Below are 57,671 nucleotides of genomic sequence, written 5' to 3'. Positions count from 1 at the left end.
AAGACAAAGGTTCCGAAGCCCGCCACCGCAAGCGGTTGAAGGGCAGCAAAGAAGCCTAGCGACTCAGGTTTGAAGAGCCCGGACTGGACCATGCCGGGCGCGACGTAGCCTGTGAAGAACAGATCGTAGAACTCGAACACACCGCCAAGCGAGATCAGGATCACCATGGTCCAGACCGTGCGCGAGGGTGGCAACCGATCAAGCCGTGCCGCAATTTCAGCTGCTTTCTCGCTGGACATCTACGCCTCTTATTTTTGAAAGAACTGTAAAACTGGTCACCACGTCTCCCGTGGTTTCTTGTCACACAAACTCGGCAACATCATGGGGAGGCATCGCAAAGTCACAAGGATGCCAAGCGCGTTGTTCGTGCTCTTCATTCACGCGACGATTGGAGATCCTTGAATTTGCCTTCATCGATGAAGCGAAGGAAAGACACCTTCACTATCCTCTGAGCCGCCCATGGGTTCCCCGCTCCTTCTGCAATCTCGCACATCATCGCGATGTTCAGCAATGCGGGCGAACACCAACGCATCCTTGGCCGTTGATGCGAGATCAATGGCCACTATGCAGCCGAGCGCGATGATCGGGTGAGGGGTAGTATCCGGCCCGATGGAGCGCCTGGACCGCACGACAGTCGCGATGACACGCGGCTGCCTCGGGGCTTCCACTCGGGGCTTCCACGCTTGTCAGAACACTCATGTGCGAGCATGATCTAGCGTGAATTTGTCCTTTTCCCAGGCCTTGCAGGCAGGGCGAGTGGGCAAGCCGGCGGCTTGCAGCAAGGGGCCGGTTTGAGTGCTCTCGCTTGGGCGAAGTGAGTCCAAGTGAGCCCCAGTGAGTCCTAGTGAACCCAGGCGAACCCATGCAGCCCCGGCTCAGTCGGGCCATATCGACAGGAGATAATCAAATGAATGTTTCGATCTCGCGACGAGCTCTCATGGTTTTCATCGGCCTTGCGTGTGCGGGGGCGATGACTCTCGCGCAAGCAGCGCCGGTCTCGTTCACCGTGCCGCTCACCGGTGCGGAACAGGTGCCTCCTGTCCAGACCTCGGGCAGCGGCACGGCTAACATCTCCTACGATCCCAGCACCCGGGTCGTCACCTGGACGATCACCTTCAGCGGCTTGTCCGGGGACGCCACCATGGCGCACTTCCATGGTCCCGCAGCGTCCGGCAAGAATGCGCCCGTGAAAGTCTGGCTGTCAGAGAAAGGCGCTGCCGTCACGAGCCCCTTCAACGGTAGCGCTACGCTGTCGCCGGCGGACGCGCAAGAGTTTCTCGCGGGCGAGATGTACGTCAACGTGCACACCAAGGATCATCCGGCTGGCGAAATCCGCGGTCAGGTAGTGCCGCCGAAGTAATAGACGTCACGCTCACAGATACTTGGCGAGCAGCGTCACCAGGGTGGCGCTGATGACGAGCAAGAGCAGCGCGAGCATGACTGACGCTTGGCCGGGCGCACGGATGCGCTCCGGCAAGCGCTTACGTCCCGTGAGCATCGGGCGCAGCAGATTGTGGCCCTTGGCCACTGCATAGACTGCAATAGCCAGCACGTGCAGCGCCACCGCCGCCAGCAGTGCTTCCCACAGGATCGTGTGCAGCGCGGTGATCGCGTTGGCGATCGCCGCGGGAACCCATTGGGTTAACGGCCCGTCGTCCGCCACGTCGTTGTTGACGTAAAGCCCGCTCAGCGTCTCGCCCAGCAGCAAAACCAGCAGTAGCAATACCATCCATCCGCCCGCCGGATTGTGCCCCACCTGCAGGTCGGCATCGCGGCGGAACAGGTGACGCAGATGCTGCCATGCGGCGGCTGGCGCCTTCAGGAAACTATGAAAGCGCGCGGTCTCGCTGCCGAAGAATCCCCACAGCAAGCGAAACAGCACCAGCGCCAGCAGCGCCTCGCCAATCCGGACGTGCCAGTCCATCCAGTTCAGCCTGGAGGTCGCATAGGCGGCGGCCACCAACACGACTACCAGCCAGTGAAACAACCTCGTTGGGATGTCCCAGACAAGCACCGGACGAGAAGGCAGGGCCGGCGGATCGGCGGGTTCATCAGCATCCATATTGGCTGTGCCGGCTACCTTCCGGAAGAAAGCCCCGGCACCTCAAGGCGAACGCCGCTCAACGCAGCGCCCCGTCGGTTTCATGTGCGGTACCGCTCGCCACGTGCGGCTGCGTGAGCGCACTGACGACCACGAGCACGATGATATTCAACGCCAGCGCGAGGAGGCCGATATTGATGTCCTTCGCCGCGTCGGGGAGGAAAGGAAATATCTGTCCGATGCTCAGGTGCATCGTCGTGGTCGCCACGACAACGGCCACGCCCGCGATGATCCCGCCCATGGCCCCCTGTTTCGTCGCGCGGTTTTTCTGCATCAGGCTCGCTATCAACGCGGGAAAAAGTTGCGTCACGAAGCTATAGCCCATCAGCAGCAACGCGACGATCGTGTTGCCGCCCTGCAGCGTGAACCAGATGGCGACGAGCGCCACGACCGGCACGAGCCAGCGCGCGAGCCGGCCGATAAACGCATCGGAAGCCTGACGGTTTATCGCGCCTCGATATACGTCGTTGGCAAGCAGGGTAGACGCCGAGGTCAGGATCATGGAGCCAGGGACGAGCGCGGTCAACACGCCGGCTGCGCCGATCACACCGACGATCCAGGGATCGAAACTCTGGATGGACAGACGGAACAGCGACAGGTCGATGTCACCGCCTTTGAGGCCCGGCACCTTGAGCGTGGCTGCGAACCCCACGAAGAACACGAACAGCAGGATCAATTGGTAGACCGGCAGGATGATCGCGTTGCGCCGGAAGATCCGTTCATCGCGAGCCGTGTACACCGACCCGAACGTATGCGGCCACATGAAGAAGCCGAGCGCCGTCAGCAGCACCGTGGACTGGAACCACGACACGCTCGACCCCTTCGCCGGGAAGGTGAGGAAGCCGGGCTTCGCGGCATCGATCGCGTGGAACATGGGGCCGATGCCGCCGTAGAGGTGATAGGGCAGGTAGATGCCCAGCGCCAGCACGACGCTCAGGATCAGGACGTCCTTCACGACTGAATTCCACGCCGAGCCCCGTACGCCCGACAAGATGACGTAAGCGGTGACGACCAGCGCGCCGATCCAGACGGCGATGGTCGGTGATATCACGCCATACGACGCCGTTGCCACGATGATGCCGAGTCCCTTGAGTTGCAGCACGAGATAGGGGATCAGCGCGACCACCCCGACTACCGCGACCAGCACGCCGAGCGCGGGGCTGTCGTATTTACGTGCGAAGTAATGGGGTTGAGAGACGAGGTGGTGTTTTTTCGCGTAGCGCCAGATTGGCGGCAGCATCCAGTACGAGAGGATGTAGGCGAGGGTTCCGTAGGCGAGGATGTAGTAGACCGGCGCGCCCTTGCCATAGGCGAAGCCGCTGCCGCCGAGGAACGTGAAGGTCGTGTAGATTTCCCCGGCCATCAGGAGGAATACGAACGCCGTGCCGAAGCTGCGGCCGCCGACGGTCCATTGCTCGAGATTCATATCATGACCACGCCGCGCACGTACGCCCAGAAAGAGCGCCAGCACGGTCACCGCAATGATGATGAGAAGAGCGCTGCTCATGTGCGGGCCTCCCCGGCTTCGTTGACGGCCTGGCGGTTGGCCGGATCCAGCCGGTAGATGATGCCCATGATGATCGCGCTCAGCACGATCCAGATCACGATCCACGCGAGCACGAACGGCATGCCGAGGACGAGGGGTTCAACCTGATTGACGAAAGGAACGCCGATGAGAATGCCGATGAACGGCAGTGCAGCCAAAATTCGAAAAAACATGACGAATAACCCCCTAAGCTGCGTAGCATTTGTCGCGGATCTGCTTTTGTCACGCTGACTGTATGCTTTATTCGTCAATTCGCAAAGCCGGTCAAAAAACTGCAGAACTCTTAAGAGGACATCGTGTGGATCGCTCAACACGGCCTTGAGCGAGGTGGGCTGGCGTTCTCGGCTGCGGTCAAGTCTGCGGGACATTGAAAAGCTGGAGATCGGGATCGGGGTGACTACTTAGATGCCGTGGCAACGCGAAGTTTTTTCACGCGCTGGTGGGCGAACTGGAAAAAATTGCTTGAATGTCGTCCGGCGACGGTTCAAATCTCCGATGTCTAAAAACTAATACTTAGCAGTGGAGATTGTTTTACGGACGGCGCATAGGCTCCTTTAAGTCATCCGTTGTATTAACGAATTCCCTGACAAGATTGGATTTTTAGCCGGACATTAAACTTTTCCGAGCATACGCCGTTAATAGATTGAGGATTACCTTCGTGCTCAATGTGATTGGTGCTTTGAGCAAGGAACGTTGCCCGCGGCTCGCGTCGATCATTGAGTTTGTCGGCGTGTTTTCGGTAATTCGCTTGCAATACTGAAAGAAAGCCTGGTTGGCGAACACCACCTTGGCAGCACAGGTGTTTTCAGGCGCGACGACGCTGGAGCATCGGCCCCGCAACACGGTGCAGGAGGGGCGCGCTGAATACAAAAAGACAGGCGCGGACCATAGCCTCGCCGCTTGAATGAACACGGGTCGAAACCGCTCTTCACGAGACTCGGCAAACCGCCGCGCGATGCGCGGGACCCGCCGCAGCGAGGAGAGGCGGCTGCAAGCGTCCGCTTGAACAAGAACGAACCGCAGCCATGCAGAACCGGAGCAGGGATCATGCGCCTCATAACAAGAAACCTGGATAGCAAGGGCAGTCGCATTCAATCGAGAGCGCAGGGTGTAGTGAGCGCTCAGATCATCCGCCTGCGCCGGCTGGGTGAGAACGTGCACCCCGCGCTTCGGCGTCTGCTCGAAGCCTACGTCCTGTTCCCGCTATTTGCCGCGATGCTGCTCGTGCTCGCGTGGACGGCGGTCATTCATCTGGTCACTGTCGAACACGCCGTTGCCCGGGATGCCGCGGCGCAGTTGAGTCGCGAACTCGCCGATACTTATGAAGCGCAGATGGTGCGCAATCTCGTCGCGATAGACCAGGCGCTCAAGACGGTCAAGTATGTGTACGAGCGGCGGGGCGGCGTGCGCTTGTCAGAGTTGCAGGACCAGGGCCTGCTGCCCTTCGCGGTCGTGTTCAAGGTAGCGATCGCCGGCAGCGATGGCCGTCTGCGCGACGCGACCCGCGTGCAGGCGCCCGCGAGCGTGGCGGACCAGCCGTATTTCACCGTGCAGCGCGATCGCACCAACGACAGTCCGGCGCCGTTCATCAGCGCGGTTACCCGCAACGCCACGACTGGCGTTCCGGAAATTATCTTCAGCCGGCGCCTGAGAAACGCAGCCGGACAATTTGCCGGGATCGTGATGCTCTCCGTGAGCCCCGGCTATTTCACGAGCGGCTACGATCACTTGCGCATGGGCAACGAAGGCGTGTTGGCGCTGCTCGGTACAGACGGAGTCATGCGTGCCGAGCAAGTGGGCGAACGGACCTCGTGGGGTGCGGTTCTCCCGAGGACGGCCATGCAGGCGGCCGAAGTATCGTCAGACCTGCCTGCCGTGCAGCCGTGGGATCACGGTGTGCGCCGCTATACGAACCTGCGCGAGTTGCAGGGCTTCCCGCTCATCGCGATAGTCGGTCTCGGTCAGGAAGAGCAACTCGCGCAGTTCCGGACTCACCGGCGCGCTTACCTGCTGTGGGCAAGCTTCGGCAGCGTGGCGCTGGTCCTGCTCGCAGCAGCACTTAGCCGCTCGAGCTGGCAGCTAGCGGTAAGCCGGCGGCGAGCACGGCGGGCACAGCAGACCTATTACGCTGCATCTGAAGCCAGTCTCGACGCCTTTTTTGTACTTCGCAGCGAACTCGACGCGAACGGTGAAATTATCGGCTTCGTTGTGCAAGCTACAAACCGGCGCGGTTTCGACTTGTCCGGGCTGCCACGGGACGGCTTGATCGGCCGCTCACTGGACGTCGCGTTTCCTCGTTGTCGCAACGACGGCATGTTCGATCAGTTTGCCAACGTTGCGAGGACGGGTGTGGGCGAAGAGCACGAATGGGTCCACGAGCGTCCGGATGCGTCATCCATATGGTTGCATCGGCAGGTCGTCCGTGTGGAAGACGGCGTGGTCGTGATGATGCGCGACATCAGTTCCCGGAAACACGCCGAAGTCCGGCGCGCGGAGCAGAACCGGGTGCTGGAAATGATCGCCACCAGCACGCCGCTGGCAGAAGTGCTGTCGTCCATGGTCCGGCTCCTTGAGTCCCAGATCACAGGGGCGGTGTGTGCCGCCTTGCTGTGTGATGACGACGGCCGGCACCTCAAACTGGGTGCTGCGCCGAGCTTGCCCGAGCGCTATGGCAAGCAGATACGCGCTTCGTTGATTGGTCCGGATGGGGGGCCGAGCGGTCGCGCGGTCCATTGGCGCCGGCCTGTGTTGGTACCGGACATAAGGCAGGATGCGCACCTGGGTGTGCAGATGGAAGACTGCGGCGTGCATGGCTACGGCGCATGCTGGGCGCAGCCTATTCTGGCGCATGACGGCAGCGCGCTAGGTGTGCTTACGCTGTTCGTAAGGGATCCTCATGAGCCGACACCGAGCGAGGGGCAGGCCATTGCGATGGCGACGCGCATTTCCGGCATTGCGATTGAACGCAGCCAGGCTGAGCAACGCATCCGCCACATGGCGAATCACGACGCGCTAACAGGCCTTCCGAATCGTACCTTGCTCGCTGATCGGCTGAACCAGGTCTTGCTGCACGCGCAACGCTACCAGCGTGGCGTGACGGTGGTGTTCGTCGATCTCGACAATTTCAAGCTGATCAACGACAGTCTCGGTCATCGCGCCGGTGATAGCCTCTTGAAGATCGTGGCTGACCGCATGGTGCGGTGCGTGCGGCGCACCGATACCGTGGTGCGGCTCGGTGGCGATGAGTTTGTAGTCGTTTTGTTTGATCAGGCGCCGGAGCGAGGAGGGATCACGCAGACCATCGAAAAGATTCGCGATGCGATTCGCGAGCCGGTCGAGCTGAACGACCAGAATTTTCAGGTGACGTGCAGCATGGGGCTCGCGAGCTATCCGAACGATGGCGCTGACGCCGAGACGCTGCTGATGAACGCCGACGCTGCGATGTATCGCGCCAAAGAGATGGGCCGCAACAACTATCAGTTGTACACGTCCGAGATAAACATCAAGGTGCACGAGAAACTGCGGCTTCAGGAACAGTTGCGGCATGCGCTCGCGAACGAGGAATTTCGTTTGGTGTATCAGCCGCAGGTCGATTTGAAAACCGAGAAGATCTTCGGGGTGGAAGCGCTGTTACGCTGGGATCACCCGACAGAAGGGCTCGTTTCCCCAACCACGTTCATTCCGCTTGCGGAGGAAACGGGATTGATCGTGCCGATCGGCGACTGGGTGCTACATACCGCCTGCCACCAGAACAAGGCCTGGCAGGATGCGGGGATCGCTCCCATGACCATTTCTGTCAACGTCTCGGCGCGGCAGTTCCTGCAGAAGGAATGGGTGGCACGGGTAGCGCATGCGCTGGCCGTGAGCGGGCTCGACGCACAGTATCTTGAGCTCGAGCTCACGGAGAGTCTCATCATGCAGGATCTCGATGGCGCCATCGCGATCATGACGCAGTTGCAAGCCATGGGCGTGCGCCTGTCCATCGACGACTTCGGCACCGGCTATTCCAGCTTGAGCGCATTGAAACACTTCCCGATCGTGCGCCTCAAAATAGACCAGTCGTTTGTCCGCGAACTGCCTGACGGCGAGGATAATCGCGCCATCGCACGGGCCGTTATCTCGCTCGGACGGCAACTGAATCTCAAGGTCATTGCCGAAGGCGTCGAAACGGAGCAGCAACTTGATTTCCTGCGTGACAACGACTGTCACGAAATCCAGGGTTACCACTACAGCAAGCCGGTTACGCCGGGCGAGTTGGAGCAGTTGCTAAGGGAACCTTTCGCCTGGCCTTCGGAGGGGGCCGACGAATACGCGCTCGCCAGCAGTTAAAGCGACGCGTCAATGGATTGACGTCGAAGCGCCCGGAGCGCCAAGCAGACTGACGATTTCCCGATTCACACCGGTGACGGCTCGTTGTCTTTTAGCAGCGCCTCCAGCGCTTCCATTGCAATCGGCTTGACGATGCATCCATCGAAATCCGACATGGAATTGCTTCCCTCCAAATCAACATGTCCTGTCAGGGCAACAATGCGAGTCTTGTGTGCGCGCCCATTAGTGCGAAGTTCGCAGCATACGTCGCGGCCGTCGCTGTCGGGAAGGCTTATATCCATCAGGATGAGGTCGAAGGTTTCTTCGGAACAACGTTGCAGCGCGCTAACGCCGTCGTGCGCTACGCAAACGTGATGTCCCATTCCCTCGGCGATGTCGGCGAACATGTCGGTACACGCTACGTGGTCGTCGACAAATAAAACATTCATGCTGCTCCTCCTTGTCGGATCGAGCGTGAGCGGCGTCAAACCCGTGTCTGCGTGAACCACACCATTGAACACGTTGATTGCTCGTGAAAATGCGCTTCGGCGATAAGCGCTTGCGTCAAACGCAGGCTCAAATTGTCGTATCGATCCAGATGCGACCCCAACGAGTCGCATAATTCACCGCTTGCTCATGGTCGAAGAAGTAGTCGAGGGCAGGGAAGGAGCGCGGCGCATGGCCCGGCTGTTGGACGACAAGGTCCGCCGCAAGCAAGTCGCCATGGACTGGGCACGAACTTGCCGTCAGCAGAAAACCGCGATGGGAGGTGGTAGATGACTCTGTCATGAATGCTGTCTCTCAGGTGACCGCCTTCGTCTATGCGAAGGTGTTTGCAACGATGCCGTCAGTATCTCAATGCACTGTTACGCCAGTGCGACACGTCAACGTTTAAAACCTAACGTTTAAGACTCAGCGTTTAAAACTCAGCATTTAAACTGAAAGGCAGCCGCATTTTAGAGGCGGCTCTCTAATTCTGACACCCGTATTAACGCTGAATGATCGGATGAATTAATAGTACCCAATCTTGCAGAACACCGCAGCTACGCTTGAAAGATATGGTCTGACGAATCTGCAGAGCCTTTATGGAGACTGATTCGGAGCCGAATCTCGACCTCAACAAATCTCAAGTCGGGGGCAAGAGAGAATTGGCTTGTTGGAGAAGCGCGTGAGACGCTGCGAACTCATTGCGTCCCGCCATCGTGAGTGCGGCTTGCGCAGTTTGCATGAAGAGCTCGTCGTCGAAAGCGACTGACGGCTGCAAACCAGGATTGGATTGGTTGTATCGGCGAAAGACCGAGAGCAACCTGAACGCGTCGAGCTGCCATTCCTGTGGACCTTGCCTGCTCAAAATATCGGCGGCTGCACATAGCTGCTGGATGGCGGCGAAGAAATCCGAGTGTTTCATGAACGTTCAGCCTCGCTCGCGATACTGGGTTGAGTCGTCATGGTGTCAGCGCCGACGGCTCCTCTTTCGAACCGCGATGAGCGCGACCAGGACGATAAAACCAATCGCGAGAAATGCGACCACGCTCAGCGTGCTCGAGCTGGTGGAACCATTCGTCCCCGAAGCCGCGGCGGACGCGAGCGCAGGTGTCGATGCCTGCGTCGCAACCGCCTGCGGGAGCGCTACGCCAGCGGCACTCCCTTGCCGCGCGAGCGATGCTTCCGATGTCGGGGCGGCCTGCGACGCTGGGACGGGAACCGCGTCCGAAGCGGGTCCGACGGGAGCCATATCGGTAGCCGACGCCATCGCCGGAGCCGGTGGCTCGCGAGACATGGCTTCACCAGCCCTGGCCACCGCCTTCCATTGCGCAAATACGGTGTCGATGCAGTGGACGTCAGTGCACGCGTTACGCGATTGCCTCCATTGGGCAAGTTGTGCGGGCGACAGCTTCCCCGTGCTCAGCAGAGTCTGCTGCTGAGCGACGATATCGTCATACTCGTTGTTCAGGATGGCGTGGTCGCATATAACGCGCTCAGCCGCTTGACGCGTGGTTGCGCATTGAATATCGCTCGCCCATGCTCCGGTTGAAGCGAACGCTGCCATTAACATCAGCAAGGCCAGATGTTGTCTCGGATGCACCAATCCTCCTTGAGCGTGATTGCCGTCGAGCCGCGGATTGGGAAAACTTAGCCACCGCCGGGGCGTGTGACGGACCACGGCTCCGGGGCCGTACGGCTCCGCGTGATTGCCGTAGCGGCAATCAGCGTGCCCGCGTGCCCCCGCATTGGTTGCGCGTCAACATGGCAGCGCCAGCCGGGGCGGTCGGCTGCGGCCTAATCCGTTGAGAAGACAACCGCCGCCGTATCCCCGACTTGCGTGAAACTACGGACGAAACGATAGACCTGGCTGCCGATTGGCATCTGATTCGCTCCCGAAGAGGTCGATTCAAGCATGTCGTTCGCAAGCGATATTGCAATCGTGCCGATCTGCCTCAGGTCTTCCCGTGGACCCGCGGGGTCACCCAGATACACGGTGCAAACGCCGGCCGTGTGTCGCATCATCACGATGCTCGTCGCTTTATCGAGTGAGCGCTCCAGATATTCGGCAAGTGTCCGCAGCGATTCAGGCGCCTGCTCGGGATGGCCATTCGCTAAACCATTGTCATCCGCCACTTTGACCTCCTTCGGCCTTTGGGCCATGTGACCGTCTTGTGTCCTGTTCCTGGCGCCATCATGGCACGAAGCCCGCCTCGCAGACTAGCACTAGCGGCGCTGGTAGCGATGGTTGCGCCGGCGCCCGCAGCATAGATCCGGACCTTCCATGCGTCCGGCTGGGGGTATGATTCGTCAACCTCTTCAGAGCGGGAGCCGATCCATGGGGCCGCGTGTTCATCTTCTCTGCATTACCGCGTTTGCTGGTCTATTGCTGGGTGCTTGCGCGCAGACCAGTCCCGTCGAGTTTTCCGTGTCGGGTGCCGATGCGCCGATGCTCAATCACGCAAGCGACATGGACTTCGGTCCGATGGACAGGACGATCGCACAATGCAAAGTAGCCTCGAAGGAGGCGGGTCCGGATCAATGTTCGAAAGTTCGGGCGTACGAGTCGTGTATGAAAACCAAAGGCTACATTACCGTACTTGGGCCGGAGAACCCGCAGGGTTGCGGTGATCCGGAGTGGGAGAAAGACGTGAGGAAATGGCTTCGTTGAGGGGAAGGCCGGAGCGATCGCAGAAGGCATTGACCGACCATTTTTGGACGCTTGCGCTTATCCTACTTCCGTTCCTTGAACGTCCCTTGAATGTCCCTTGAAGTTATGCAGCCGACATTCGCTCAGCCGCGATGACGAACCGGGCTAAAACCTCCTCGAGCGCCGCAATTGTTCCCGGTGAGCGGCGACGCGCTGCGTCAATTGTCCCGGCTGCCGGCCGATCAACGAAGATGATTAGGCATACTGTGCTTCATTAAGGTCGGCGAGAAGTGTTGGACCGGTTGGATGCCAGTCCAGCTTGTTCTGGGTCTGGACACCGGAGGCCGGCATATCCAGGCCGACGAACATTGCCATCCATCCAAAATGCGACGCCGCTTCATCCGGCGTGATCGAAACGACGGGCAAGTCCAGGCCCCGGCCGATCGCCTCGGCGATTTCGCGGCTGCTGATCCCTTCTTCGCCGACCGCGTGATACCGTGCCCCCGGTTCCCGTTTTTCTATGGCGAGCCGATAGAGAAGCGCCACATCGGAAAGATGGCCAGCCGGCCAGCGGTTACGGCCTTCACCCACGAAGGCGGAGACCCCTTTCTCACGGGTGATGGCAATGAGCGGCGTGATGAGACCCTGCTTGAGCGGGTTATGAACCTGAGGTAGCCGAACCACCGACACGTTGACGCCTGCCTCCAGGAGCGCATTCCCAGCCAGTTCGGATGCAATGCGAGGATTTGGATGACTGATGTTAAAGACATCTTCGGTCGCCAGCTGACCATGCTTACCGCTGCCCATGCCGGTCCCGGACGTGATGATCAGAGGGCGGTCGGAGCCGGCGAGCGCGGACCCGAGGGCGGCGATCGCAAGCTTGTCCTTTTCGCAATTCTCCACAAATCTTGAAAAATCGTGATCGAATGCCGTGTGGATGACGCCATCTGCTTTTGCGACGCCGCTGCGCAGGCTCTCCAGATCTTCGAGAGTTCCGCGATGCACGTCCGCTCCTGCATTGATAAGCGCCTGGGCTCCCGCGTCAGAACGCGTCATGCCGATCACATGATGGCCGGCCTTGATGAGTTCGGGAACGATGGCCGCACCGATAAAGCCGGTCGCGCCGGTAAGAAAAATACGCATGTTGAAATCTCCTGGGTTGTCACCGCCACTATCTGAGGATTTCTTGTTCTGTTGAAGTAGTGACATCATCCTATTAAAGGGACTAACAGGATCCCGGTGTCGACTCGTCATTCGCGTTCACGCACTCGCGATCGACTTCGAGCGATAAACACGCATGGTGCGGTAGCCGTCATTAACCCGAGGCGGCATGCCTCTTCGCAAATAGAGTTGAGAACAGCCCGTTTGCGTCGTCTTACGCGGCGTCTGCGGCCGCCTGCTCTTCGCGCGCATACTGCGAAGGGGGCCGGCCGACGTGCCGCGTGAAGGCGACGCTGAAAGTGCTGGCTGAGCTGTAGCCGACGCGTTGCGCAATCTCGGCGATACGGCTTTCATTGCGCAGCAGGAGGTCTTTCGCGAGCGCCATGCGCCAGGTGAGCAGATAGTCCATCGGCGCAACGCCGACCGCGCTCCGGAAGCGCTCGAAGAACGTCGAGCGCGAGAGCGCGGCCTCCTTCGCGAGTTCGACGACCGTCCACGCGTGCGCCGGGCGTTCGTGCATTGCGCGAATCGCTGCTGCGAGGCGGCTGTCGGCGAGCCCGCGCAGCAGGCCTGGCGGCGCGTTGGTTGCTGCCGTGGACCGCAGCGCCTCGATGAGAAGCACTTCCAGCAGCCGCGAAAGGACAACCTCGCGCGCGGGCCGCTGCTCTCGCGATTCCTCACGCACGAGTTCCACGAGCGTCGCGAGCCGCCGTTCTCCGCGGACATGCACGAGTTGCGGCAGCAACGAGACCAGCAGAGCCGCGTCCGGCGAACCGAAGCTGCAGTGGCCCGCCATCATCCGCGCGTCGATCGGCCTGTCCGGGGGGCCGATTCTGAATTCACCGTTGCCCAACGCGATCGGCGCCAGCGTCTCAACGCCCACCGGCGGCGGTTCGAGGCTCGACATTGCGACGCCGTAGGCCGCGGGAATCAGGACGAAGTCCCCCGACAGGAGCTCGATGGGCTCGTGTCCGTCGATAGCGATGCGACACCCGCCCTCGAGGATCACGCAATAGAACGGCTGGCCGGCATCCGAGCGGCTGATGCACCAGGGGCTCGCGGCGTGGACGAGTTTGGAGAACCGGGCACCCGGCTGCAGCAACATCACTACTTCGGCTAACGGATCGATCATTCCCGGACTCCTGCAAATGAAACTCGGATGATTGATTGTAGCAAGTACGGGTTCGGCGATCTATCGTAGGGGCACACATCAACCACCTCCTTGGACTTCCATGAAAACCGTATTGATCACTGGCTGCTCTTCCGGATTCGGCCTCGAGATTGCCCGCTCTTTCCTGGCACGCGACTGGCAGGTCGTCGCCACGATGCGCACGCCGCGTACCGACGTGCTGCCGCCTTCGGAGCACCTGCGCGTACTGGGGCTCGACGTCACGAATCCGGAGAGCATTCGCCAGGCGGTGGAAGACGCCGGCCCGATCGACGTCCTCGTCAACAACGCGGGCTTTGGCGCGGCTTCCCCCGCCGAATTGACCCCGATCGCGACGGTGCGCGAGATCTTCGAAACCAACACCTTCGGCACGATCGCATTGACGCAAGCCGTGCTGCCGCAGTTTCGGGAGCGCAGGGCCGGTGTCGTCGTGAACGTCACGTCGAGCGTGACGCTGAAGGCGCTGCCCCTGCTCGGCGCGTACCGTGCGAGCAAGGCGGCGGTGAACGCATTCACCGAGTCGATAGCGCTGGAGCTCGAACAGTTCGGCGTGCGCGCGCGCCTGGTGCTTCCGGGCCGTGCGCCCGATACCCGCTTCGCCGAGAACGCGCACGCCCACATGCACGGCCTCGATCACGAAGCCTATGCCGAGCTGGTCAAGGAGGTCTTCGCACGGCTGGGGGATGCGTCTGCCCCGATCACCCACGCGCAGGATGTTGCAGAAGCAGTGTGGCGCGCGGCAACCGATCCGTCATCGCCGATGCGCATTCCGGCCGGCGCCGACGCCGAAGCATGGGCGGCCGAGGTTCACTGACCGGCCGGGGGCAAATCCGATGAGGTGACCGGCAGTGGCGCCTCGGAGACAGCCGGTGTTGAGGCAGGAGTCCGAATAGCTATTCGCGGTCGATGAGAGCCGTTCGCACCGCCTTGGCATCCACAGGCCATTTGACCTGTGGACAAGACACGGGCTCAAGCAGAAATCATTGAACAGTATTTTTATCAGGTAACCTAAGCAATTGTTCATCAATACAATGCTCAATTTTTTGGGTGCTTGAGGCCGGAAACGCCGTTGCGTTCGCGTTATCGGTTGGCAGCCGTCTTTTGTGTTTGCGCTTTGGCCGCCTGGTCCTGCACCGGCTTCTTCGCCAGGTGGTGACCGGCAACGCAGCCGCCGAAAGCCTGACGACAGCATGATGGCCCGTGCAATATCCGGCCACATCGCCTGTATGGCGCCCAGCAGAGGAGCAGCGCAACATTCGGGGCAATAGCGGAGATTCGAGATCTTCATGTTTGTGCCGCCGACTGAATAAAGGCAGGGCACTCAATCGGCCTTTCCTTTCAGCAGGCTGGCCAAGCGCCGCGCAGGCGGTGCTAGGATGTGGTGACAGCACGACGGAGGCGCCATGCAAAACCCCGCTCTGTTCCACGTCCTTATGGATCATCTCGACGCGACCGGCGCTACGCGCATGGATATCGAGCGGTTCCTTGATCGATGGCATCGCCTCCGGCCGCACGAAGCGTTTCCTTGTCCAGTCTGCTTTCTTGCCGGCGAGGAGCAGCCGCTGACAGCGCTCCCCGCGATAGACAAATTCGAACCTGTGAAATGTCCTGCTTGTCGGACCCAGTTCGATATCCCGATAGACGAATAAGGCATAGGTCGTCAACGCACCGACCCTCGGTCGCTTTTCAGTCGCTTTTCAGTTGCTTCTCAGCTTGCCGAATCATTACAAAGATAACAGCTGGTTCTCCAAGGGATGATCACGATGAAAAAACCTTTGGCTATGAGTATCTGTGTGGGCATGGCCGGTGCGCTTTGCCTATCGGGCGCCGCGTCCGCGCAGCAGGCCGCGTTCACGAATGCACCCGTCAACGTGTTTGCAGGGCCCGCGCCGGATTATCCGGTTGTGTCGCAACTGCCGCAGGGACTTCAGGTGAGCGTCTACGGGTGCGTGGCAGGCTATTCGTGGTGCGATATCGCCGTACCGAACCTGCGTGGCTGGATCGATGCTTCCGCACTCAGCTATCCGTATCAGGGCGCCAATGTGCCCATCCTGACGTATGGCGCGGTCATCGGCCTGCCGATCGTCACGTTCTCCGTGGGCGCTTACTGGGGAAATTATTATCGCGGGCAACCGTGGTATCACGATCAGGGGCGATGGAACAATCATCCGCCGCCTCGTCCGGGGCCCGGTCCCGGCTATGGGCATCCGCCGCCGCAGGCGTATGGTGGGCATCCGCCGGGGGCGCCGCAAGGCAACTACGGGCACCCGCCTGGACCCGGCGTGAATCATGAGGAGACGAGGCCCGAGCATCATGGTGGCGGAGACGATCACGGCCATCCGCCGCCACAATAAACCGCCAGCAAGGCGATACGCTCAGCCCGGGCCATGGTCCGCAGAAGCGTCAAGCGTTGCGGGCGGGGAAGCCGGGCGGGGCGAAACTCCAGGTGGGGAGGAAATCGAAGATCATGAGCACCAGAGACAATCCTTCAGCCCCTGTCGATCCAGCCGAGCGCCCGCGCGGCGTTGTAGCCAGCCTTGTCTATGTGTTCGAGCGGGTCATGCCCGACCCTTTCGTCCTTTCGATCGGCCTGACGTTCATCGTCAGCGTGATGGCCGTCGCGTTCGCGCCGCATGGCTCGGTATCGGCCGTGCTCGCGTCGTGGTATTCAGGCACCTTCAACATCCTCGCGTTCGCGTTGCAGATGATCCTGATTCTCGCAACGGGATATGCCATTGCCGACGCCCCCATCGTTCAGCGAGGCTTGCGTACTCTGGCAACGAAGGCGGACACGCCGGCCCGCGCCGCGCTGGTCGTATTTCCAATCGTGGCGGTTGCAGCGTGGCTTAACTGGGGGCTCGGCCTGGTTGTCGGCGCGTTGCTGTCGCGTGAAATCGCGCGGCGGGTAAGGGTGGATTTCGCATGGCTCGTCGCGGGCAGCTACTCCGCGTGGTCGGTGTGCAATAGCGGGTTATCGAGTTCGATCGCATTGTCGCAGGCGTCTCACGGCAATGCGCTGAATCTCGTGGAAAAAGCGACCGGGCAGGTGGTGCCCTTGAGTGAGACAGTTTTTGCGCCGTTTGTCTTCATCCCGACGGTGCTGGTGGTTATCGTCATGACGGCGATTTTTATCTGGATGCATCCGAAGCAGGAGCACGTTGTTGCGTTCATCGACGCGCCAGGCGGCGACGCTTCAGGTAGCGCTTCAGGTAGCGCTTCAGGTAGCGCTTCAGGTACCTCTTCAAGCACCGCAAGCGAGGCCGATCCCCATGCGCGCGCTGCGTCGCCGGGGTCCTCGTTGTCATTTGCAGCGCGTGCCGAAAACTCGCCGCTCGGCACCCTGTTCCTGTTGGCGCTAGGGGTGGGTTACCTGGCGATGACGTGGCGCACCAAGGGCTTCGAACTCGACATCAATACGACCATCCTTATCTTCCTGCTCGCGGGCCTGGCCTTGCAGCGCACGCCGATCGCTTATGCGGACGCCATCCGTCGCGCCGCCCGGCAAACCGGTTCGATGCTTCTTCAATACCCGGTCTATGGCGGCATCATGGGAATCATGACCGGCACGGGCCTCGCGTCGATGATCGCCAAGACCTTCGTGGCAATTGCGACGCCTGTGACGCTGCCGGTGTTGAGTTTCCTGAGCTCGCTGATTATCACGTTGCTGATTCCGAGCGCAGGCGGGCACTGGGCAGTGCAGGGGCCATTCGTCCTGCCCGCTGCACTCAGCCTGCATGCATCGGTTCCGCGAACTGCCATGGCCGTCGCCATGGCGGAAAACGTCTCGAACATGCTGCAGCCGTTCTGGGCGGTGCCGGTTGTTGCGATCGCGGGGATACGCATCCAGCGCGTGATGGGGTACACGGCCGTCACTTTTGTTGTGTCACTCGTGATTTACGTCGCCGCGCTTTGGCTGATTCCTTGATCTGCGCGTGACCCCACGATTGAAGCGGGCCGGCTGTGCTATTGAGCGCTGAGCACGCCCGACAACACCACTGCAACGAACTCGCTTGGCGATCGTCTGGTTTCACCGGAACTTCGTGTCGCGACGGGCTATTCGCTCTCTCGACATCCACGAAGGATCGGGACTCTTGCCAATTGCGCTAATTGGCAAGAGCCACCCACACGATAGCTATCAAACAGTTTCAGGCGTCGAGGAAACCTGCAGCCAGTTGTTCGCCCGCTTTGCCACCGCTTTTTTGGCGGGTTCGCGGTAAGCGTGGTCGAGCGTCATGCGCAGATAGTCATAGCTCTTGCGAATCGCATTACGCACTTTGGTGATCGACTCAGGTGAAGGGTTGGTCCCAAGCAGCGTTGCGATAATGTCAAGCGCCGCCCACGGGTGCTCGTCATCGTAGTGCGCGTGGACGTGAAGCCAGCGCATGGCCGATTTGCGGATCGGTTCAGGGAACGTGAGCGCGTAAGTATCTTCCGAGCAAACCATGCAGGAGAACTCGCCCGTTGCACCCTCGACCGCATAGTTCGTGGCCGCCATGGCTACCGCGAGGTCGTCAATCGCGCTGACGTGCCCGCACCAGTGCGCCAGCGCGTGCATTTCGCTGGGCACTTCCTTATGCATGACTTCGTGCATGGTGAGGCCTGAAGCCGATGCCCACTGAAGCCAATGCTTCGCGTGCATGTTTTCGACGCGAATGTTCTGGATGAGATAGGAACGAGCCATGGTTTCGCCCCGCGATGTGCCAAACCGGGCTTTCATCAAGTTCGACGCCATGAACTGCGGGAACTGCTCGATCACCGGGAAAAAACCAGCCAGGAAGCGATGTGTGCTTTCAATGTCCAGCGTTGCGTCCTTCATCGCTTTGCAAAATGGATGGCCAAGTGCAAGTGACTTTTGTTCTTCGCAGTCTGCGACTACCCCTTGCAACCATTCCGGATAACTTTTGATGTCTTTCAACTCGCCGGATCGGATAAATTCAGTGCTCATAGGTTCATCTCTCTCTGGAGGGGCTCACATTTTTCGACGACGCCCCCGGGCGAAGTCGGATATCCGGGTGGATAGACGATGCAAGCTTTGCAGAGATAATGTATCAGTATTATGAAAACACGCACATTCTTTAAAAAAATAATAAATCAATATTGTTCAGACAAAAAATAATAAGAGATTATTGTTCAGACAATAAAAATCCGGCTAATCGGAACCGCGTCCGGAAGAGCAATTATATTCGGTCATGTGAGCAGTGTCGGCTCAACAAAATTCAAGCGCTGCGGCTCGGCCCAGGGAGCGGGGCGCCCAATATAATAACCTTGCGCATAATCGACACCATACGACTTGAGCAATTTTACAATCTCGGCATTTTCAACATATTCAGCAATAGTTTGACATCCTAATGAGTGCCCAATGTCATTGATCGCGATGACCATCTCCTGACTGACCGTGTCCTGGGGCAGATTTTTCACGAAGGCGCCGTCGATCTTCAGATAGTCGACCGGCAGATGCTTCAGATAGCCGAACGACGACATGCCGGCGCCGAAATCGTCCAGCGCAAAATGGCAACCCAGGATACTCAGCTCATTCATGAAGTGCACAGCGGACAGGAGGTTGCTGATTGCCGCTGTCTCGGTGATTTCGAAGCACAACAAGTGAGGCGCAATACCATGCTCCCTGATCTGTTCGACAACGTAGCGCAAGAAGCGAGAGTCGCCGACAGACGCCCCGGAAAGGTTGATTGCGTACTCGCTATATTGCTTGACCGGGGTGCGTGAGAGCGTACGTAACGCTGTACGCACGACCCAGCGATCTATCGTGGTCATCAGGCCGTAGCGCTCGGCAGCAGGGATGAACTTGTCGGGCGTGATGGCCGGGCCGCCCTGCGCGTCGATCATGCGAAGCAGCAATTCGACCTTGTTCAGGCCACCCGCCTGCTGGTCTCCCGTGCGAAGGTGACGGATAGGTTGCGCATAGAGGCAGAACAGGTCGTGCTCGAGGGCATGCTTCAGACGTCGCGCCCAGGAGGCCTCGTTAGCATGCGTGACGAGGTCGCTATCATTCAGGTCGGCCTCCTGAACGCGGTCTCGGCCTCGCTCCTTGGCAACGAAGCACGCAATATCAGTCAGGTGCATCGCCGATTCCGCGGTGATGCCCGGCTCGTCCAGAACCAGAAGCCCGATGCTCAGGCTCGTCCTGAACTGCTGTGCTTCCCATTGATAACAGAAGGTATTCGCCGAGTGCAAAAGCTTGTCGGCCAGCGTCATGGCCTCCGGCCGATCGTAGTCTCTCAGCAGCGCACCGAATTCATCACCGCCCAGACGCGCAAACGTGTCGCCGGCACGGAAGATTGCCGCCAGATGAGTCGATATTGCGCGAAGCATGCCATCGCCCGCGGCATGACCGCAGGTGTCGTTGACGATCTTGAAGCGGTCGAGATCAAACACCAGCAACACGTCACAAACCGCGGCATCGAGGTGCCTCGCGCCGGCGAGTGAAACGGCGAGCTGCCGTTCGAACTCCGAGCGATTGACCAGATCGGTAAGGCTATCGTGCGATGCCTGCCACGCGAGATTTCGTATGTACTCTTTCTCGCGCGTCATGTTTCGCAGGATGATCACGTAGCCATGATGTCCATCGTCTGAGCCGTCCACGTTACTCAGGTAAAAAGGCGATCCGGTGATGCGCGACACCACGGCCCTGACATTGACTTCGACACCGCTGCGAGAGACAAGGATCATCTCCACGAACTGGTCGTCGAGATGGTCCCCCAGCAAGCCATCGCTAGCGAGCTTGGCGAGCATGTCCTCCGGCTCGCGCGAGTGTTCGTACAGCAGGGAAAAAGCATCGGAAAACGGTCGGCCCAGACAGGTTGCGCTCGTCGTGCAAAGGATACGTTCCGCTGCGGGGTTGATGAACTCAACTTCTCCCGACAGGCTTGTCGCAATCACCGCCTCTCCGATCGAACCCAGCGTGGCCTTGGCTCGTGCTTCGCTGCGCCGCAATGCCTTCTCGGTAAGCCTGCGCTGGACCACCAGCCGGCGCACATGCCAGACGGTGAGCAGTATCAACACTGACGCGGCCGCGAGATCGACCATCAACAGCAGAAACGCGATCTTGCGAAACGTCGAACTCAAGACAGAAGAAAAGCCCCGGGCGAGCGGGGAAACCTTTTCGTTGATCTGAAAAATTTCGTCTTGCAGATCGACGAGTCCGGCATCAGCTCGCGGCCGGTCGGAAAACCGGCGGTGAAGCCGAACGGCGACCTGTTGCAGCTCGTCCATGTGGACGTCGCTACGCTTCCAGAGATCCATTGCATCCTGGAGGTAACTGACATGGCGAAAGATGCGATACACCCATGCGGCGCCCACCACGTCCGACCGCGCAAAGCCGCCCATGACCAGTTCGTCCTGCGCCAGGTGCATGTCGGTCTGCGGACGGTCAAGAATGTCACGAGCCAGCCTCAGGTGATGCAGACCCTCCATCGCTTCAACATGCCGCTGGTACAGCACTTCGTCGCCGTTTTCTGCATACAAATGCAGGAAAAACGTCGCGTCCTTCTCGCCCTTTGACCAAACGCTCTCGGCGCCGATATAGGCACGCAGCGACGACATGATGTCGATGCTGACCACCGCCAGGGTGACGAGAATGAAAATGACGGCCAAAAACGGCCACAAAAGTCGAATGACTTGATTGGCATCGCTATGGGGCACATGTTTAACGCGCATGAATGTGTTCCGTTAGTACCTCGCTGCGCTTGTCCTGAATGACGATAGCAACGGACATCGGCGGCAATGATCTCGATCCGTTTATACGGGGATCAACGTCAGCCCAGCTTCGAACACGCTATCTATCCAGGACCCGGCAACGACGTCCAGGCGCTAGCCGGCAGTCCAACCTTCTGGGAGCGGCGGTTTTTCCTTAACGCGTAGATGATTTGGCCGTCGAATCGGCGCAACCCTCATGTCTTACGTCATATTTCAGGGATTCTTTAGTCCGACGGTGATCTGCTGCAGCAATAGAGCACCTGCCAATGCATCCATCCAATGCGTGAGGTTCAGATAGAAAACCGCACGGGCGGGATTGTCGCGCCGGTCTTGATGGACTTCAGCAAGCGCATGAATCTCCGGGCAATGTCCTCTATCTCGAGCGGATCGATCTCGGGGTCGCTTCGAATGATCCGCGACACCTCGTGTTGCCGCGCCCGGGTCATGACCCACAGCAGGCGCTCGGAAACACCGCGATCGGTCTCCGCGATAAGCATTTTTGCAAGGTCGCAGGGGTCGAAAGCGCTGACCGTGTCGAAGAGCGTGCGATCGTCGATGAATTCAATGTCGGCGAGCGATTCGTATTCATGGGTGGAGCGCGGCGGCTGTTTCGAAATAGGGTGGGCGCCGTTATCCTCGCGAGAGAGTTTGTCGAGCAGCAATTGTTTTTCGATGCCAATCAGCGCATCGAGGTTCGACAAGCCGGCCTGCTCCAGTTCGCTCACGATCGAGATACCGAGGCTATGGTCCGCGACCCGCTGCGCTGATTCGATGATTCGCGCGGGATCGAAAACGATGACTTGGCGTTCGGCGTCGTCGTCGATGGCAGTGGGGGCTACGTCGTCACCCAAGTCCCCACGCGCGGTTTCAAACGCGATGAGGTTCATCGTTTGCATGCGTTTGAGCATTGCCATGATGTGCATGCGAGGATGACTGAGTATGGCCTGGCATTGCTTGAAAGCATCGACGAACGAGATAGCCACGTTCTCCGAATTTGGACGGCGCTTCGTGTCGTGACTGTCGGCACGCGCCATCAGACTCAGCAAGCTGGCATAGGAGACGATGCCATGCGAGAGATCGGCATTCGTGTGCGCCGGGAGGAGTTCGTCGACTCGCTTGTTCCGGCGGATCAGGCTGCGCACCAAGTGGCGAAGCAGGGGCGATACGCGCTCAAGCTCTGCTTCGACCGTGGTTGGGTCGATGACGATAAGCCGGCAAGAGGTCAGGGCGCGAGCGGTTGATCCGCGGGGCTCGGAGCGCAACAGCGCGCACTCCCCGAAGCATTCGTCTTTCCCCAGGATCGCAAGCACCACTCGTCTTTCATCGGATCTGGTTGAGATCTCGATCTTGCCTTCGGCGATGACGTAGATAGAGGCGTTTCCCGCAAACCCTTCCGAGTACACGACTTCGCCCGGCGCAACGGCCCGAAATAGTGGTGCTTTCTCTTGGTGCAATGTACCCCCCGATATTGCCGCTTATGTCGCCTGGCGCGACCTTATCGATCGCGGCGGCTAACTTTTGTCGAAGACAAACCGTCTTCTACAAGGGATAACGGCACTTTGTTGGCAACCCTTTAACTGCAGGACGGTTTGCGGGTGTGGGCGGCGGGAGGACAGAAGCGGAGATTTCGAATTAGCGGGAAAATTTAAACGAGAAACGTTATTGGACAAGCCGAGGCATCGTCGTTGAGTTGCCGCAATCAGCGATAGATTGCTTTAGTCGCTTGGCATTCGACATTGAAAATCTTCGTGTCTATAACCACAGCAACGCGAGTTCTCTTTTCAGACGGTTGATGAGTATGTTGCGCTTGTCTGTGCTGACGCGCTTTCGCTCGAAATTGATCGTGCTCGGCTCGATTCGTTCCTTGCTGGAACCCACGCTGTCGAGCACGAACGTGCACGGGCTTGGCTGGATGATTTGGTTAAAGGCAAGCGTACCGAATGTCCGCGCTGAGTTGGCATCCCGATGCGTTGGACGATGTGGCTCGGCTGTACGATTTTCTCGCTTTGAATAGTCCGGCACTGTGTTTGCGGTTGCATTCAACGAGCGCTCAACATTGAATTATGTTGATGCAGAAACGTTGATTCTTGGCACCTATGGTCGGCTGTTGCGTTGGTTCAGTTTTCAGGGTTGCTATATTTTAAAGGGGAAGGCGACCGACTTATCCACAGGATATTCACAATTCTGTGGGTTAGGTGTTGCGTCGGCGGTAAGTACGAGTTTGTTGTGGCATGCAGATGTCTGTGATGCAACGGTCAGCAGGCAATTGCACGAATGGTATGCGGCTACGTGTTGCGCAGCTTCGATCCGCACCCATGGGCCGCCCCTACCGACAGTTCCTGATCTAGACAGCTTCACGCTGCGACATTCGTCCGGGTGCCGAGTCGCCACAGCATGTCGATGTTCTTTAGATATGTGGCGACGTCCTCGGGTGCCGCGTGGATGATTGAATGTCGCGAACTATCGACGCTGTTCACTTCCGCAGTCCACGGATCCTCAAGGCTCGTGCAAACGCTCTCGACATCGTCACGATAACGCTGGAAAGTCGCGTCATCCCACGCGTCTATGACGCCTGGCGCCAGGAGTATCGAGAGCACGCCTTTCCGTTCGCCGATGAATCGAACCGGAGCCAGCATGCCACCGAGGTAAAGGATCAGAATCGCATCGATGATCCGCTCGTCGTGGTCCTCATCCCAAACAATAGCGAAGTCAAGGAATGTGGCGCTCTGGAGCGGATTCAGCAGTTCATCGTGCCACGTCGGTACTCGCAGAACGGAGTAGTGGGTTCCGCGGCCGAGATGGCCAACGGGACGAGTTTCGTCATGCAGTGTCTGGAAGAAAGGGCAGTAGGACATGTGACACTCCTTTCGGGAGAGGGCGGCGTCAGCCGCGAGGCTCGGCCATTTCGTGGCAAGCGTTCGTCAAACGTTAGCGTACCGCTCTAGCGCGAGTCCACGAACTCAGCGTCGCTTCTTCGCCGGGCCACGGGCCGGCTTAACGTGATGATCCGGGGACATTGTTGACACGGTCGCCTCCGGCAGCGCACCAAGCTCGGCGAGTTTGTCTCGTGCTTCCCGATACGGTTCATAGAACTTCGCCCACTTGCTGAAGCCACCCAGTTCGCCGACGGCGCGCAGCATGGCGAGGTGCGACGCCGTCAGCAACTGAACGTTCGACTCAAGCTCTGCGATCCGGATATCCTTGTCCGCTAGTGATGTTGCCGTGTCTGCGCCGGACCGCTTCGCAACGCGACCGCGCCAGCGCCGATACTCCGCCTGACGCTGCTGATATTCAGCAAGCAACTTGCTGCGTGGCTCACTGCGCGTAATCGACGATGCGGCATTGATGGACGGGTGCAGTCGGGCAACGGCGCGTGCCGTAATGTCTTCGTCATCGGCCAGCAACATCTCGAGGATCTCGCGCATTTCGTTGTCGTTGGACGGCGCAATCTCGTTCGATTCAGTCATCAAGTACTCCACGTTCCCGAGGTTGCGACAGGTCGGGGCCATCAGGGAAGGGGCGCTCTCCTGGTGGCGTCGCGAGAAGCCTCTGTACGCCAGCCAGCCGCTTTTCTGCGTGGTCGAGCTGATTCCTCCAGCCAATGCTCGTCGACGGCCGGGTTTTGATTGTTTCCACTGCGAGCTTGAATTTGCCTTCCAGACGAATGAGGTTCCGTCGATTCTCCGGCAGATCAGTTGCCGAGAGATGGCGGCAATCCGCGAAGCATTCGAGATGTTTGGGGCACGGGTCAACCGTAAATGAATTCAGGCAGTGCCCGTACGGCGTGGCGTGGAAGCCGTCCGCTTCGGCGCGCAGATACTCATACGCCGCGGCGTCACCCTCCGTTGCCTGGATATGGTGAAACGCATCGACGATCGGACCGTTGGCTTTGCCGCCCTTGATGAGCCGGGCAACCGTACTCGCTTTTTCACCGAGCATGATCTCGATATCCAGCGGGATTTCGATCTGGTCAAGATCCTCGGCCAAGCTGCGATGATCGTACTCGTAGCTTTGTGCGACGCTGCGCCGGTTGAAGCGTTTGGAGATGATGGTGTCGGCAACGCCCAGCCGAAACAGCTCCGTGTTTTGCAGATGACGCAGCATATGCGACTCGAGCTTCAACCCTCGATCCTCGTCCGACTCACCATATTTTTCAAATAGCGATGGTATGTTTTTGTTGTCCCCAAGCGCTAAACCTACAAACCGCGGATCTGGCCGGCCAACTGCCATGTAGCGGGTCACGTCGCACAAGCCGTCGTTCCGCTCCTCTGCAAGCGAGCGCTTCGGATGGATGAGCAGCAACTCCCACGACTGCACTGCGCCAGTCACCGACGGCAGTGGTGCCGTGTCTGATACCTTGTCGGTGTCGTAGAGCGGATATGTTGTTCTAACTCACCGACGCGCAGGTAAGTGTTGTGCCAAGACATGCGTTCCGTGGGCCAACTCCGATCACTAGTAATTGGAATGACAGAGCCACTTGCGTTGCGGAATCGTAACGCAATCTGTTGAGCGGCCATCTTCTTTTGCAAGCGGTGCGCGAACTGATAAAGCGCCATGTCGAGTTGGATTGCGCCTGTCCGATGTTCCATAGACTGGCGCTGATGCAAGTCGATCAGGACACGAGGGTCGAAGCCTTCGCGATAGCGGTCGACAAAGGCTTCACGAGAGATTGCGGTCCAGAACGGATTACCCATCAAACGTGTATAAAGTTCGGTGATAGACACAAGATCATCGTTCGCATACCACGGCAGTAGTCGCCCCGTTTCGCACTGCAGCTTCAGCGTTGCGCGAAGTGGCTCCGTGATCCTCGCGACATGATCAAGCGTCTCAGTGAGCAGCGTCCGGAACATGTCCGGCACAGGCTGCGTGTTTTCATGCAGCACAGCACTATCCGACTCATCATCCTGCTGCTTTTCAGCGAAGTGGCGGAGCATGAGCGATGTCGAGATGCCGCCAGATTCACCTGCGGGGAGCCCTCTTGAATCCAGATGGGTTCGCTCGCGCTTCCAGTCAATCGGGAGTAGCGCAGCTTCGCCGATACGCAAGCCAGTTACTATCATCGTGCGTATCGCGGCGAACCGCAGCTCATCCATGAACGTGCGCGGTTTCTCGGTCATTACGATACGGGTCAGTTCCCAGAACGCTCGGCGCTCAGGGAGCCGCTCTTCACGCTTGCGTGCCTCCAGATCGGCGCGCAATTCGTCCTGCGACCAGATATGTTTCGCCTTGATCGCGCTTTTCATTTTCATGCGAGGAACAGCGAGAGACGAGTACAACTGACCGGCGTCGCAGATGTGCTGCGCATCAAACACCACTCTGACGATGCCAGCAACCAGGTCACCCAGTTTTCCGGAGGACTGGATCGCTTTCCCGATGCGGACCGCAAGCCGCAAATCGTCGACGGTCAGTTGCCACGGGTCCTTGTCCACGCATGTGGCGATCACACGCAGCGGACGCGCAATGCACTGCAGCACATAACTGGCCTTGTTCCGCTTGAACAGCAACTGCTCGGCGACTGCGGCCTTGATGAGGTCCTGCCACGCGGGCAATAGAGCTTGGAGGGCAAGTGGCGTCAGGTTGCCCTCGGCGCGCTCCGCATTGACGATAGCCAGTGCCTTCGTATCAGCCCCGAGGTCTCGGAGATAATAGTTCGGCGGCGGCACGTCGCCGGCAATGACGGTAAGGTTCCAGCCAACGCCGTCGCGTGCGGAGCCTGTTTTGTCGACGGGCATGTCCCACTGCATGCCTCTTTCCCGAACCAGCGTTTTGCCTAGTTCGATGAACGCGGAGTAGTGTGGATTCATCGATTGTCGCCTTCCAGTTCCTCGATGACCGCCTGTATCTCAGCGATCGTGCGTTGCAGTTGCAGGTAGGCCGGCGAGCTGGTGTCGCCGCGAGAACTCTGATCGAAGAACACCACTACTTCACGCATGGCGGCTAGCACGTGCTCATGCATCGCCTTATCGTGCAAGGGCATGAACTTCCTGCATCCATAGCACGACGTGACCGGGTTGTAAGGGCAGGCAGGCTGCCCCGAAGAACATCCGCCGATACCTGCAATCGGAATGCCGTGAGGCACGCCAGCGATCTGTTGCTCGCCTTTCAGAAGGGTGAGTTCCTCCGGGGAGATGAACCGGTCGTGTGCAATTTTCGCCACGCGTCGGTATATGTCCGACGCGCCGAGTGCCCGGTTCACCCGCTCCGCGTGGGTCGCCGAGGTCGCGTAATACACCAAGCCCGTCTGTGTGTGCGAATGGCCCAGAAACTCGGCCAGTTCTTCGTGGCTTGCGCCGGCGTCAACGAGTCGCTGCGCTGCGGTGTGGCGTAGGTCCGTAGCGGTACCGAGATCTTCGGAGTTGATCAGTTTTCTGACGAGCGCGGCAATCCGCGCTCCAGCCTCATAGTTCGATTCGACAGCAAAGAAGCGCCCAGCACCCGCGAGACCTTCAGCCTGTCGTTGGGCATTGAGAGCAACGAAGATCGGAGCCCATTCACGCTTGACCCGACGCGTGAGTGGCTTTTTCTTCGCGTCACTTCGCTGCTTTGCCATATGGAAGGTTAGATGAACCGTCGGCGGCCCGTCTGGTGCATCCTGCCAGATACGCACATTTCGCATGGTCAGCATTGCGATCTGGATCGGGCGCATCGCGAACTGATAGGCACACAGCAACATTCCTGCATCACAGACATCCTCGTGCAAAGGATCTGTTCCCGCCGATGACATAAGAGCTGCCGTCATTTCGTCCAGATGTCGTACTATCGCGGCTTCTTCGTCCGCGCCCAGAAACACATCGCCAGACCGGACACCCGCGTAAGCATCGCGGGCAGGCAAGGGCAGAGCGGTGCGAATGTAAATGCTATAGTCAGCCGACCACCCGAACAGCCGGTGCTCGCACAACAGGTGAAGAAGGTACTTTACACACAGATACGTGTGGTCCGTCATGGTCCGGGCACGCAAAGCCGTCCAAAGCGGACCTATACCGGTAGGCCCCGCACCCAGGATAGCCGCTATGTCAGTCACAGCCAGATTGTGTGCGTACGAGACGTAAAGTGCAGCAGTCGCAATGCTAAGGTTCTGCCCAAGGATGAGGAGAAAGACGTGCTTGAACACGAATGCGCAACGCTCGTCGAGTCGTGAGAAATCAACGTTGACGCGGTTACCGTTAATCGACAGCTCGAACGCAGATTGCTCAACCGGAGTCCGGATGGATCGCGGCTTGTCGGCGAAGTCGTCGTAGTAACGGATGACCGGTGGTAAGGCCGGCAATGCGGCACAGAGCAGACCAATGACATCGGTCGCTGTTTCTCCGCTTCCAAACAAATCTCGTTGCGCAGGCGACTTGCTCATCTAGTGTCCCTTCGGAAGCGCACGCAACAATGCCACACGGTCATCGAAGGCATCATTCCACACGCTGGCCAAGCGATCTTCAAACACGGCTCGTGCGTACCGTGACGGCATCGATGATGTCTTGGACCAGCCGAAGAAGGTGCGCAGTTTCTGGAGGGCTTCGTCCATCGAGTCGCCTTGTTCAAGCAACTGATGAAGCCGCACCACGGCACAGGTATGCCTCAGATCATGTGGCGTGACGGACTCTTTGCCAGTTCGATCTTTCAGTTCTTTCAAGACGGACGTGGGCAAGCGGTGTGAGATCTGCGCAAACATTTTCGTCAACGCTTCGGTCGACAACGGCATATCAACCTGCGAGTTCAGCAGAAACGAATGCCGCGGCCGGCCACGATAGTTTCCGGCGTACGTTTGCACCATACTGGCCGTTAACTCGCTGACCGGCACCTGCCGAATCGAATGAGCGGTCTTGATTCCTGGCTTGGAATACCGTGGATCGCCGTCTGAGTCTTCGTACTCGTTTTCCTGCACGTTGAGCCAATGCCGCGTCCGGTGTTGTTTGTGATCGTAGGCACCTTTGACTGCATCCACGGGCAACAGCAAGACTTCGCCACGCCGCAACCCCTGGTGCAGCATCAATACAAATGCAATGAATACGCGCCAACGCGTCTTATCCCTGGCGAAAGGATTCATTGCCGATTCCGGGTCCAGTACTTCGTACAGCGCTTCGACCGTGCTCGCTGGCAACGAACGAACTGTTTCGATCGTCTTGACCCTGCGGACATGAAGCTGGCTATAAAGCGTTGAAAGCCGGTTCAGCCGTTCTTCAATACGCCGGATCCGATTGTCGGCCGCCTGGCTCTTCGACACCCAGGTGACAACCGATGTTACGAACCCCAGACCGGTCTGCCAGCGCTTCTCGTCAATGTCCGTACCGTTTGGCTGGTTGCGGATCGACACAAACCACGATTCAAGGATCTCGGCCAACACCTCGTCATTCAATGTTCCCAGCGCATCGTCCAGCGCTGACATGCCGCGCAACTGGTCCGCATGTTGATACAGATTCTCGATGTAGCGCAGCTTTTTGACGTGTGTTGAATCAGCTAACTGCGCAGCAGACGTCGTCGCCCACACAGCCGCCCAGTATCGCGGCAACCCGCGTTGATCGACCAGAATCGGGCCTCGCAGTCCCGGTGGCACCGACTTATCAGATAGTTGTTCGAGCATTCCTGCGTTCTGCCAGTTTTCGCAACACAGGAAGATACCATTTATCAAATCGATGTTGCGGTCAGAACCATCTGTCAGTCGTTCCAGATGCAACGGCTGTAAACATACTAGCTCCGTTGATAATTTATCTTATGTAAAATTATTAACATCGTAAGCGGCGAGCCCGAAACACAACATATTCCTTCCTTCCGCCTGGATCTGGGCGCGCTTCTCTGCTCTCTGAAATCACGATGTAACTACTGTAGTTTACGCATTCGTAATAAACTGACGATTTCCTCAGATGTTTGATTTCTTCGGCGAGGCTGTTGTGACCCTACGACAACCGCCACGTATTAGTCGAGGCAACCGCGCCAGCGTATACGTCCAGCACGCGCAGCTTGAAATTTTACGTGCGCGGGTGGTCGGTCGTCGAATACTCCATCGCGCGAAGCTGGATGAGACTTACCAAACCACCATCGAGACCGCGAGCCAGTCCCGCGCAACGCTCGCCCGGCGACTTGGCATACTGGCTTTCACAACCGGTCGAACCTGTACTTGAAAGCATTAATTAATGTATATACAATAAATCATGCAGATCGAATTTGATCCAGCCAAAGACCTGCTCAACCTTGAAACGCACCATGTATCACTGACTGTCATCGAAGAATTCGACTGGGACAGCGCAATAGATGTGCTTGACGAGCGCCATGACTACAAAGAAAAACGTTGGATTGCGCATGGCTTGATCGGCGAGCGCCTGTTCTGCGTGGTCTACACGATTCGAGGCCCAGCTTTGCGCGTGATTAGCCTACGCAAAGCCAATAGACGCGAGGTAAAGAACTATGTCAAGCAAACGCAAGATCGTAATGCCCACTGATGCGGAAGACGCCGAAATCAATCGCGGCATCGAGACCGATCCTGACGCGCGAGAACTGAGCGCCGAGGAGATGCGACGCATGCGGCCACTTCGCGATACGCTCGCTGAGCGTGTTGGAGCGACTGCCGCCGACGCACTGCTCAGACGTCGTGGCCGGCCACCCGCAGACATCACCAAAGAGGCGATCAGCCTACGCTGCGACCGCGACTTGGTTGAGGCATTTCGCTCAACCGGTGACGGCTGGCAAACTCGAATAAACGAAGCGCTACGCGAGTACGCCACATCGCATCACATGCTCTAATCCAAAGCCCGCGCAAAGCGGGCTTTTTCAATTGACGGACCGATGGCAAGGAATGGCGCCACGGTGGTTCGCTATCGGCGAGTGATTCACCCAGCGTTCGGCGAAGCGCAGCAGATTGAAGACGGCCTACGCGAGAAAAAATAACGAAAATATGGTCGGTGCTTCCGGTTCGCTGGTCTCACTTTTCTGGGGCGAACAAACGCGACCTGTAACACAGGGCGGCTTTTCGTCATCAAGTTGACGACCGACGACCAATACTCTCGGTCCTGAGTTGCGGTTCGCGAGCCGCCTAGCTCGCGCTAACGCGCGCGGGCAAGTAGCACCGCGTCAATATTGATTGCTGGAATTGGGCCAGTCTTTGGACCCCTTCGTTGCCCTGCTATCACTCCTGACCTCAGTGGCCGGTTCTAGTCGCCGCGGCGACAATCTCGTGAATCCGGTCCGCACGTTGCCCGATGATCCTGCCCGACAATGCCCTCGTGGTCGCTTTCAAATTCGATTGCCGACGTTTCAGATGACCGCCTTAGCGCGCCAGGGCAGCAACAGGCACTGCCCTCGCTCAAACGAGCGTGCCCTAGCTACTCGTTCGAGATCTCCGGCATGATCTTCCCCATTTCCATCGCCTGACTGGGCGGCAGTTCCTGAATGCCGATGACAATCTGGTCATCGGGTGCGCCAGTCGCGCTCTGAAACAGTTTCCAAAGACGCTGGATCAGTTCCCGCTTGTATTCAGGTGGGCGGCCGGTCCGGATTAGAAGCGTCAGCGCTGCGGTGGCGGCCGCTTCTCCGGCCGTGAAGCCGTTGCCGGCCGAATACTCCTGAAACACCACATGCACCCAGTTTTTCGGCACACCCGAATACGAAGCGTGCAGCTCCGTCAGTTCGACCGCGAGCCGAGTTTTGGCCTCGCTGCTGAGTATGCCGTCCTGAGTCATCAAGGTATAAAGCGGCATGAAAGCGACTCCTCTCTCGATGATTCCAACCGGTCACTCGACGTAGTTCTTCAGAATTCGCAGATCCGTCACCGAGTAGGACATACCCAGCCGATAACCACGGCCAACGCGCAGCGGAGCGATCAGGTGCATGTCCTCGCCGGCGACCTCGGGAAGTTTCAGCTCCGCGGTTCCGCTCCAGAGATCGACGATCGCCAGATTGTCCGTGAGCGACATGGTCAGTTCGTCTACTGGTGGTTTGTCCTGATGACCGGCGGCGAGCTGGGGGAAATAGCGGCGCATGGTCGTCGGCCGGTTGAACACGGTCCTCGGGTCAGCGACGGGCTCCTCGAGCTGGATACGGGCGGTCGCCAGCCGTTCGCCGTGCGCCGAAACGCTGGCGCCGAAGCGGCTTCCTTTGGCAAGAGGAGCCGCCGCTGCACTCGGCGCCGAGAAACTGCGGGTCTGATAGACACTCGCGAGTTTCTTTGGAAAGCCCTGCGCCCATCCGCGGGCGATGGCGGCATCGTTGTCGACGAAGATGTACGGGCAGTAGTTGACCGGCACGCCGTCGAATACGGCCTCGACCAGGACGAAGGCTTCGCGGTATTGATAGCGGGCCGGGTCCGTCAATTCGTCATTGGACGCCGTGAACTGCCAGTCCAGAAACCAGAAGAAGGCGCGCCCTCCCGACTGCTCGTCCATGGTCATGCCACGCGGAAGCAGCGACGCGATGGCTTCAGGGTCGGCCCAGTATTCGATGGCCAGACAGTCGCTCGAATAGTGCCACGGCGGCATCGTCGCAAGCGCGGATTGTCCTTGCGGCGTAACAGGAACTGAAAACGCTTTAAGCATTTCGTTTCGCCTTCGATGGGAGCGACCGGCAGTCGCGATGACGCATTATTCTCGAAGGCCCAAACGTGTCCTATCCCCCGAACGGGGGTCGAAATGGCTGCTTGAAAGCGCTGCGCAAGGCAGTTATCCACACCCATGCATCGAAGGTCTTTGCAGTCATTTTGCCGGTATAGAATCGGCCAAATACCGTGACTCGGTGATTGATCGCCTTGCCGTGCAGACATGCGTGCCTGAGCTAGCGCATCGAGGCGACCGCGAGGCGACCACCGCGCTTCATATAAGATTGCAAGAAAGAATGGGCCGTGCGCTCGGAGACAAAAGTGAGCGAATTCCCGCCGTTCCGGCTCGACCGGGCCAATCAGTGCGTTTGGCGAATGACGCCAGACGGGGGCCAGTCCCGGCTCAATCTCAGGCCTCGTGCGTATGACATGCTTCAGTACCTGGTCGACAACGCCGGCCGCCTCGTTACGCACGACGAGTTTCTCGACGCGCTCTGGCAAAAAGTCATTGTGCAACCGGAAGTGCTGAAGGGGCACATGCTGTCCATACGGGCCGCGCTCGGCGACGATCCGGCCAACCCCCGCTTCATCGAAACGCTTCGCGGCCGAGGCTATCGTTTCATCGCCCCGCTGCGGGCTCGCACGCCGGTCAACGCCACGGACGATACCGAGAAACCCGCTGACGGCACCTTCGTCGGACGCACGCCGCAGTTGAACAAGCTCAAAGCGCTGTTCGACGAGGCTTGCGCAGGCGAATCGCGGATTGTGTTCGTCTCCGGCGAACCGGGCATCGGCAAGACCACGCTCGTCAACCGGTTCCTCGAATCGCTTGACGGCCGCGGCGACGTGCTGACTTTGCTCGGCGGCTGCGTGGAGGGTTACGGCGGCACGGAGCCGTATTACCCCGTGCTCGAAGCGCTGGGCCGACTGGTGCGCGGCGATGCGGGGGCCGCCATCATGCGCAGCCTGATCTCGATCGCCCCGACCTGGGCCGCGCAGCTTCCCGGCTCGGTGCCCGAGCGGTATCGCGCCCAACTGCAGCGCCAACTGGTTGGCGCGGGCAGTAGCCGTATGCTCCGCGAGATCTGCGAGTTCTTTGCCGCTCTCTCGGCAAAAACGCCGCTCGCCCTCGTCTTCGAAGACCTTCACTGGTCGGATTACTCGACGCTCGACATGCTTTCCGCCCTCGCCCGTCATCGGACCCATGCGCGGTTGATGGTCGTGGTCACGTATCGCCCCGAAGACGCGGAGCTGGTTCAGCATCCACTGTCCAGCCTGAACCACGACCTCGGTTTGCAGAAGCTTTGCCACGACATAGTGCTTGAACCGCTGAACGAAAGCGCCATCGCCGAATACCTGGAAGGTCAGGCGCACAACGCTCGCGAGAACGGCCTTGCGCAACTCGTTTGCGAGCACTCCGGTGGCAACCCCCTCTTCATGGTGGCAACGCTCGATCATCTGGTCGCCCAGGGTATCGCCCAGTCCACTCCCGAGGGGTGGAAGCTGCACCTGTCTGCGCCGGAAGTGCGGCTCGAAGTCCCGCGGACACTCAGCCAGGTCATCGAGCATCGCATCAAGCGGCTGACGGGCGATCAACGACGCGTGCTCGAAGCCGCGAGCGTGGTGGGACTGAGCTTCAACGCCACGCTCGCCGCTCCAGCGGCCCAGCTAAGCCAGGAATGCGTCGAGCAGACGTGCGAAGCGCTGTGCCGCCAGGAAAGCTTCATCCGCCGTGAAGCGCCTGCGCCGTTCGACCGCATGATCACGGCACGCATTTACGCATTCCGCCATACGATGTACCGGCAGACTTTCTACGAGCGTCAGGGCGCGCTGCGCACCACGCATTCGCATCTGCGAATTGCGGAAGAACTCGAAGCGCGTATCGCTCCGGAGGAACATGGCGGCGTCGCGGCGGAGCTGGCCCAGCATTTCTCGGCGGCCAGGCAATGGTCACGTGCGCTGACGTATCTGAGGATCGCAATCCAGACCGCGAAGAAGCGTCTCGCGTACAACGACGCACTCGCTATCCTCGATCGCGCCATGCTACTGGCCGCCAATCTGCCGAACGAGGCACGCGCAGCGGCCGAGGCTGAATTTCTTGAGGGACGCGCGTCGGTCTTTACCGCGGCGCATGACGGGCGTGCGCTCGAGACCTGTGAACAGCTGGCCACTCGTGCCGCGCAACTGGGTCTGATCGATATCCAGAGCCGCGCATTGCTGAGCCTCGCATACGCCTATAGCTGGCGCGATCAGTTGCGCAGCAGCCGGATTATCGACGAAGCACTGCTGCTAAGCGAACGCCAGACCAATCTGCAACAGCAGGCGCGCACTCGCATCAGTTGCTACGTCTGGAAAATGTGGGTGCGCGGCTGGCACGCTGACGACATCCGTCAGTGCGAGGCATCGCTCGAACCCTTGGGCAACGGCGACGATCCGTTCACGACCGCCTGGTCCCAGTGCGAATACAGCATGGTGCTGATGGCGTCCGCACGGTATCAACAGGCCCAGGACAACATCCTCGCGAACTACCAGTTTCTCGTCGACAACGATGAGAACCGGCCCGAGTTCAACATGGCGCGCGCCACATGGATGGTCAATCTCGGTGTGCCCTGGACGTTGCTGTATCTGGGCGAGCTCGGGCGCGCGCATCAGGAGTTCGACCGGGCGATCGCCATGTACGCTACCAACGGCAATCAATATGGCGCCGATACGCTCACGCTCTATCGCTGCTGGGTGCAATTCCATGCACTGGACTTCGACGCCATGCTCGAGTCCAGCAGCCAGATTCTCGCGGAAACCTTGGAGGGGACAGCGGTGCACCGCCCGACCCTTCCCGCGGAGCTACGGCTCGCCATCCTGCTTAAGGGACTGGCCTGTCTCGGCTTGGGCGACACCTCCACGGCGAGCGTGCATTTGCTCGACGTCATGCACCGCATGGATAACGAGCCGGTGATTTTCGACTGGTACTGGCGGCTCGCGCTTGAATGGGGACTCGCGAGCCTTGCGCTGATGCAGGGTGATCTCGACGAAGCGATGATGCACGCCGCACGTCTGGTCACGCTCGCGACCGGCTCAGAGGAGCGCACCTGGCAGGGATTGTCGTGGGAGATTCAGGCTCGCGTCGCGCTTCGCTTTGGCGCGGTGACGGACGCCGTGCGTCATGTCGAAAAGGCGCTCGTCGCCACGCGGCATTTCCAGACTCCGCTCGCGGACTGGCGCATCCATCGCACGGCGAGCGAGGCCTACCGCTTGAGCGGGGATGCGCAAACGGCTGAACGTCACGCCGAACTGGCGGCTTCCAAAAAAGCGGCGCTCGCAGCGAGTTTGCCCGCCGGGTATCGTATGCGCGCCACGCTCGACGCAGGGAATTAGCCCTCGGCCGGCGCCGCGAGACGCTGGCTGAAACCCGGGTCTTTCAGGATCGAGGATGGTCTCGAAGCTCATCGTATGGACCAGCAGCCAGCCGCGTCAGACCTGCAGGGCGCATGCCGTGAAGGGGTTGCGATTGTCGTGAAATCGCAAAACCTGCATTCAAGCCGAAAAAATCCTCGGCATGTGAATCAGGCCAAGGCGCGTGGCGAGCGTCACCGCCTCGGTCCGGTTCCTGACCGACAGCTTCGTGTAGAGATGCTTTGCGTGCGATTTCACGGTCTCAGGCGCGATGCACAGCTCGGCCGCGATCTGCTTGTTGGAGTGACCTTGCCCCATCAGGCTGACGATCAGGCGCTCGCGCTCGCTGAGGCCCGCAGCGGCGTTCGGACGTCGTGCAGGGAATGGCTCGATTGCCTGACGCATGCCGCGCTGCCGGTGCACCAGCAGCAGCCCTGCGTAGGGCAGCAGTTCGTGCGCATCGTGCACGGGCGCGATCCGCCGTTGCACGATCGCTTCGATCAGCTCCGCGACGCGCACGCTGCAATCGACGAGCGTTTGATGCAGACCGGCCGATTGCGCGAGCTTGAGCAGATTGACCAGCCCCTCCACGGCTTCACCGCGCCGCCCCGTCACAAGCGAGGCCTCGACAAGCAACAGCGCAACGGGCACCGCCGCATAGAGACCGCCGCGCCGTACCGTGTCGAAATGAGCCTGCTGCAATGAAGCTATATCGATGGCTGCCGGTGAGCGGGCCAAAGCGACGTGCACCCGTGCGACGGTATGAAAACGCGCGATCTCGAGGGCCGCGTTGCTACCGCTACCGCTCGCAGCGCGCTTTTCACGCGCAAGCGCGGCAAGCCGCTCCAGACATTGCGCGGCATGCTCGACGCGCCCGTGTCCAGCTTCGATCTCCACCTGGTACGCGAGGCTCGCCGCCCGCAACCTCGGCCAGCCACGCCGCACGCCGAGCGCTTCGGCCTCGCCGAGAATCACCAGCGCCCGGCCGGTTTGCCCCCGGCTCGCGGCGATGCGTGCGAGCAGCACATACGCCCGCAGCGCGCCCTCGAGGGTGCTGCGCTCGCGAATGTCGGCCATCCGCGTGTCGATCAGCGCCTCGGCTTCGTCCACCTGGCGCTGCTCGTAGAGCACTTGCGCGATGATGGCCGTGGGAAACACATCGGCCGCAACAGGCGTACCGAGGAAGAGCCGGCCGGCCTCGAGCGCGTCGGCTGCCAGCAGGCGCGCCGCGTTGAAGCGCATCTGATCGAAGGCGACGGCGGCATCCAAGGCCAGATCGAACAGCGCGGAGACCGCCTGCATCGGACCTGACCGGCCATCCAGCTTGACGCGTTCCACCTCGTAGAAACGCTTCAGATCGCCGCGCCGCCAATACACGCTGCGGCACACCGTCAGCGCGATCTGCACAGTCGGCGCGCTTGCGCCGAGCGCGAGCGCGGACAGCGCGGCCGGCAAGGTGCCCGCCTCATCGTCCTGGAACGCGAGTGCCGCCGCACGCAGCGCCGCGATTTCGCCGTGAAGGGCTCTCGTCACCGTCGCCGACAGCCGGTTCGCTTGCTGTTCGATCAGGTCAGCGATGACCAGCGCCTCGCGGGAATCGAAGCGCATGATGGCTTGCCACGCCCGTTCGATATCGAGCCTGATGTGTGCAAAACGGGCGCCGAGCCGGGTGCCGCCAGTGCGCAGAATCTGCATTGCGGCTGCAGTACCGCTAACGAGTGGCACAGACCCGGCGGCGGCGCTCGTTTGCCGCGCGCCTAGTTCGGGCGAACCGCATGGAATAGCCACGCTTTGCGGAGTCCGGCCAACTTTCGATAAGCTTTCGCATGCAACGACATCGTTCATTTCGGGCTCCGTAGGGACACCAGATCGTCGCAACCGCACTACGAGAAAAGGTGCGGATGAGACTAAGCCCGGCATCGTTACGAAGCGTGATGATTCGGTTATGTTTCGGTAATGACCGGGTAGTCGAGAGGCCTATACGGACCTTCAACGGATAACCCGGCAAGACGGGAGCGCTCGACGCCGCTATTCGCATGCGGCAATCCCGCTATCACGGAACGTCTCGGAACTTCAGCGTGGTGGCGCTCAGGGCGATACCGACCGTATAAAAGCGTTCATCGCCGACGCTCGACACTTCGCGAGGTTGACCGGCAGCGGCCTCCTCGCTCCAGCTTCCGGCGAGGATGTGATCCGCCGCAGCGGCATCGCTTGCGGAAAAAGGCGGACAGCGTTCATTGATGAGCATCATGCGCGAGCCGGACGCTTCTCCGGTATCCCCCCGATGGGTGAAACCGCACTGCACGAGCGTGTCCGCCGGGCTCTCAGGTCTGGGCGCCGCGCCTCGGCTTGACGGCGCCAGCGGACTGATTCTTCGCGATGGTCGAGCGGAGCGCCGAGTAGGCGGGCGCCACCATCGGATAGTTGGCCGGCAGCCCCCATTTCGATCGATACTGGTCGGGGGTCATGCCGTAGCGGTGTTGAAGATGGCGTTTGAGCGACTTCAGTTTGCGGCCGTCCTCCAGGCAGACCAGGTACTCGTCGTGGATCGATTCGCCAATCGGGACTGCTGCCTCGCCATGCGTGCCCGCTTCCTCGCAAGGATCGCGCAGCGCGGCCAGCGCGGCATGGGTATTCAAAATGAAGGCGGGAAGATCCGCCGCGGGCAGCGGATTGCATGAGACGAAACTCGCCACGATCTCGGCAGTCAGTTCGGTCAGGTTGGGACGCTGCGTCACGGGCGGCCTCGCGCGCTCAAAGAGCCTGCGTTACTGGGATTGCCCGAAAGTGGCGAGCGGATTCACGCGGTACCATAGGCTTGTCTCACTCTCAGGTAGGATACCCAATCAAAGTAATGGCGCGACCTGGGCGGGTCAACCCCCCGAATGGGGGCGCACCTGTGCCCCGGAAATGGCCGAGATCCGATCGATTTGGAGACCTCCCATGTTCAGATGGCTGCTTGCGTTTGCCGTCGTGCTGGCGGCCGCTGGTGCGACTCCAGCTCGCGCAGACGCGGATTCAGACAGGGTCGCGATCAGGGACCGGTTGCAGCGTTGGACGGTGGCATTTAACGCTCGCGATGCTGCCGGGGTCTGTGACCTGTTCGCCCCTGATCTGGTGTCGACCGTTCCCGAAGCGCTCGATGGCAGCCGGGACGCGCTCTGCGGCAAGCTCAGTGCCGTGCTGGCGAAACCTGGCTTGCAGCTCCATTACGACAGCCCCGACATCCGCGAAATCATCGTGTCCGGGGATATCGCCGTAGTGCGGCTGTTCTGGACGCTCACTGCGCAGAAGGCTGGCGAGTCGAGCACGAGTACTGAAGCGGGGATGGACATTTTCAAACGGCAGCCGGACGGCAGGTGGTCCATTGCCCGGTTCATCTCGTTCAGCGCCACGCCGAACAAAGTGCTTCAGTAAGCGCCCGCCTGCTGCGAAGACAGATTCGGATCGGTGTCTGCCACGAAGCACGGCAGGCCAGCCACGCCGGCGCCTGCTTGAGCCGCTGCGAGGTGACCCGTGATGTCGCCGATTTCGCATGCAACGGGGCGCCCGCCCGGCATGCAGCTACAACAGGCGCTCGCTATTGCTGCGAGGCGAACGTCCGGTCGGCCGTAGCTTGCGAACAGGCCCCGCGCCGATTATCGAACGTCGGCGCAGGCTGATCCCAACACCATGCCGGCGACACGATTGACACGGCACACTGACTGCGCAACCATGTTCGGAGTTCATTAGAGGACTAGAGGACCATCGCTATGACCGCACAGGCTGATACTTTTGCAGAGCGTCCTTCCTCCGTGCTTACGTTGCAAAGCAAATACGACTTTCAGACAACCGTCTCGCGGCTCAAGGCTGCACTGAGCTCGCACGGAATAACGCTATTCGCCGATATCGATCAGAGTTCCGCCGCGACGAGCGCGGGATTGTCGCTGAGACCTACGCGGCTCTTTCTATTCGGGAATCCGAAGGCCGGCACGCCGGTAATGGCGGCTAATCCGCATGCTGCATTGGAGCTGCCTTTGAAGGCGGTGGTGTGGGAGGACTCTGAACATGGCGTGCACGTGGACTATCAGGACGTGACCACCACACTTGGCAGCGACTATAAGGTCGATCCGCAAGTGCTGGCGCCCCTGACACAAACCCCGGCGTTGCTGCGTATGGTTGCCGGACAAGACTGAACGCGCACAAATTTCAGAACCAGGCGCTCTCGGCCCTGGCGGAAAACTGCCCGCCTTTGCGGGCTCAGTTCAGCTTTCGCCCACGTAAACCAACGCTGCGAATTGCCTGGTTGAGTACCGGCCTTAATGAGCCGTGACGGAATCGTCCTGGACGCTCAGGCGTACAACAGAACCCGAGTCCGGCTCGGTTTCGATATGCAGTTGTGCGTCGATCGATCGGGCACGTTCGGCCATGCCTTGCAAACCATACGAGTAGCCTGCCCGTGCCGCGACCATATCGAAGCCTCGTCCATTGTCGCTGACGATCAGCTCGATACCGCCTTTACCGTTGGCTAGCGTCACATCGACACGCGACGCGTTGGCGTGGCGGGCCACATTGGTCAGCGACTCTTGCACGATACGAAATATCGCCGTCGCGCGGGCATCGGCCAGGCGCGGTTCGGGACCTTCCCGATGGAAATGGCAGGCTATTTGAGTGTGACGGCTGAAATCTTCGGCGAGCCATTCCAGGGCGGATGCAAGGCCGAAGTTCAGCGCGGCCGGCCGCAGGTGGCTGACCACGTTGCGCACGATCTTGATCGTTTTCTCGAGCAGTTCACGCATCTCCTCCGCTTTGTGCATGGCGGCCGACCCGGCCGCCAGTTGCATCTTCAGCAATGCCAGGTCCATCTTGAGCGCCGTGAGCAACTGGCCCAGTTCATCATGGATTTCCATCGCGATGCGCTTTCTCTCCTCCTCGCGAATCGCCTCAAGATGCACTGATAGCTGCTGTAGTCGTTCGCGCGACGCCAGCAGTTCTCCTTCGGTGCGCTTGCGCTCGCTCACCTCCAGTTCGAGCTGGTCACGATGGCGGCGCAAATTTTCGAGCGCGTGCCTGCGCGCCGTCACGTCAGTCAGCAGCCCTTCAAGACACCACGGACGGCCGTCGTCTCCATCCAGACCGCGCCCATTCAATTGAACCCAGATCGGTTTTCCATCGATGCGCTTTAACTGCATTTCGAGCCCGGCGATTTCCCCCTGCACGCTGAGGATATCGAACAGGGCGCCGATTTGCATCGGCGAAAACGGTCCTTTGCCAGGGTCGCTGATTGCTGCCGTAATCAGGTCGGCCGCAGCGCCATATCCGAGCAACTCCGCCATTGCCGGATTGACCTCGTCAAGTCGCCCGCTGCGATCGAGCAGGAAGATGCCTTCGAGCGAATTTTCCACGATGCTACGGTACTTTCGTTCGCTCTCGCGCAGGCTCTCCGTCGATAAACGAAGCCGGTCCGCCATGGCGTTCACGCGCGTGGCGAGCCGCCCCAACTCGTCGCCGGATTCTACTGCGCAGCGTGCATCGAGGTCGCCGTCCGAGATCCGGTCGACCATTTCCTCAAGCCGGTTTATCGGGCCGCGCACCATCCGTTTGAGCAGCAGGAAGGTCGCCGCGTAGAGCGCAGCGACGACGAGCGCCGTCATCGCAAGAATGGTCCGGCGGGCGCCACTGATCGCGTGCCTGGCCACCGCCTTCGTCAGAACGACGCGGATCTCGCCGATCTTCTCTCGCGGCGCATCGCCCGGCGGGTCATATTCAATCGCCTTGACCCGCACCACCCTATCGTCCGGGTCCACGCGTTGATCGCCCTTCACGTTCGACACGATGCCGTAGCCCACGGCCGTGACCGTGAATTGCGCGACTTCGGGATTGGGCGCGAGAGCAGCCAGCTGGTTGTCGATGGCGCCGCGATCGACGTTCCATAACGGCTGGGCGAGTGAGCGGCTGAACAGCTCGGCGATTCGCGTGGCGCGCTCTTCCAGTTCCGCGAGCCGGCGCTCGCGCGAATGTTCGACCAGCACAAACGCGGAGGTGCCCGCCACGAGCGCGACGAGTATGACGAGCGCGACCATCAGCTTGGTGTGCAGACTGAGCGAGCGTAGCGCATGTCGTAGAGGCAAACGCATCACGAGTCCTTCGCCGTGGCGTTCAGGATATGGCGCAAACTGAAGTCGTAGGGACCAGGATGCGGATGCATGGTTTTTGAGTAGAGGCCAAAGTCGAGTGTGTGTCCGCGCAGAAAAACGACTTCACGATACTGCGCGACGTTCTCACGGTCGATAACGCTCAGGAAGTCGAGTTTCTGGCAGAGACCTCCGGACGCCGCAAAGTCGCGGCCGTGGTGGTAGTCATGCAGGAGAACCATGGCCCACGCACCAATGAAGTAGTCCCCCGCCACCATGGCCGCCAGACCACCATCGGCCACACGGGTCAGCGCCTCCGGCAATGCCCCCATCCCTCCTACCAGCACGCGGGCGTTGCGTGCTTCGACTGCGTTTAACGCCCCTAGCGTCATCGAATCGTTCGCCGCCCAGACCGCGTTGGCTTCCGGATACCGGGCAAGCAGCACGCGTGCCTTTTGGTCGCTGTCGCCATAGCTCCAGTCGCTGAAGACCAGTTGACAGGTCCGCGCATCCGGCACGCTGGACAGGAACGTCTCGACGCCGGCGGCACGTTCCAGCGAGACGGGCGTGTTCGGGTCGCCGGTAATCCCGATGACTTTCGCCGCGCTCTGGCCAAGCCGCTGGCACAGGTATTCCATCAAGCGGTACCCGCCGCGTGCCGCGTTAGCCGTCACCGTGCCGATCCAGTTCGGAATCCGTTGCCGTTCGTTGCCGATCTCGCGGCGCTGGTCGGGTGTCAGGTCATTGTGGATCAGCAGCACTTTTGCACGCGAACGCGACAGCGTTTCCAGCATCTGCCGGGCAGCCATCTTCTCGTTGACGATCACCACATAGTCGGGCGCCTCGGTGCGGCGGGCGACCTCCTCAGCCTGGCGCAGCATCAGCAGGTGGTCGCGTTCCGCATAGAGGACTTCCAGTTGAATGTCGAAGGTCTGTGCTGCGACCGCCATGAACCGCGATACCAGTTGCCATTGCTGCCCCGTGCCACGTTCGAGCGCTTCTCCGGGATTAAGGAACACCACATGAGGCGGCGGCCTCGATGCAAACGCGTAGTTCGTCGTGCATAGCAGGCCGACGTGAGCACATGCGCGCAGTGCTTCTCTACGATTCATAGGATGGATATTTCACTCGGTTGCCGCTATCGTGCGCCGGGTACTCATCGCGTGGCCGGATGCAACCACTCGGCGGGAAGCTCGACGCTCATTCTAGTAGCATCGTCTGCTTGCCAATATTTATCCAGCAGGACCGCGATGGGGCTATATGGTTTTCCCATCAAGGCCCTGTTTGCTTTCTATATGGCCAGCCTCTCTGCCTCCCGCGTCGCACGAGCGTCTGGAGTTGCTTGTGTTCAATTCGCTCGCCCTGATGTAGGGATTTCCTGACAGTCCCAAAGGGGTTATTCCGAGGCCAGATTCAGCGCGTACCGACTAAGCAATCCGGTCTTCCAAGTCTAGGATTAATGCATGGGCCGAGCGGTAAGGATTAAGTACGTCTGCCGCTCCGGGCGCCTTGGGCAACAAGTCAGGAAGCCCATTGTTGATGTGGTTTAACGGAGCTACGAGCAATGAATTTCGAATGGATGGACGGCAGTGTAAAACCGTCGCACCCCGGTGTATATCCGGTCAAGGACGCACACGGAACCGCAGCAAGATATTTCGCGCGATGGACAGGAACGGTCTGGAATGTCGCTTGCGCGTCGCAGGCCAGGGCTCTGCTGGTCAACGCCGAATCAAAATATCAGGATCGTCAGTGGCGCAGATGGGCGACTGACATGGCAGCGTGAGCGAACACGCGTCGGGGTGACGAATCTCATCGCCCCGAAAGTGACAAAGCGACAAAGCGACGAGGCGATCTGGAAATCACGAGTTCGAGCTGCACTCGGTCACCGGCAATCTTAAGCCCGCCGGGTTTGCAATCATCCAGCGTTCGAAATCTTCCGGCGCGAGCGGGTGGCTGAAGCGGTATCCCTGCCCGATCACACATCCATGCGAGACCAGCCAGCGCGCTTGAGCCCACGTCTCGACGCCTTCCGCAACAATGTCGAGTGTCATCGCATTCGCCATGGCAATCACCGCGCTGACAATCGACTGGCCGGTCGTGGTGGTGAATAGCTCCTTGATGAAGGACTGGTCAATCTTGATCCGGTCAATCTTGAGCGCGTGCAAGTAAGACAGATTGGAATAGCCTGTTCCAAAGTCGTCGACGGCAACACGCACACCGAGCTGCGCCAATCGTTCGAACGTGGATCGAGCCTCGCCAACGTTGTCCAGCAGCGCACTCTCGGTCACTTCCAGCTCCAGTTGCGAGGGTTCGATCTCGAAGCGCGCAATCAATTCGCATACCTCATCTAAAAATTCGGGGCGGCGCAGTTGGAGTGCAGAGACGTTGATCGACATTTGCACGCTGATGTCATACATGGCACGCCAGCGCGCCACGTCTGCGCACGCAATGCGCATCACGGCCATGCCCAGCTCGCCGATCAATCCCATTTCTTCCGCAATCGGAATAAACAAACCAGGCGGGACGTGGCCAAGCTCCGCGTCATGCCATCGTGCGAGAGCCTCGACGCCAATGAGCCTTCCGCTCACCATATCGACCTGCGGTTGATAATGCACCTTCAGCTCCTTCTGGATCGCGGCGCGAAGACGGCGGGCAATGCGATACTTTATCGCCGACGCGTGCGCCATCTGCTCGTCATAAAAAGCGGTGGCGCCTTTTCCCCGGTGCTTCGCCCGATACATTGCCGCGTCGGCGCGACTGATCAGTGATGCCGCATCGGATGCGTGCTCCGGGAACACGCTGATGCCAATGCTCGCGCCAAGCTTAAGCCGTGTTCCGTCGATCGACACGTCGCGCGACATATCGCGAATGATCTTGGCCGCAATGACCGAGAGGTCGTTGATTGATGCAACCTGTACGGCCGCGACGAATTCGTCGCCACCATACCGGCAAATCAATCCCCCCTGCTCCGACACCTGCATCAACCGCCCCGATAGACGGGTGAGGACGCGGTCGCCGGCTTTATGACCCAGCGAATCATTGATCGTTTTAAAATTATCCAGGTCAACAAAAATCACGCCGACGATGGTTGTTGCTGCGTCACCGGCGCGCAGCAAACGATCGAGGCGTGCGATAAACGTAGTTCGATTCAACAATCCGGTTAGCGCATCAAGCTCGGACAGCACCTTCAACTGGCGGGTTTTGTCGGCAAGCCGTTCGGACGCCACGTGAGCAAACTTGGCGATGAGTAGTGGGTAGATCACCATCATCGGCAGCATCATCAAGGTCGAATAGGGCTCACTTGCGCCGGCGATGTGACCGCCAAACAAACTGATTCCAACCAGCGCGCCCACGGCGTTCGCGATACAACAAAACAGCATCGGCCGCGTGCCGCCAACGGCAATGCTATTCATTGCTACGGATAGCAGAACGATTGTGGAAGGAACCAGGCGAAAATTTAACAACGCGACGACGATGCCGGCGAACACCGAGTCGATAAACAGGTTACGGCGCTCGGCGTTGACCGGATGCATGGAGCGGCGGGCGACCACGTAGGCAACGTGCGGCCACGCCAGCAAAGCCGCGGCGAACGTCGTCAACAAGAAAGTGACCGCATGGTCGGACAACATGATGGGCATGGTAGAGACCAATCCCGCCGTTGCCCCAAACACCCGAACCCGATATATTCCCGCAGCGAAGCGCAGCCCTGACCGATGCACGACCGCTGTCGACATAGGTATTCCAAACGGCCCGACCTTCGATTTCGCCACCATCCGCTCCTTAGCGTGGCCGAACACCCGTTCGCCGATGCCTGAACGTGCGATTCCAGCGCTTCACCAGTAAACGGTAGTTTTTAGAAAAACTTTAATTTCTCTCCCATTAGACATCGCGTCGACGCAGCGGAAAATTGCTATCGCTGAAGCGAGTCTTCTTGATTCCCGACCACCTGCGGCCTATTTTTAACAGTGTGTCCATTCGACACACTAAGGAGGTCAAAATGCCATCACCCAGAAAGGCCCCGCCGAGCCACGCGGCCGAAACCGATATGCCGAGCAGGAAGAAGGAGGTTGCGGCGCCAAGCAAGTCCCTTGGGAAGACGCAAGGTCAGAAGGGTGCGCAAGTGGCCCAGCGCACGAAAGGCAAACCCAAAGGCTGAGCGGACCGCCCCCTCGTCCGCACGCAGGGGGCGCCTCGCCACCACCTGGCTATGCCACGCTCGGAGCCCATCTCTTCGATGGATCCAGTCGACCGAGCGTCCACGAATCCGGACCGCGATGTCCAACGCTGCGAAACGGGACGCCCTGCTCACCCCTTCTTCGACACGGACGGCAGGTCGACAGCGCTCTTCATCCGGTCGATCACTTCCTGGGCGGCGCCGTAGCCGCGCATCAAAGCCTCGGCCGGGGTGCCGAGCGGGCGCTCTGCAACCTCGCCGAAGTGGAGGCGCCGGGTAGCCGCGGGGCTCCCGCTCTTCGTTATGTTGACGTCTGCGATGTACCCCGCGGGCGTTGCAGGAACCCGCGCGCCAGCGATTCCGTCCACGGCCTCGGTCTCCACCTCGATGGTGAAGTCTTTGTAGTTGTAGGTCCGACGCATGCCGAATACCCCTGGATTCTGGTCTTGTGAGATTGTCGTCACCATGCCCTCGCGATACAGCCCGGAGCCCGCTCGCGAAGGCCGCCGCGAACGCAACGCAGTGCGCTACCCGCTAGCACCTTTACCCGTGCTTGAGCCTGGCGCCTCACCGCCGCGCTATCCCATGTGCAGGCCGCCGTTCAGAGAGAAGTCGGCGCCCGTTGCGAAGCCTGCGTCGTCACCGGCAATCCACGAGACAATCGACGCAATTTCAGAGGGTTCCCCCAGACGCCGCACCGGGATACTCGCGACGATGTTGTCCAACACCTCGGGTTTGACAGCGCGAACCATATCGGTACCGATGTAGCCCGGCGAGACGGTATTCACGGTGATGCCCTTGGTCGCCACTTCCTGGGCGAGTGACATGGTGAAACCATGAATACCGGCCTTGGCAGTCGAGTAATTGGTCTGTCCGAACTGGCCCTTCTGTCCGTTCACCGACGAGATGTTGATTATTCGCCCCCAGCCTTTGGCGACCATGGCTTCAATCACCTGCTTGGTGACATTGAAAAGGCTCGTGAGGTTGGTATCGATAACGTCGTTCCAGTTCTCCTTCGACATCTTGCGAAACACGCCGTCGCGCGTGATACCCGCGTTATTCACCAGCACGTCAATCTCTCCAACCTCTTTCCTGACCTTATCAAACGCCGCGACAGTCGATTCCCAATCACCGACGTTGCCCTCGGAAGCCACGAAGGTGAAACCAAGCGCGGCCTGTTCGGCAAGCCATTTTTCACGACGGGGTGAATTGGGTCCGCAGCCCGCTATTACTGTCAGCCCATCGGAATGAAGCCGCTGGCATATCGACGTTCCAATGCCGCCCATACCACCCGTTACGTACGCAATTCGTTTGGACATCTCTTCCTCTGTCTCCTTACTACGGTCAATGAAACTTCACTATCCGCGTTGAGCGGCGACCTGTGTCGAGCCGCAATTTCGACACTGCCGGGATTGCGCCAGTGGCCTTCAGCTTTCACACTCGGGCCGATAAGCAATGGCTGTGCTGCGCGATAAATTTCAATCGCGTCGGACTCACGTCGGTGCGTGAAACTTCTGATAAATGAAAATGGTGTTTGGCCAGTCGCTCCTGTCCAATTGTTCTCTATGAGGGTGTTCAGGAAATATTCGAAGGTCGCAATGACCGTGTTACGCCTTGTCGACCGCCCGGCTCTGCTTTTCTGCTTTCACAAAACCGAGGCATGAGCAATCTGAGTTTGGCCCGTGCAGAGCCAATGAACGTCGACGTCAAGAATGGCCGCCATACGCGTAAAAGCGTGCAAAGGCGGAACCGTAATTCCGTGTCGCCAGTACTGCACGTCGTTCTCGCTGACGCTGAGCCGCTTTGCGGCCTTTGCGGAACTCATGCCGGCCCTGTGGAGAGCCCGGTCGAGGCGTGCTCCGATAGCGCGCCGGAGGGTGTTGTCCTCGTGACTGCGCTCGAGGTGCCCGATTGGATAACTATGTCTTCCCATTTGCCTGCATCTCTCAGTCTATATTTATGCTATTTCGCGCCGACTTTTTGCAGCGTCAATTAATACTACGCATTCACGATGACTCTCTCGTGACACGTTGTTAAATCAGATTAATCACGCCGGTTGTGCACCTGGCGACGCGTTGCTTTCTGATTTCCATTGGGAATAATCAATGGACCGGAGGCCTGTGTCAAGCAAGAAACTATTCACCCGCCCTACTCGTTGCTGACGTGGTTAATCCTCTGCAGCCGTTCTGCAGAAGCCTCCTGCGCATACTCGGGCACGTGCAGGCGTAATCGCACAGCCGTGCTCAATTTCCCGATATGACCGCACAATCAGATGACTAAATAAATTAGTGATTTTATTTATTGAAAGGCAGTTGCTACTTATTTGTATCTTCCTGCTTCTGCTAATCCACGGGTATATCAGTCAACGAGGGAAACAAATGATTGACACTCGCCCGCCTATCCTTAAAATGGGACTTTCGCTGCGCCGCAACAACTCGATTTTGACCGCATTTACCTCTACGGAGTTACTAATGAGCAGTTTTATCCCGGAACAACTGTTTGCCACGCAGAAAGCCGCCTACAACACGTTGTTTGGTCTCACGTTCAAAGCGTTCGAAGGATTCGAGAAGCTAGTCGAGTTGAATGTACAAGTGGTCAAATCGACGCTCGCCGAAAATCAGGAAGCCGTCGGTAAGGCTTTGTCGGCCAAGGACCCGCAGGGCTTCTTCGCGCTGCAGACACCCCCCACGGCAGAAAAACTGCAATCGTATTGGCGCCACGTCTCCGAAATCGTCACCGGTACTCAAGGCGAATTCACCGCGGCTGGTGAAAGTCATTTGAAGCAGTCGCAGCAGGACGCGCAGGCGTTCGTTGACAGTCTCACGAAGAACGCGCCGGCAGGAAGCGAGGCGCTCGTGTCCGCATGGAAGTCCGCTATCGGGACCGCCAGCGAGACGGCAAACTCCGCGTACGACGCTGCCAAAAAGGCCGCCAAGCAGGTAGTGGAAATCGCGGAAAACAATGTTCGCGCTGCGTCCTCCGCCTCGACCGCTTTGGCGAAAAATGCCGTCGCTGGAACGACCGCATCGACCGAGAAGAAATAAGTTTTCGCAGGTTGGTCCGAGCAAAGGCAACAAAAAGGCATCAAGAAAGCAACAAAGGTGAGCCCTGCTCGCTTTTGTTGCGTCGCTCGTCAAGACATTGAAAGCTGCTGTGATTCTGTTGGCACTGCTTAGGCAAATTGGCCGGGGCCGCAGGCGCAAAGCGTAAGTGTCCACGTTCAAGGTCGTGAGCACCGACGCGGGGCAAGTGGACGGGCCATTGCGAATCCATCATCGACCCTGTGGAAAGTGGCCTATTGAAAGCTCACCGCGTTCGTGTTCACTCGCCCAACTTCTGTCCACGCCGATGAAGCGTTTACTCAAATACGCCCGCTCGTGGCGATTTGTTGATGAGGCGAACAAATCGACCTCTGTTCAGGGCATGATGACTAGCCTGTCTGGGACAGAATTCGAAAATAGAAAAAAAGGTTTTTTGAGGGAATTATGGAGCCGACTCTGCCGGGTCTTGAGAGGGGCACGCCACTGCCTCGCGCACTGATATTCATTCCCCTACTGACCCTCGTTGTCCTTTGCGTGCTGTGGATCACGATCTCCGTGAGACTGCACATCGAGAAGGTTGGGGTGCTGCGCGAAACGGAGGATGCGGCCCGGACCGTGGCGCGCTCGCTTCAAAACCACACGCTGAAGACTGTTCACGATGTCGACGAAATCGCGCTCCTGATCAAGTACGGCTATGAAAGCTCACCACAAACGTTTGACCTCGCACAGTACGAAGCGCGCGGGCTGATCAGCGCAGACACCGCGCTGCAGGTGACGGTTGTCGGCCCGGATGGCCATGTCCTGGCCTCGACCCTCAAGTTCACCGGCGTGGTCGATCTTAGCGATCGCGAGCACTTCCTGGTGCATCGGCTGGATCCCGAAGCAGGCCTATTCATCAGCAAACCGGTGATCGGGCGAGTCTCGAAACAATGGTCGGTTCAGGCGACGCGGCGCATCAACCGGCCCGACGGCACGTTCGGCGGCGTCGTTGTCGTCTCGGAGGACCCGGCCTACCTCACTGACGGCTTCTACAACAGCGCCGCGCTCGGCGAGCATGGCCTGATCGCCGTCGTTTCCCGTCATGGTTTTACCTTGTCTCGCCGGGCGGGCGAGTCGCCCAGCACCACCGGCGGCCCGCTGCCTGACGGATACAAAACCGTTCTAAACACGCACGACGGCACCGTGGTGGACCCGGTCGACCACGTTGAACGCATTGTCGCCAGCAGCGCAATCGACCGTTATGACCTGATGGTCGTGGCTGGCCTCTCGGTCGGCGAAGCGCTGGATGATTATTCCAAAATGCGCCGCGTGTACGTGGTGATGGCCCTCGTCATCTCCGTCATTCTTATCGGATTCTCGTTGTGGATAATGGCGCTGGTCGCGAAGCTGCTGAAAGGTAAAGAGGAGCTGCGGCGCCTGTCGGAAACCGACAGGCTCACGGGGTTGTTTAACCGGGGACGTATTACAGACTTGCTGCATCGGGCCGTTTCGTCACCCGATGCGAGCGGCCGCGTGGCGGCGATCTTCGTCGATCTGGACGATTTCAAGCAACTGAACGACACGTACGGACATCAGGCGGGCGATGAGGCCCTCGTGATCCTCGCAGGCCGGGTCCGGATCGTCGTGGGTACTCGCGGCGCAATCGGCCGCCTGGGCGGCGACGAATTCCTCGTGATTGTCGGGGCAGCGAACGCATACGAAATCGCCACCCAAACCGCAGAGGAAATTGCACGGGCACTCGCCATGGCGATCACGGTACGCAACAACCCGTACATGATGCGCGCCAGCCTTGGAGTGGCGGTGCTCGAGCAAGGCGACACCGCCGACGACCTGGTCAGGAAAGCGGACGAAGCCATGTACAAAGCCAAGGAACACGGTCGAGCTTGCGCTACGACTACGTGGCGCACCTATGACGAGGTCGCTATCCGGAACGCTGGTTCTACCGACGACGACTCTCCGAAAAGGCATCCCCAGACGGAAAAGGAACGCCACCCGTCCACCCATTGCTCCGATGGAGCAGACGCGATGCTGCCTTCCAGCCCGTAGCCTGAAGGGATTTGCGCATGGCGGCGCGTCTGCGGTCCTTGCGGCCGCGTTTCCCGCGTTTCCCGCGTTTCTTATCTCTCAGGAATTCCCGTTGCGAAAACAGTCGCTCGACTGCAGCGTCGCCCCACGCACGCTCGTTCAATTGCGAATTCGTTCCCAGCCTATCTAATATGGTTATCGGAATACGCTTCTCCGAGCCGCCATGGCGAACCTCTCCATAGCCTGGTCAAAATGCGCCTCCGCCTTTCCGTGAAAGGCTTTGCGCTCTTGAGGGCCGATCCGCGCCATGGCCGGGTCAGCGGGTCCTGGTCATTCCATCTGGTTAACCCACCCATTTCGCCTCCAGGCGCATTTAGCTATCTTCGCTACCAATCGGTCTCATGGATGCCGGTTATGAAAGGAACGGCCCAAGAGGGGCTTTTGTAATTGGTTCGCATGTTATTCGCAGGCATGCCGGCCAAACCGCAGCGGCAGCGACCTTCGCACCGCCGGGCAAGGAGACAGCGTGACCCAATTCAACGAAGCGGCGACCATGCGAAAAGTGTATGGGCGGTTGATGCCGTTGCTTTTCGCGATGATGTTCTTCAATTACCTGGACCGTATCAACATCGGCTTCGCGGCGCTCGACATGAACCGCGAACTCGGCTTCAGTCCCGCTGTATTCGGATTCGCGGGCAGCATCTTCTTTGTCGGCTACATGCTGCTTGAAGTGCCGAGCAACCTGCTGCTGCACCGCGTCGGCGCGCGCCGCTGGATCGCGCGCATCCTGCTGACGTGGGGCGCAGTGGCTGCCGCCACGGCGTTCGTTTTCAACGATTCGAGCTTCTATGTCCTGCGTTTCCTGCTGGGTGTCATGGAAGCGGGATTCCTGCCCGGCATCGCCGTTTATCTCACGAAGTGGTTTCCCGTGCGTTACCGGGCCCGGGCGGTCGGCGGCTACATCATCGCCGGTTCGTTTTCGGCGGTGCTGGGTGGCCCCATCTCGACCACGCTCATGACCTACGCCAATGGCGTTTTCGGCCTGCAGGGATGGCAGTGGATGTTCATCCTCGAAGGCGTCCCGGCCATGCTGATGGGTCTTCTTACCCTGCGCATCATGACCGAGCGCCCTGCCGACGCCCGCTGGCTCGCCGACGACGAGAAGCGCTGGCTCGAGTCGACGCTCGCGGCCGAGCGGCAAGCGCTCGGCGGCGACGCGCATTTTCCTTTGCTGCGGGTGGCGAGCGACATCCGCGTATGGAGCCTCGCGGGCCTTTTTGGCTGCGCGCTGGTGGGCATCTACGGCCTGTTCTTATGGCTGCCGCAGATCATCAAGAGCCTCGGCAACCTGAGCAACATTGAGGTTGGCTTTCTCTCTGCTGCGCCGCCGCTCCTGGGCGTGCTCGGTACGTTCATCATCAGCCGCAGTTCGGACCGCACCGGAGATCGCAAGAAGCATCTCGCGTTCGTGTACGGCATGAGCGCCATCGCGATAGCAGGCAGCGCCTATGCGCCGAACCCGGTGATCGCCTACGCGCTCTTGTGCGTGACCGGCCTCTTCATCTACGCCGGCAACCCGCTCTTCTGGAGCCTCGCATCATCGTTCAGGACGGGCGCGGCAGGCGCCGCGACGATTGCGCTGATCAATACCATCGCGCAGTTCGGCGGCCTCGTCGGACCCTGGAGCATCGGGCTGGTACGCAGCGCGACGGGTAACTTCAAGCTTGCGTTGCTGACCATCGCAGCGTTCCTGGTGGTGGCGACGATCATCGCGCTCGTCATGCGTGTCAAACCGTCGGAGGACGAAGTTTCCTCGATTCATGCGGGCGAACCCGCCACGGGAAATTGAATGAGTCTTTGAACAAGCATTTTTTGGAGGAACGATGATCATCGACATTCACGGCCACTACACCACCGCGCCGAAGGCGCTGGAGGCGTGGCGCAACCGTCAGATTGCGGGCATCAACAGTCCGTCGGAGAGACCGAAGGCGTCCGAATTGCAGATTGGCGACGACGAGCTGCGCGAGTCGATAGAAAGCAACCAGTTGAAGCTCATGCGCGAGCGCGGCCTCGACCTCACCATCTTCAGCCCGCGTGCGAGCTTCATGGCGCATCACATCGGCGACTTCGAAGTCTCCAGCACGTGGGCCGCGATCTGCAACGAACTATGCTTTCGCGTGAGCCAGTTGTTCCCCGATCACTTCATCCCCGCCGCGATGCTGCCGCAAAGCCCGGGCGTGGATACGGCCACCTGCATCCCCGAGCTCCTCAAGTGCGTGGAGCAGTACGGCAACGTCGCGATCAACCTGAATCCCGACCCGTCGGGCGGTCACTGGACGAGCCCGCCGCTCTCGGACCGCTACTGGTATCCGATTTACGAGAAGATGGTCGAGTACGACATCCCCGCCATGGTCCACGTGAGCACGAGCTGCAACGCGTGTTTTCACACCACGGGCGCGCATTACCTGAACGCGGACACGACCGCCTTCATGCAGTGCCTGACCTCGGACCTGTTCCGCGACTTTCCAACCCTGCGCTTCGTGATCCCGCATGGCGGCGGCGCTGTGCCGTATCACTGGGGCCGCTTTCGCGGGCTCGCGCAGGAGCTTAAGAAGCCGCTGCTCAAGGACCATCTGCTCAACAACATCTTCTTCGATACCTGCGTTTATCACCAGCCGGGCATCGACCTGCTCACGCGCGTGATTCCCGTGGACAACATCCTGTTTGCGAGCGAGATGATCGGCGCGGTGCGCGGTATCGATCCCGAAACGGGAAACTATTTCGACGATACGAAGCGCTACATCGAGGCCGCGCTTATTGATGCAGATGAGCGCTACAAGATCTACGAAGGCAACGCGCGGCGAGTGTATCCGCGTCTGGACCAGGCATTGAAAGCAAAGGATCACTGATCATGTATGAACTTGGAGTCGTGTATCGCAACATTCGGCGGGCAGACGGCGAACTCGCCGCGAAGCTCGGTGCGCTTGGAGTCGCCACCGTGCATGAGGCGATGGGCCGCGTCGGCCTGCTAAAGCCATACATGCGCCCGATTTACCCCGGTGCGCAAGTCGGCGGCACTGCCGTCACGGTCCTGCTGCAGCCCGGCGACAACTGGATGCTGCATGTCGCCGCGGAGCAGATCCAGCCGGGGGACATCGTCGTCGCCGCGCTCACCGCCGAGTGCACCGACGGCTATTTCGGCGACCTGCTCGCGACCAGCTTCAAGGCGCGCGGCGCGAAAGGGCTCGTCATTGACGGCGGTGTGCGCGACGTGAGCGTGCTGAAGGAAATGGAGTTCCCGGTGTGGAGCCGCGCGATCTCGGCCAAGGGCACGGTCAAGGCGACGCTCGGTTCCGTGAACATCCCGGTGGTGTGCGCGGGCGCGCTGGTGAATCCGGGCGATGTCATCGTTGCCGACGACGACGGCGTGGTCGCGGTGCCCGCGGCGTGGGCGCAGAAGGTGCTCGACAAGGCGGCGGCTCGCGAAGCCAACGAAGGCGAGAAGCGCGCGAAGCTTGCCTCCGGCGTGCTCGGCCTCGACATGTACAACATGCGCGAGCCGCTGCGCGAGGCGGGACTGCGCTATGTCGACTGAAGGAGGCGGTCAATCATGAGCACGCGGATCACCGGCATCTCGTCGATGGCGACACGCCAGGTGCTGGCGGAACTGGCCGCCGCCTACGAGCGGCGTTCGGGGCAGCAGGTGGCGATCGAATCGGTTGGTGGCGTGGCGGCCGCGCGGCGCGTCGAGGAAGGCGAGCTGTTCGACATCGTCGTGCTGGCGGCCGATGCCATTGATCGGCTCGCCGCAGCGGGCCGGGTCGATCCCGGCAGCCGGGTCGACCTCGCCCGCTCGGGGGTGGCGCTGGCGGTGCCCGCCGGCGCGCCGCACCCGGACATAGGCACGGAAGCGGCCGTGCGCAACGCGGTGCTGGCCGCGCCCAGCATCGGCTATTCGACAGGCCCAAGCGGCACGTACCTCACTCGTCTCTTCGAGCGCTGGGGGATCGCCGCGACCATCGCGCCGCGCATCGTACAGGCGCCGCCTGGCGTGCCCGTGGGCACGCTCATCGCACGCGGGGAAGTGGAACTCGGCTTCCAGCAGTCGAGCGAGCTGATGTACGTGAGCGGCATCGATATGATCGGGGTGCTGCCGCCGGAAATTCAGGTCACGACCATCTTTTCCGCTGCCATCTGCACGATCTGCACGGCGAGCGCGCAGCGCGAGGCCGCGCGTGCGCTGCTCACGTTTCTCGCCTCGCCCGACGCCGACTCAGCCAAGCGGGCGCACGGCATGGAACCAGCCTGATCGTCAGCCGCTCGATCAGCGGCTGGCAGCGTGCCGGCGAAACCCGCTTCACCCTTCCTCAGGCAATCCACCCGCCATCGACCGTCAGGCTTTCGCCGGTGGTGTAGCCGGCTTCCGGGCTCGCCAGGTACGCTACCGCCGCCGCGATCTCGTCAGGCTTGCCGAAGCGGCCCACGCTGGCGAGCTTGGTCATCGTTGCGTGCTCTTCCGTCCCGGGCTGGGGCGCCAGTTCCGTGTCGATCGGGCCAGGCTGAACCGCGTTGACGGTCACGCCATACTTGCCGAGTTCGCGCGAAAGACCGCGCGTAAAGCCCCGAACGGCGAATTTCGACGCGATGTAAAGCGTTACGCCCGGCAGCGGCGCCGCTTCGCCGAAAGCGGAGCCGACATTGATGATGCGTCCCCACCCCGTCTTGATCATGCGCTTGGCCGCGTCCTTCGCCAACGCGATCGGCGCCCTCACATTCAGGTTGAAGTGCGTGTCATATGACGCCTCCGACGACTCGAGGAACGGTCCGTATTCGACTGTGCCCGCATTGTTGACGAGGATGTCGAGACGGCCTTCGAACTTGCCGCCGAAGACGCCGTTCAACGAATCGACCAGCGCCGTCACACCTTCGGGATTCGCCAGATTGGCCCCCACCGCTTCAGCCTCGCCGCCTGCATCGCGGATCGCCTTGACCACTGCCTCCGCGCGCGCCGGACTCGACGCGTAGTGGACGATGACGGACGCGCCGTCTCGCGCGAGACGTGCTGCGATGGCCGCGCCGATACCACGAGAAGCGCCGGTCACGAGTGCCAGTTTGCCTTTCAGAGCTTGAGTCATGTTTGCCTCGATAGTGAGATTCGTGAAAATTGAATGGTCTGCTCACACGCTTAAGTGCCGCGACAAGCCGGCTGCTGCATGTGCGCCAATGCGTTCATGCATTGGTTGATGCGTATCGTCCGCTCGTGTCGGGATGCACGGTAGTAACCGGCCGGGAATAGGTCCTATTCCTCGCGCAGTCATCGCTTTATGAAAGCGGCCATGCGGAACATGCCTGCGAGGAATAGCTGTTATCGACGAAGGATGACTTCTGCTGATGGTCTGGGCGTTTCAACCTGTGGCTATCGTGAGCAGCCACAACGCTCGGCCAATACGTAGCCGATACGTGGCCGATCCGTTCGCCCCGCTGCTATACGCGATACGCATTCATGGCTCCCCTCGGCCTCAATCAATCAAGGAGATACGCGATGGCACTGCAAGACAGGCTCGACGCCTTCAAAGCCGACTTCAAGGCCGGCAAACCGCCCTACCAAGCACCGGCGGACATCCACCCGATCATGGAGCGCGCGACTGCTGAACTGATCGCGAGCGGCCAGGCGGGCCGCGCCGTCAAAGCTGGCGACCGCGCACCGCTGTTCACGCTGAAGGACCAGAACGGCAACGACGTCTCGTCGGCCGATCTGCTCGCGCGGGGACCGCTCGTCGTGACCTTCTATCGCGGCGTATGGTGTCCGTACTGCAACATTGAACTTCAGGCGATCAACGAGGTGCTGTCGCAGATTCACGCGTATGGCGCGAACGTGGTCGCTATTTCACCGCAGACGCCGGTCAATAGCCGCAAGTCGGTGCGCGAGAACAGGTTGAGCTTCCCGGTGCTGAGCGACGTGAACGGCGAGACCAGCGCAGCGTTCGGCGTGCGCTTCTCGCTGCCGGGCTACCTCGTCGATTTGTACAGGCGCCTGAGAAACGACCTCCCGGCGTTCAATGACGACCCTGGCTGGACCCTGCCCATGCCGGCGCGCTACGTCATTGGCCACGACGGTATCGTGCTGTACTCCGAGGTTAATCCGGACTACACGCGCCGTCCCGATCCGCGCGACATGTTCGCCGTCCTCGAGAAGGCCACCGCGAAGGGGTAAGCGGCTCACGCGTCGGTTTTGCTGTATTTGGCAGCCGGCTCGTCAATCGATAAGAGTAGATGCCGGGTC

General features: G+C 59.9%; 52 protein-coding genes and 1 pseudogene (2 of these 53 cut by a window edge). 20 read left to right on the top strand and 33 right to left on the bottom strand.

Annotation, left to right across the window (positions count from 1 at the left end; translation table 11 throughout):
• Positions 1-167: pseudogene (locus ACSOSP_RS40245) on the bottom strand (MFS transporter) (its annotated part extends 955 nt beyond the left edge of the window); the annotation flags it as partial.
• 740 nt (positions 168-907) lie between these two features.
• Between ACSOSP_RS40245 and ACSOSP_RS40240 the strand changes: the two are divergent.
• Positions 908-1,360, top strand: a complete 453-nt coding sequence (locus tag ACSOSP_RS40240; RefSeq protein WP_455314570.1) for a CHRD domain-containing protein — start codon at positions 908-910, stop codon at positions 1,358-1,360.
• Positions 1,361-1,372: 12 nt separating this feature from the next.
• On the opposite strand, the gene ACSOSP_RS40235 is transcribed toward ACSOSP_RS40240, so the two are convergent.
• The 3 genes from ACSOSP_RS40235 to ACSOSP_RS40225 are packed head-to-tail and all read right to left on the bottom strand — an operon-like array spanning position 1,373 to position 3,820.
• The gene (locus tag ACSOSP_RS40235) at positions 1,373-2,062 is read right to left on the bottom strand and encodes a cytochrome b/b6 domain-containing protein (RefSeq protein ID WP_455314569.1); all 690 of its coding nucleotides are present in this window, start codon (positions 2,060-2,062) and stop codon (positions 1,373-1,375) included.
• Between the two features lie 58 nt (positions 2,063-2,120).
• Positions 2,121-3,608 carry a sodium:solute symporter family protein gene (locus ACSOSP_RS40230; protein ID WP_455314568.1) on the bottom strand — a complete coding sequence of 496 codons (1,488 nt, stop codon included), beginning with the start codon at positions 3,606-3,608 and terminating at the stop codon, positions 2,121-2,123.
• Complete coding sequence (locus tag ACSOSP_RS40225) at positions 3,605-3,820, bottom strand: DUF3311 domain-containing protein (RefSeq protein ID WP_455315392.1); 216 nt, start codon at positions 3,818-3,820, stop codon at positions 3,605-3,607. Before ACSOSP_RS40225 ends, ACSOSP_RS40230 begins: the two co-directional genes overlap by 4 nt.
• A gap of 874 nt (positions 3,821-4,694) precedes the next feature.
• On the opposite strand from ACSOSP_RS40225, the gene ACSOSP_RS40220 reads away from it, so the two are divergent.
• Positions 4,695-7,976, top strand: coding sequence for a bifunctional diguanylate cyclase/phosphodiesterase (locus ACSOSP_RS40220; protein WP_455314567.1), 3,282 nt, complete (start codon positions 4,695-4,697; stop codon positions 7,974-7,976).
• Positions 7,977-8,041: 65 nt separating this feature from the next.
• Here the strand turns inward: ACSOSP_RS40220 and ACSOSP_RS40215 are convergent, their stop codons facing one another.
• From ACSOSP_RS40215 to ACSOSP_RS40200, 4 genes are all read right to left on the bottom strand, one after another.
• Entirely contained in the window at positions 8,042-8,443 is a 402-nt protein-coding gene (locus ACSOSP_RS40215; protein ID WP_455314566.1) for a response regulator, read from the bottom strand.
• A gap of 638 nt (positions 8,444-9,081) precedes the next feature.
• Positions 9,082-9,363 (bottom strand): hypothetical protein, encoded by a 282-nt coding sequence (locus ACSOSP_RS40210; protein ID WP_455314565.1) that lies wholly within the window; start codon positions 9,361-9,363, stop codon positions 9,082-9,084.
• Between the two features lie 45 nt (positions 9,364-9,408).
• The gene (locus ACSOSP_RS40205) at positions 9,409-10,041 is read right to left on the bottom strand and encodes a hypothetical protein (protein ID WP_455314564.1); all 633 of its coding nucleotides are present in this window, start codon (positions 10,039-10,041) and stop codon (positions 9,409-9,411) included.
• Between the two features lie 194 nt (positions 10,042-10,235).
• Positions 10,236-10,574, bottom strand: a complete 339-nt coding sequence (locus ACSOSP_RS40200; protein WP_455314563.1) for a hypothetical protein — start codon at positions 10,572-10,574, stop codon at positions 10,236-10,238.
• A 202-nt stretch (positions 10,575-10,776) separates the two neighbouring features.
• Here ACSOSP_RS40200 and ACSOSP_RS40195 point away from each other — a divergent pair, with 202 nt between their 5' ends.
• Positions 10,777-11,109: a hypothetical protein gene (locus ACSOSP_RS40195; protein WP_455314562.1), complete on the top strand. Its 333-nt coding sequence runs from the start codon at positions 10,777-10,779 to the stop codon at positions 11,107-11,109.
• Between the two features lie 234 nt (positions 11,110-11,343).
• On the opposite strand, the gene ACSOSP_RS40190 is transcribed toward ACSOSP_RS40195, so the two are convergent.
• Together ACSOSP_RS40190 and ACSOSP_RS40185 are read right to left on the bottom strand one after the other, a co-directional pair.
• The gene (locus tag ACSOSP_RS40190; protein ID WP_455315391.1) at positions 11,344-12,231 is read right to left on the bottom strand and encodes an SDR family oxidoreductase; all 888 of its coding nucleotides are present in this window, start codon (positions 12,229-12,231) and stop codon (positions 11,344-11,346) included.
• Positions 12,232-12,463: 232 nt separating this feature from the next.
• Complete coding sequence (locus tag ACSOSP_RS40185; protein ID WP_455314561.1) at positions 12,464-13,381, bottom strand: cupin domain-containing protein; 918 nt, start codon at positions 13,379-13,381, stop codon at positions 12,464-12,466.
• A 100-nt stretch (positions 13,382-13,481) separates the two neighbouring features.
• Between ACSOSP_RS40185 and ACSOSP_RS40180 the strand changes: the two genes are divergently transcribed.
• Entirely contained in the window at positions 13,482-14,231 is a 750-nt protein-coding gene (locus ACSOSP_RS40180; RefSeq protein WP_455314560.1) for an SDR family oxidoreductase, read from the top strand.
• Positions 14,232-14,397: 166 nt separating this feature from the next.
• Here the strand turns inward: ACSOSP_RS40180 and ACSOSP_RS40175 are convergent, their stop codons facing one another.
• Positions 14,398-15,081, bottom strand: a complete 684-nt coding sequence (locus ACSOSP_RS40175) for a hypothetical protein (RefSeq protein ID WP_455314559.1) — start codon at positions 15,079-15,081, stop codon at positions 14,398-14,400.
• 99 nt (positions 15,082-15,180) lie between these two features.
• On the opposite strand from ACSOSP_RS40175, the gene ACSOSP_RS40170 reads away from it, so the two are divergent.
• Both ACSOSP_RS40170 and ACSOSP_RS40165 read left to right on the top strand, forming a co-directional pair.
• Positions 15,181-15,771, top strand: coding sequence for an SH3 domain-containing protein (locus ACSOSP_RS40170; protein ID WP_455314558.1), 591 nt, complete (start codon positions 15,181-15,183; stop codon positions 15,769-15,771).
• A gap of 113 nt (positions 15,772-15,884) precedes the next feature.
• A complete protein-coding gene (locus tag ACSOSP_RS40165; protein WP_455314557.1) occupies positions 15,885-17,342 on the top strand; it encodes a short-chain fatty acid transporter in 1,458 nt (485 codons plus the stop codon).
• A 210-nt stretch (positions 17,343-17,552) separates the two neighbouring features.
• On the opposite strand, the gene ACSOSP_RS40160 is transcribed toward ACSOSP_RS40165, so the two are convergent.
• The gene (locus ACSOSP_RS40160) at positions 17,553-18,362 is read right to left on the bottom strand and encodes a TenA family transcriptional regulator (RefSeq protein ID WP_455314556.1); all 810 of its coding nucleotides are present in this window, start codon (positions 18,360-18,362) and stop codon (positions 17,553-17,555) included.
• Positions 18,363-18,604: 242 nt separating this feature from the next.
• Positions 18,605-20,461, bottom strand: coding sequence for a putative bifunctional diguanylate cyclase/phosphodiesterase (locus ACSOSP_RS40155; RefSeq protein ID WP_455315390.1), 1,857 nt, complete (start codon positions 20,459-20,461; stop codon positions 18,605-18,607).
• A 99-nt stretch (positions 20,462-20,560) separates the two neighbouring features.
• Here ACSOSP_RS40155 and ACSOSP_RS40150 point away from each other — a divergent pair, with 99 nt between their 5' ends.
• Positions 20,561-20,935, top strand: coding sequence for a hypothetical protein (locus ACSOSP_RS40150; RefSeq protein WP_455314555.1), 375 nt, complete (start codon positions 20,561-20,563; stop codon positions 20,933-20,935).
• Positions 20,936-21,420: 485 nt separating this feature from the next.
• Here the strand turns inward: ACSOSP_RS40150 and ACSOSP_RS40145 are convergent, their stop codons facing one another.
• The 7 genes from ACSOSP_RS40145 to ACSOSP_RS40115 form a co-directional block, all read right to left on the bottom strand.
• The gene (locus tag ACSOSP_RS40145; protein ID WP_455314554.1) at positions 21,421-22,584 is read right to left on the bottom strand and encodes a cyclic nucleotide-binding domain-containing protein; all 1,164 of its coding nucleotides are present in this window, start codon (positions 22,582-22,584) and stop codon (positions 21,421-21,423) included.
• A gap of 900 nt (positions 22,585-23,484) precedes the next feature.
• A complete protein-coding gene (locus ACSOSP_RS40140; protein ID WP_455312294.1) occupies positions 23,485-23,985 on the bottom strand; it encodes a hypothetical protein in 501 nt (166 codons plus the stop codon).
• Between the two features lie 105 nt (positions 23,986-24,090).
• Positions 24,091-24,597, bottom strand: coding sequence for a hypothetical protein (locus ACSOSP_RS40135; RefSeq protein ID WP_455312293.1), 507 nt, complete (start codon positions 24,595-24,597; stop codon positions 24,091-24,093).
• On the bottom strand, positions 24,590-25,432 hold the full coding sequence (locus tag ACSOSP_RS40130) for a hypothetical protein (protein ID WP_455314553.1): 843 nt from the start codon (positions 25,430-25,432) through the stop codon (positions 24,590-24,592). The genes ACSOSP_RS40135 and ACSOSP_RS40130 overlap by 8 nt, the downstream gene beginning before the upstream one ends.
• Positions 25,433-25,455: 23 nt before the next feature.
• Complete coding sequence (locus ACSOSP_RS40125; RefSeq protein ID WP_455314552.1) at positions 25,456-26,934, bottom strand: hypothetical protein; 1,479 nt, start codon at positions 26,932-26,934, stop codon at positions 25,456-25,458.
• Positions 26,931-28,478 (bottom strand): site-specific integrase, encoded by a 1,548-nt coding sequence (locus tag ACSOSP_RS40120; protein ID WP_455312291.1) that lies wholly within the window; start codon positions 28,476-28,478, stop codon positions 26,931-26,933. Before ACSOSP_RS40120 ends, ACSOSP_RS40125 begins: the two co-directional genes overlap by 4 nt.
• Entirely contained in the window at positions 28,479-29,795 is a 1,317-nt protein-coding gene (locus tag ACSOSP_RS40115; RefSeq protein ID WP_455312290.1) for a tyrosine-type recombinase/integrase, read from the bottom strand.
• Positions 29,796-30,270: 475 nt separating this feature from the next.
• On the opposite strand from ACSOSP_RS40115, the gene ACSOSP_RS40110 reads away from it, so the two are divergent.
• Positions 30,271-30,558, top strand: a complete 288-nt coding sequence (locus ACSOSP_RS40110; protein WP_455314551.1) for a BrnT family toxin — start codon at positions 30,271-30,273, stop codon at positions 30,556-30,558.
• Positions 30,524-30,859: a BrnA antitoxin family protein gene (locus ACSOSP_RS40105; RefSeq protein WP_455314550.1), complete on the top strand. Its 336-nt coding sequence runs from the start codon at positions 30,524-30,526 to the stop codon at positions 30,857-30,859. The genes ACSOSP_RS40110 and ACSOSP_RS40105 overlap by 35 nt, the downstream gene beginning before the upstream one ends.
• Positions 30,860-31,437: 578 nt before the next feature.
• Here ACSOSP_RS40105 and ACSOSP_RS40100 read toward each other — a convergent pair.
• Positions 31,438-31,812, bottom strand: coding sequence for a tautomerase family protein (locus ACSOSP_RS40100; RefSeq protein ID WP_455314549.1), 375 nt, complete (start codon positions 31,810-31,812; stop codon positions 31,438-31,440).
• Between the two features lie 33 nt (positions 31,813-31,845).
• A complete protein-coding gene (locus ACSOSP_RS40095; RefSeq protein WP_455314548.1) occupies positions 31,846-32,646 on the bottom strand; it encodes an acetoacetate decarboxylase family protein in 801 nt (266 codons plus the stop codon).
• Between the two features lie 320 nt (positions 32,647-32,966).
• Here ACSOSP_RS40095 and ACSOSP_RS40090 point away from each other — a divergent pair, with 320 nt between their 5' ends.
• Positions 32,967-36,017, top strand: a complete 3,051-nt coding sequence (locus ACSOSP_RS40090) for an AAA family ATPase (RefSeq protein ID WP_455314547.1) — start codon at positions 32,967-32,969, stop codon at positions 36,015-36,017.
• Between the two features lie 159 nt (positions 36,018-36,176).
• On the opposite strand, the gene ACSOSP_RS40085 is transcribed toward ACSOSP_RS40090, so the two are convergent.
• The 3 genes from ACSOSP_RS40085 to ACSOSP_RS40075 all read right to left on the bottom strand — a co-directional run bounded on the left by ACSOSP_RS40085 (position 36,177) and on the right by ACSOSP_RS40075 (position 38,773).
• Positions 36,177-37,880, bottom strand: a complete 1,704-nt coding sequence (locus ACSOSP_RS40085; protein ID WP_455314546.1) for a LuxR C-terminal-related transcriptional regulator — start codon at positions 37,878-37,880, stop codon at positions 36,177-36,179.
• Positions 37,881-38,088: 208 nt separating this feature from the next.
• Complete coding sequence (locus ACSOSP_RS40080; protein WP_455314545.1) at positions 38,089-38,286, bottom strand: hypothetical protein; 198 nt, start codon at positions 38,284-38,286, stop codon at positions 38,089-38,091.
• Between the two features lie 73 nt (positions 38,287-38,359).
• Positions 38,360-38,773: a MucR family transcriptional regulator gene (locus ACSOSP_RS40075; RefSeq protein WP_455314544.1), complete on the bottom strand. Its 414-nt coding sequence runs from the start codon at positions 38,771-38,773 to the stop codon at positions 38,360-38,362.
• Between the two features lie 205 nt (positions 38,774-38,978).
• Between ACSOSP_RS40075 and ACSOSP_RS40070 the strand changes: the two genes are divergently transcribed.
• Positions 38,979-39,452: a YybH family protein gene (locus ACSOSP_RS40070; protein WP_455314543.1), complete on the top strand. Its 474-nt coding sequence runs from the start codon at positions 38,979-38,981 to the stop codon at positions 39,450-39,452.
• A gap of 335 nt (positions 39,453-39,787) precedes the next feature.
• A complete protein-coding gene (locus tag ACSOSP_RS40065) occupies positions 39,788-40,210 on the top strand; it encodes a DUF302 domain-containing protein (RefSeq protein ID WP_455314542.1) in 423 nt (140 codons plus the stop codon).
• Positions 40,211-40,333: 123 nt separating this feature from the next.
• Here ACSOSP_RS40065 and ACSOSP_RS40060 read toward each other — a convergent pair whose 3' ends face one another.
• From ACSOSP_RS40060 to ACSOSP_RS40050, 3 genes are all read right to left on the bottom strand, one after another.
• Positions 40,334-42,151 (bottom strand): PAS domain S-box protein, encoded by a 1,818-nt coding sequence (locus tag ACSOSP_RS40060; RefSeq protein ID WP_455314541.1) that lies wholly within the window; start codon positions 42,149-42,151, stop codon positions 40,334-40,336.
• Positions 42,151-43,260, bottom strand: a complete 1,110-nt coding sequence (locus ACSOSP_RS40055) for an ABC transporter substrate-binding protein (protein WP_455314540.1) — start codon at positions 43,258-43,260, stop codon at positions 42,151-42,153. Before ACSOSP_RS40055 ends, ACSOSP_RS40060 begins: the two co-directional genes overlap by 1 nt.
• A gap of 747 nt (positions 43,261-44,007) precedes the next feature.
• A complete protein-coding gene (locus ACSOSP_RS40050) occupies positions 44,008-45,882 on the bottom strand; it encodes a putative bifunctional diguanylate cyclase/phosphodiesterase (protein WP_455314539.1) in 1,875 nt (624 codons plus the stop codon).
• 263 nt (positions 45,883-46,145) lie between these two features.
• Here ACSOSP_RS40050 and ACSOSP_RS40045 point away from each other — a divergent pair, with 263 nt between their 5' ends.
• Positions 46,146-46,304 (top strand): hypothetical protein, encoded by a 159-nt coding sequence (locus ACSOSP_RS40045; RefSeq protein ID WP_455314538.1) that lies wholly within the window; start codon positions 46,146-46,148, stop codon positions 46,302-46,304.
• Positions 46,305-46,453: 149 nt separating this feature from the next.
• Here the strand turns inward: ACSOSP_RS40045 and ACSOSP_RS40040 are convergent, their stop codons facing one another.
• From ACSOSP_RS40040 to ACSOSP_RS40030, 3 genes are all read right to left on the bottom strand, one after another.
• Positions 46,454-46,744 carry a hypothetical protein gene (locus ACSOSP_RS40040; protein ID WP_455314537.1) on the bottom strand — a complete coding sequence of 97 codons (291 nt, stop codon included), beginning with the start codon at positions 46,742-46,744 and terminating at the stop codon, positions 46,454-46,456.
• Between the two features lie 156 nt (positions 46,745-46,900).
• Entirely contained in the window at positions 46,901-47,641 is a 741-nt protein-coding gene (locus tag ACSOSP_RS40035; protein WP_455314536.1) for a 3-ketoacyl-ACP reductase, read from the bottom strand.
• Between the two features lie 326 nt (positions 47,642-47,967).
• Entirely contained in the window at positions 47,968-48,147 is a 180-nt protein-coding gene (locus ACSOSP_RS40030; RefSeq protein WP_455314535.1) for a helix-turn-helix domain-containing protein, read from the bottom strand.
• A gap of 646 nt (positions 48,148-48,793) precedes the next feature.
• Between ACSOSP_RS40030 and phaP the strand changes: the two genes are divergently transcribed.
• From phaP to ACSOSP_RS40000, 6 genes are all read left to right on the top strand, one after another.
• A complete protein-coding gene (gene phaP / locus ACSOSP_RS40025; RefSeq protein ID WP_455315389.1) occupies positions 48,794-49,366 on the top strand; it encodes a TIGR01841 family phasin in 573 nt (190 codons plus the stop codon).
• A gap of 552 nt (positions 49,367-49,918) precedes the next feature.
• Positions 49,919-51,409 carry a sensor domain-containing diguanylate cyclase gene (locus ACSOSP_RS40020; protein ID WP_455314534.1) on the top strand — a complete coding sequence of 497 codons (1,491 nt, stop codon included), beginning with the start codon at positions 49,919-49,921 and terminating at the stop codon, positions 51,407-51,409.
• Between the two features lie 505 nt (positions 51,410-51,914).
• Positions 51,915-53,237 carry an MFS transporter gene (locus tag ACSOSP_RS40015; RefSeq protein ID WP_455314533.1) on the top strand — a complete coding sequence of 441 codons (1,323 nt, stop codon included), beginning with the start codon at positions 51,915-51,917 and terminating at the stop codon, positions 53,235-53,237.
• A gap of 34 nt (positions 53,238-53,271) precedes the next feature.
• Positions 53,272-54,297, top strand: coding sequence for an amidohydrolase family protein (locus tag ACSOSP_RS40010; protein WP_455314532.1), 1,026 nt, complete (start codon positions 53,272-53,274; stop codon positions 54,295-54,297).
• A gap of 2 nt (positions 54,298-54,299) precedes the next feature.
• Positions 54,300-54,983 carry a 4-carboxy-4-hydroxy-2-oxoadipate aldolase/oxaloacetate decarboxylase gene (gene ligK, locus ACSOSP_RS40005; protein ID WP_455314531.1) on the top strand — a complete coding sequence of 228 codons (684 nt, stop codon included), beginning with the start codon at positions 54,300-54,302 and terminating at the stop codon, positions 54,981-54,983.
• A 15-nt stretch (positions 54,984-54,998) separates the two neighbouring features.
• Positions 54,999-55,697, top strand: coding sequence for a substrate-binding domain-containing protein (locus tag ACSOSP_RS40000; RefSeq protein ID WP_455314530.1), 699 nt, complete (start codon positions 54,999-55,001; stop codon positions 55,695-55,697).
• Between the two features lie 58 nt (positions 55,698-55,755).
• On the opposite strand, the gene ACSOSP_RS39995 is transcribed toward ACSOSP_RS40000, so the two are convergent.
• Positions 55,756-56,523: an SDR family NAD(P)-dependent oxidoreductase gene (locus tag ACSOSP_RS39995; protein ID WP_455314529.1), complete on the bottom strand. Its 768-nt coding sequence runs from the start codon at positions 56,521-56,523 to the stop codon at positions 55,756-55,758.
• A gap of 407 nt (positions 56,524-56,930) precedes the next feature.
• Between ACSOSP_RS39995 and ACSOSP_RS39990 the strand changes: the two genes are divergently transcribed.
• Positions 56,931-57,602, top strand: coding sequence for a peroxiredoxin-like family protein (locus tag ACSOSP_RS39990; protein WP_455314528.1), 672 nt, complete (start codon positions 56,931-56,933; stop codon positions 57,600-57,602).
• A gap of 42 nt (positions 57,603-57,644) precedes the next feature.
• On the opposite strand, the gene ACSOSP_RS39985 is transcribed toward ACSOSP_RS39990, so the two are convergent.
• Positions 57,645-57,671, bottom strand: partial view of a LysR substrate-binding domain-containing protein gene (locus ACSOSP_RS39985; RefSeq protein WP_455314527.1) — the 3' portion only. The gene runs 906 nt beyond the window's last position; 27 of the gene's 933 nt are visible here — the last part of the coding sequence; its start codon lies beyond the right edge, outside the window — the gene reads right to left on this strand; its stop codon occupies positions 57,645-57,647.

The organism is Caballeronia sp. KNU42, assembly GCF_053760385.1.
This window is presented reverse-complemented; position numbering and strand designations above follow the sequence as displayed.

Excerpts from the sequence above, each read along its gene's own strand:
- ACSOSP_RS39995 (WP_455314529.1), bottom strand. The coding sequence starts at position 56,523 with ATGACTCAAGCTCTGAAAGGCAAACTGGCACTCGTGACCGGCGCTTCT.
- ACSOSP_RS40060 (WP_455314541.1), bottom strand. The coding sequence starts at position 42,151 with ATGCGTTTGCCTCTACGACATGCGCTACGCTCGCTCAGTCTGCACACC.
- ACSOSP_RS40045 (WP_455314538.1), top strand. The coding sequence starts at position 46,146 with ATGCCATCACCCAGAAAGGCCCCGCCGAGCCACGCGGCCGAAACCGAT.
- ACSOSP_RS40155 (WP_455315390.1), bottom strand. The coding sequence starts at position 20,461 with ATGGTCGATCTCGCGGCCGCGTCAGTGTTGATACTGCTCACCGTCTGG.
- ACSOSP_RS40010 (WP_455314532.1), top strand. The coding sequence starts at position 53,272 with ATGATCATCGACATTCACGGCCACTACACCACCGCGCCGAAGGCGCTG.
- ACSOSP_RS40165 (WP_455314557.1), top strand. The coding sequence starts at position 15,885 with ATGAGCACCAGAGACAATCCTTCAGCCCCTGTCGATCCAGCCGAGCGC.
- ACSOSP_RS40135 (WP_455312293.1), bottom strand. The coding sequence starts at position 24,597 with ATGACTGAATCGAACGAGATTGCGCCGTCCAACGACAACGAAATGCGC.
- ACSOSP_RS40210 (WP_455314565.1), bottom strand. The coding sequence starts at position 9,363 with ATGAAACACTCGGATTTCTTCGCCGCCATCCAGCAGCTATGTGCAGCC.
- ACSOSP_RS40120 (WP_455312291.1), bottom strand. The coding sequence starts at position 28,478 with ATGAGCAAGTCGCCTGCGCAACGAGATTTGTTTGGAAGCGGAGAAACA.
- ACSOSP_RS40190 (WP_455315391.1), bottom strand. The coding sequence starts at position 12,231 with ATGCGTATTTTTCTTACCGGCGCGACCGGCTTTATCGGTGCGGCCATC.
- ACSOSP_RS40030 (WP_455314535.1), bottom strand. The coding sequence starts at position 48,147 with ATGAGTTCCGCAAAGGCCGCAAAGCGGCTCAGCGTCAGCGAGAACGAC.
- ACSOSP_RS40055 (WP_455314540.1), bottom strand. The coding sequence starts at position 43,260 with ATGAATCGTAGAGAAGCACTGCGCGCATGTGCTCACGTCGGCCTGCTA.
- ACSOSP_RS40105 (WP_455314550.1), top strand. The coding sequence starts at position 30,524 with ATGTCAAGCAAACGCAAGATCGTAATGCCCACTGATGCGGAAGACGCC.
- ACSOSP_RS40160 (WP_455314556.1), bottom strand. The coding sequence starts at position 18,362 with ATGAGCACTGAATTTATCCGATCCGGCGAGTTGAAAGACATCAAAAGT.
- ligK (WP_455314531.1), top strand. The coding sequence starts at position 54,300 with ATGTATGAACTTGGAGTCGTGTATCGCAACATTCGGCGGGCAGACGGC.
- ACSOSP_RS40095 (WP_455314548.1), bottom strand. The coding sequence starts at position 32,646 with ATGCTTAAAGCGTTTTCAGTTCCTGTTACGCCGCAAGGACAATCCGCG.
- ACSOSP_RS40225 (WP_455315392.1), bottom strand. The coding sequence starts at position 3,820 with ATGTTTTTTCGAATTTTGGCTGCACTGCCGTTCATCGGCATTCTCATC.
- ACSOSP_RS40035 (WP_455314536.1), bottom strand. The coding sequence starts at position 47,641 with ATGTCCAAACGAATTGCGTACGTAACGGGTGGTATGGGCGGCATTGGA.
- ACSOSP_RS40185 (WP_455314561.1), bottom strand. The coding sequence starts at position 13,381 with ATGATCGATCCGTTAGCCGAAGTAGTGATGTTGCTGCAGCCGGGTGCC.
- ACSOSP_RS40100 (WP_455314549.1), bottom strand. The coding sequence starts at position 31,812 with ATGCCGCTTTATACCTTGATGACTCAGGACGGCATACTCAGCAGCGAG.
- ACSOSP_RS40240 (WP_455314570.1), top strand. The coding sequence starts at position 908 with ATGAATGTTTCGATCTCGCGACGAGCTCTCATGGTTTTCATCGGCCTT.
- ACSOSP_RS40220 (WP_455314567.1), top strand. The coding sequence starts at position 4,695 with ATGCGCCTCATAACAAGAAACCTGGATAGCAAGGGCAGTCGCATTCAA.
- ACSOSP_RS40235 (WP_455314569.1), bottom strand. The coding sequence starts at position 2,062 with ATGGATGCTGATGAACCCGCCGATCCGCCGGCCCTGCCTTCTCGTCCG.
- ACSOSP_RS40085 (WP_455314546.1), bottom strand. The coding sequence starts at position 37,880 with ATGAACGATGTCGTTGCATGCGAAAGCTTATCGAAAGTTGGCCGGACT.
- ACSOSP_RS39990 (WP_455314528.1), top strand. The coding sequence starts at position 56,931 with ATGGCACTGCAAGACAGGCTCGACGCCTTCAAAGCCGACTTCAAGGCC.
- ACSOSP_RS40230 (WP_455314568.1), bottom strand. The coding sequence starts at position 3,608 with ATGAGCAGCGCTCTTCTCATCATCATTGCGGTGACCGTGCTGGCGCTC.
- ACSOSP_RS40000 (WP_455314530.1), top strand. The coding sequence starts at position 54,999 with ATGAGCACGCGGATCACCGGCATCTCGTCGATGGCGACACGCCAGGTG.
- ACSOSP_RS40170 (WP_455314558.1), top strand. The coding sequence starts at position 15,181 with ATGAAAAAACCTTTGGCTATGAGTATCTGTGTGGGCATGGCCGGTGCG.
- ACSOSP_RS40080 (WP_455314545.1), bottom strand. The coding sequence starts at position 38,286 with ATGATGCTCATCAATGAACGCTGTCCGCCTTTTTCCGCAAGCGATGCC.
- phaP (WP_455315389.1), top strand. The coding sequence starts at position 48,794 with ATGAGCAGTTTTATCCCGGAACAACTGTTTGCCACGCAGAAAGCCGCC.
- ACSOSP_RS40140 (WP_455312294.1), bottom strand. The coding sequence starts at position 23,985 with ATGTCCTACTGCCCTTTCTTCCAGACACTGCATGACGAAACTCGTCCC.
- ACSOSP_RS40180 (WP_455314560.1), top strand. The coding sequence starts at position 13,482 with ATGAAAACCGTATTGATCACTGGCTGCTCTTCCGGATTCGGCCTCGAG.
- ACSOSP_RS40040 (WP_455314537.1), bottom strand. The coding sequence starts at position 46,744 with ATGCGTCGGACCTACAACTACAAAGACTTCACCATCGAGGTGGAGACC.
- ACSOSP_RS40050 (WP_455314539.1), bottom strand. The coding sequence starts at position 45,882 with ATGTCGACAGCGGTCGTGCATCGGTCAGGGCTGCGCTTCGCTGCGGGA.
- ACSOSP_RS40195 (WP_455314562.1), top strand. The coding sequence starts at position 10,777 with ATGGGGCCGCGTGTTCATCTTCTCTGCATTACCGCGTTTGCTGGTCTA.
- ACSOSP_RS40070 (WP_455314543.1), top strand. The coding sequence starts at position 38,979 with ATGTTCAGATGGCTGCTTGCGTTTGCCGTCGTGCTGGCGGCCGCTGGT.
- ACSOSP_RS40110 (WP_455314551.1), top strand. The coding sequence starts at position 30,271 with ATGCAGATCGAATTTGATCCAGCCAAAGACCTGCTCAACCTTGAAACG.
- ACSOSP_RS40065 (WP_455314542.1), top strand. The coding sequence starts at position 39,788 with ATGACCGCACAGGCTGATACTTTTGCAGAGCGTCCTTCCTCCGTGCTT.
- ACSOSP_RS40125 (WP_455314552.1), bottom strand. The coding sequence starts at position 26,934 with ATGAATCCACACTACTCCGCGTTCATCGAACTAGGCAAAACGCTGGTT.